This is a genomic window from Streptomyces sp. NPDC050439, assembly GCF_040655335.1.
Classification (GTDB): Bacteria; Actinomycetota; Actinomycetes; order Streptomycetales; family Streptomycetaceae; genus Streptomyces.
This window is the reverse complement of record NZ_JBFAJT010000014.1, coordinates 32,930-86,657: the sequence shown is the minus strand read 5'-3', so window position 1 is coordinate 86,657 and position 53,728 is coordinate 32,930. Positions and strand designations below refer to the sequence as shown.

The following is a 53,728-nucleotide window of genomic DNA, read 5'->3' as shown; positions in this document are numbered from 1 at the left end:
ACGGCGGTACGCCACCACGAGCTGGGCCCGATCGCGCTCGCCCTGGTCAAGCGGAACGTGCCGCTGGACGCGGCACTGAGCGCGGGCGGCACGGCGGCGGCCCAGGAGGTAGTGGTCGAGCCGTAGCCTGGGCGGCCGGCCTTGAGCGGTGGGCTGGTTGCCCTGCGGGCTGCGGGCTGCGTTCTGCCGTCGTTCGGCGACGGGGCTATGCGCCGCTTCGCGGCGAATCTTTCCCACCCACCCACCCACCCGGTTAGCCCGGGGTGCCGGGTGGGTGGGCGGGAAAAGACCGTCGCGAAGCGGCGGTTCAGTTCGGCCCGTCACATCTCGAGCAGCACCGTGAACGGGCCGTCGTTCGTCAGTGACACCCGCATCTGTGCGCCGAAGCGCCCCGTCGCCACCGTCGCGCCCAGTGAACGCAGTTGGGCGACGACCTCGTCGACGAGGGGCTCGGCCACATCGCCGGGTGCGGCGGCGTTCCAGGTGGGCCTGCGGCCCTTCCTCGCGTCGCCGTACAGCGTGAACTGGCTGATGACCAGGAGCGGCGCGTCGATGTCCGAGCAGGACTTCTCGTCGGCGAGCATGCGAACGGACCACAGTTTGCGGGCCAGTTGGGCCGCCTTCTCCTTGGTGTCCTCGTGGGTCACGCCCACCAGGACGCACAGCCCCTCGCCGTTGATCTCGCCGACCGTCTCGGGGCCGTTCTCGCCCTCGACGACGACGCTCGCCCCGTCCACCCTCTGCACCACAGCACGCATACGGCCCATCATGCCTGCTCGGGCGCCTGCTCCGAACGGCCGTGACGCGCCGCCGGATGCGCCGCCATGGGGGTTCCTGAACCCCCCATCTGGGGCCGATTGGGGGCACTCGCTCACATAGCGGCCACCGGGGGTGGCACCATGCTCACACGCGGTGTACCGCGCCGGTCGAGGGGACGGTAGAGCCACATGAGCACACCAAGTACGGGACAGCCGCCCGGATCTGTGTCGCTGACCCGCATGGGCGTCGCGCGACGTACGAACGTGGCGCGCCCGCCCGCGCAGCGCACGGGCAGTGCGGTCACAGGCAGTGCGGTCACAGGCAGTGCGGTGCTGTCCGAGCAGCCCGTGCACGACCTCGCCGCGCTGCTCCTGCGCGAGCTGCGGGAGCTGCGCAGGGACGCGCAGCAGAGCGAGGCGGACCTGAGCTATGTCCGGCGCCTGCTGCAGGGCCGGATCGACATTCTGCGGGCCGAGGTGGCGCGCCGTAAGGACCCGGCGGCGCCGCAGCCGGAGGGGCCGCTCGTGCACCGGCTCTCGGAGATCCTGACGGACGGGCCCGCCCGGCACCGCTCGTCGGCCCGGCATGTGACGCTCGGCACGCCGCACAGCGTGGAGGTCGGCCTCCTGGCGACGGAGATGCTCGCCGAGGTCGAGCTCTCCGACCTGGACGCCCGCACGGACGACGAGCTGCACACGGCCATGGGGCGCCTCGTCCGCTACGAGCAGCAGGTTTCCCGGCGCCGCCAGCAGCTGCAGCGCACGGCGGACGATTGCAGCGCGGAGATCGCCCGCAGGTACCGTGAAGGGGAAGCACAAGTAGACGACCTGCTCGCGTGACCCGGTGATCCCGGCCTCCGCGGGCGGCCCGTGACGCCACCCCCGCCCCGGAAGGCCGAAGATGACCTCCACGTCCGCCGAGTCCGCCGCCACCCCTGTCATATCCCCGGTCCTCGCCGAGGTCGTACGTTCGGGCTTCGTCGAGGGCCGTCACAGGGGAAGTCTGGTGCTGCTCGCGGCGGACGGCAGTGTGGAGCTCGCGATGGGGGACGTGACGGCACCCGTCTTCCCGAGGTCGGCGAACAAGCCGATGCAGGCGGCCGCGGTGCTGCGGGCGGGGCTCGACCTGGCGGGCGAGCGCCTCGCGCTGACCGCGGCGAGCCACTCCGGGGAGATGTTCCACCGGGACCTCGTCCAGAAGATGCTGGCCGAGTACGGCCTGACGGCGGCGGACCTGCAGTGCCCGCCGGATCTCCCGCTCGACGCGGTCGAGGCCGAGACATATCTGGCAGCGGGTGCCGTTCGTGACCGGGTAACGATGAACTGCTCCGGGAAGCACGCGTCGATGCTGGCGGTGTGCGAGCTCAACGGCTGGCCCACCGATTCCTACCTCGACCCGCGGCACCCCCTCCAGCAGCTGATCCTCCAGGTGGTCGAGGAAGCGGCGGGGGAGCGGGTGGCGGCCGTCGGCACGGACGGCTGCGGCGCGCCCCTCATGGCGATCTCCCTGACCGGCCTCGCCCGCGCCTTCCGCCACTTCGTCCTCGCCCCCGAGGGCTCGGCGGAGCGCCGGGTCGCGGACGCGATGCGGGCCCACCCGGAGTACGTGGCCGGCACGCGTCGCCCCGACACGTGGCTCATGCGGGAGATCCCGGGCGTCCTCTCCAAGATGGGCGCCGAGGCGGTCCAGGCGTTCGCGCTGCCGGACGGCCGTGCGCTGGCCTTCAAGGTGGACGACGGCGGGCTCCGGGCGCTTGGCCCCGTCCTGGCCCGCGCGTTGCGCCTGGCGGGCGTACAGGAGGACGTACTCACCCGGGTCGGGCGCGCGCCCCTGCTGGGTGGCGCGGCCGAGGTGGGGGAGATCCGGGCGGCGTTCTAGCCCGGGTTGCTTGCTTGTTTGTTTGCTGGCTGCGCTGATGGCTGACCGGGCTCCCGGCTCCCCTCCGGATGGGGGCCCGGCCAACCAGCTCTGTCAGCCCGACTGGGCGAGCAGCAGGACGAGGAGCGCAGCCCCGACGCCGCTGATTTTGGTGCTCTTGGCCTTGATGCCCACGGTCAGCAGGACGAAGGCGACGATGCCCAACGGTCCGTACTTCCACTGGATGAGCTGCTCGAATCCGATGGCGAGGGCGGCGATGACGATGGCGATGAGCGGCATGACGTTCCCCCTTTCGGGACGGGGCATGCAAACCCCGTCCCATCCGGTCGGTGGCCATCCGGTGGCGGACTACTGGCGGCCAACCCCTTGGGGTTCCTGCCAGGTTGCCTAAGTTGGCTACCAACTTCATCTGAGTTATCTCCGCGATGGCTCGATTCATAACCACCTTCCGAGCAACTCCCCAAAGATGGCGCGAAGTTGTACTGTTTGGTTGTGAGCCCGGAACCTGCACCCGTCAACGGGATGAAGAGGCCACCTAGGTCGCACCACGAGGTGGCCGACGAACTGCGCGACCGGATCAGGTCCGGTGCGCTGCGGCCGGGCCAGCGCATGCCGACGCAGGCCGAGCTCGCCGACGAGTTCGGCGTCGAGCGCGGCGCGATACGCGAGGCGCTGCGCACCCTGCAGAGCGAGAAACTCCTGGCGAACGTGTCCAAGGGGAGCCCGGCCACGGTCGCGGTCACCTCCAAGCAGACACTGGCCGGCCCCGGGGGCGTGCAGCCGCAGCCCACCATGGTCGGTCTCGCCCCGCGCATCGCTGCGGCGTTCGAGGCACCCCACGTGGAGATCGACGCGCTCTGTCTGACCTCCATCTCGCTCACCATGGCGATCGGGGAACCCCTCCGGCAGATTCACGCCGGACAGCGGAAACCGGCCAAGGTCGATGTCCGGGTGCTGCTGCCGAGCCGCAACATCGACCTCGCCTTTCCGGCGCCGGTGGACAGCGGGGACGACGAGGGCGGCCAGGTGCACAGGCGCTGGCTCGACCAGCGGAACGCGCAGGGTCAGGTCCTGCGGCACAACCTGCGTGCTCTGCGGGCCTCGCACGGCATCGACGTACAGGTCTCGTTCCGCGCGCTGCCGTTCACGCCGCCGGTGAAGCTGTATCTGCTCAACGGCTCAGAGGCGCTCTTCGCGTACTACACGCTGACCAAACAGAGCGAAGAGATCGACCACGAGTACCTGGAGATGTACGACGCCCAGGGCGCGCAGTCGATGCTCTTCCCCTTCCACCAGGGTGACGGCCTGCGGGACACGACGTTCGTGGAACAGTCCCATCTCTGGTTCAACGCGCTGTGGAGCACGATCAGCCAGGACCTGGAACTGGCGCGCGGCTAGCTGTGCTGACCTGAAGCTAGAGGGCGGGGCCGGTCATCGTCAGCGCGAGGACGACGGCTCCGATGGAGCTGCAGGTGGGGCTCTTCGCCTTGATTCCGACGGTCAGGAGCAGGAGCCCGATGATGCCCACGGGCCCGTACCGCCACTGCACGAACTGCTCGAAGACGACGACGGACGCTGCTGCGAGGAGGGCGAGGACGGCCATGATGGTTCCCCCTTCTGCCATCTCGAATGAGTTGGCAACCAACTTCACTTAAGTTGTCCCCACTTGGTCCCACAACATAAACAACTTCGAGACAACTGCCCTGAGATGGCGCGGAGTTGTATCGTCTGGTCGTGACCCAGGAGAACGTTGCAGTGAACGGCAGCAGAAAACTCACTCCCCAGGACATCGCAGACACCCTCCGCGACCGCATCCGCACCGGCGACCTCAAACCGGGCGACCGCCTCCCCACGCAAGCGGTGCTCGCGGAGGAGTTCGGCGTGGAACGCGGGACGGTGCGGCAGGCGCTGAGGACACTGCAGGACGACGGACTACTGGCCAACGTGAGCAAGGGCAGCCCGCCACGGATCGCGGCGGAACCACCGGGACCGACGTCGTCGGCGGGCTCGGAGCCGCAAGCCTCGATGGTGGGTCTGGCGCCAAGACTGGCCGAGGCGTTCTCGGAGCCGCAGGTGCAGATAGACGTCGTCTCGTACACGGCGGAGACGCTGATCCTGGCGCTCGGTGACCCGCTGCGGCGCATCCACGAGGGACTCATCCGCCCCGCATCGATCAACGTCCGCATCCTGCTGCCCAGCAGCGACATCGACCTGGCTTTCCCCAGACCGGTGAACGGCCAGGGCGACGTGGACGGCAGGGTCCACCAGCGCTGGCTGGCCCTGCGCAACACCCAGGGGCAGGTCCTGCGCCACAACTTGCGCGCGCTGCGGGCCTCGCACGGCATCGACGTGGACGTCTCGTTCCGCGCGCTGCCGTTCACGCCGCCGGTGAAGCTGTACCTCCTGAACCAGCGGGAGGCGCTCCTGGCCTACTACACGATCGAGCGCAGCATGCTGGACTTCGGCAGCGCGGAGATGGAGGCGTTCGACGTGTCCGGACTGAAGTCGCCCCTGTTCTCCTTCGACAGGAACGCGGCCCCGCGGGACGCCGCGTTCGTCGACGAGTCCCAGAAATGGTTCGACGCGCTCTGGGCAACCATCGCGACGGAGCTGACACTCTCTTAGTGACTCCTGATACGACGCAGACTGAGTGGATGGCAGAAGAGACCGAAAAACTGCGGGAACTGATCGAACGAGCCCGCTACGTACTCTTCGACTTCGACGGCCCCATCTGCCGGCTGTTCGCCGGTCACTCGGCGGAGCGGATCGCGCGTGATCAGGTCCGCTGGCTGGAGGCGAGGGGACTGCACGGGCTGCTGACCGAGGAGGAGCGTGAGCAGCCCGACCCGCACGCCGTCCTGCGGGCGGTCGACCGCAGGCACCCCGGCAGCGACCTGGTGGCCGAGCTGGAGGAACGGCTCACGCATCAGGAGCTGACGGCGGTCGCCTCGGCGTGGCCGACCCAATACGCGGACCCGCTCATCATGACGTGGCACGCGAGCGGCTCCCGACTGGCGATCACCACGAACAACTCACCGCGGGCGGTGATCCGTTACCTCGAAGGGCGCGGCCTGAGCCAGTGCTTCGCCCCGCACATCTACGGCCGCACCCAGGACCTCCACCTCCTCAAGCCCCACCCGCACTGCCTCAACCGCGCCCTGAACGCGATGGGCGCCGAGCCCGCGGCGGCACTGATGATCGGCGACACCCCCACGGACCACCAGGCGGCGCGGGTGGCGGGAGTGGGCTTCTTGGGCTACGCGCGTAACGAGCGCAAGGCGAAGCTGCTGAAGGAGGCGGGCGCGGCTTGTGTGGTGAGTTCGCTGGAGCCGGTGTTGAGGGTGTTGCGAGGTCAGGCGTGAGCCATCAGGCCTGAGCCATCAGGAGCAAGAAGATCACTGCCGAGACCGACAGACAGGTCTTGTCCTGCGGCTTCAGGCCGATGCCGAGCAGTACCAGGGCGAGGAGCCCCAGGCTGCCGTAGTGGGACTGGAGCAGCTGTTCCATGCCGAAGCCGATCACGGCCGAGAGCAGTTGGTAGAAGATCACGGGTCCCCACCCCTCTTCGCTCGCCGGGCCAAGCCGGCAAAGCGATCAACTTTCCGTCCAATTGGACTGGTTGACATGAGATTGGTTTGCCCGGACCGATTGATCGCTTAACCAACTCCCGTACGGAGCCTCCAATTTGACTGGAAGCGGTTTGTTCGGCACCCGGCAGAGGTACGTTCGCCCTGTGGTCGGTGAGCGGACCGGTGAGGGTGGCGGCAGCGAGTTCCAGCGTGTCTCGGACGCGCTGCACTCCCGGTTGGCCGACGGGACGTACTCGCTGAACAGCCTGTTTCCCACGCAGCGCGAGCTAGCCGCCGAGTTTGACGTCTCCAGAGACACGATCCAGCGGGTGATTAGGGAACTCACCAGCGAGGGCCTCGTCCGGTCCAAGCAGGGGAGTGGGACACGGGTCGTCAAGGCGCAGATGGCCCACATGAGTGCTGGAGGGCAGCGGGGGAGTGGCGTCGGCCGGGTCTCCCTCGGCCCGATCATCGGGGCGGCCTTCGAAGCCGCCGAGGTCACACTGGACGTCTACACCCTCACCTCTGAATCGCTGGACGCCCACATCCGCGTACAGGCGGAACGTATACGTATCCAGGAGATCGCCCCGGAACGCATAGCCGTCCGCATCCTGCTGCCCTCCGAAGACCTCGACCTCCCGTACCCCCGCGCCAAGGACGACCCGGACGACCCGCGTCCGCAGCAGCGACTGCGTGACATCACGCGGAGGCACACGGCCTCACTGCGCAACGCGCTGCGGGACCTGCACACCGAGGGGCTGGTGGCGGAGGTGAGCGTGGAGGTGCGGCACGTGCCGCTGACGCCCGCCTTCAAGCTCTACCTGCTCAATGGTTCCGAGGCCCTGCACGGCCCGTACCAGGTGATCGAGCGACGCATTCAGCTCGACGACGGTGAGGAGATCGACGCGCTTGACGTGCTGGGTCTCGGGTCGGCCCTCACGCACTACGTGCGGGACGACGAACCGGAGTCCCAGGGGTCCCTCTTCGTGGACAGCATGCAGGCCTGGTTCGAATCCTGCTGGACGCTCCTCGCGAATGCCTGAACGACGGAACGTGAACCAGGCGTTTCTCGAACGATGTGGCTCTGGGAGTAGCACTTATCTGGCACTTACCTCAATCGGAGGCCCATACGTCGCCGGCACCCCCTGGCGCCACTATGCTCGCATCACTTTCGCCATCCTCGCGTGACTATTCAGGAGCGGCCCGGCATGTCAGCTCTGCCCAGTTCCCCGTTGCTGGAGCACGCGGAGGAGGCAGGCGCGGACGAAGCCGATGACGCCGACGATCCGTATGCCCGGTTCGTCGATCATGCGCTGCGGCACGGGGATGTGAGCGGGGGCCACCACAACCAGAACTACGTGCTTCCGCTGACGGCATCCATGGCCGACCTGGTCGGCCGCGAAGCCGGGCAGCACGTCACCGTGCGGCTCAGGAAGGCAGACGCACTGCCGGTCGTCATCCGGACCTGGCAGGACGAGTCGGAGATCCTGCGCGCGATCAAAGGCGTGCTGCCGCATGTGCCGGAGTGCCTGGCCAAACGCGATGGCTCAGCGGTGCACAGCTATGTGGAGGGCGTGCCCTTTTCCAGCATCTGCCAGAACGGCAAGCCGGTCGACTCGCTGCTGATCAAGGCGCTGGCGACACTGCTCGCGCAGATGACCCAGGTCCGCCGGGAAGCATTGCCCCTTCTGCCGGAGAGCTGGCCCCGCACCGAGAGAGGCAGCAGATCTTTCTTGCGGATGCTCGCGCATCTTGCGGAGCGCCAAATCCGTCAGCCCAATTGGGCTGAATTTGGCGGCCTGTTCGCGGCCCTGGGTATTCCTGGAGACGCCCTGCTCAGGCTGGCGGAACGCGTGCCCAACATGACACGCCGCCCCTACAGCCTGCTCCACACGGACCTGCACCGCGACAACGTGATTTTCTCCTACACCGGTACTCCACCGTTGATCTGCGTGGACTGGGAACTCGCGACCTACGGCGACCCTCTGCACGACCTGGCCACCCATCTGGTGCGCATGAAGTACCCGGATGATCAGTGGGGCGAGGTGATCGGCGCCTGGGAAGAGGAGATGGAGCGCCAGAGACCCGCGGCCGTGAACGGGCTGTCCCGGGACCTGGAACACTACGTCGCTTTTGAGTACGCCCAGTCCGTCTACCCGGACGTCATGCGCGCCGCCAAGTCACTGGGGGCTTCGCCCGACCAGAAGAGCTTTGACGCAGCGACCCACTCGGTGCGCAAGGCATTGGAAGCCGCGGCTGTTCCGCTGCAGCTGCCGGGAGTGCCGGACACGGACGAGATCCAGCGGGTCCTCTTCCGTTGGTGGGCGTCCCGGTTCGGTGGACGGGCCGAGGGGCCCCGGCGGCTGACACCGATCGACTGGGAGCCGAGCCAGCGAGTGCCGGAGCACCCTGCTTTTCCCCGGTCCGCGGTGCTCGAAGCGCTGATCGCCGAGGGCGCTGCCCCGGCCTCACGGGTCTTCAAGGGCACCGCGCACCTCAACACCGTGGTCAGGGTGGACGGGGTCGAGTTCCCGGTCGTGGTGCGGCGAAAGCTGAGTTCCGCCGAACGTCGCGAGCGCAGCATTCTGAGTGAACACGCGGTGCTGAGGGCCATCGAGGAATCGGGCGAGCCGGTGCGGGCGCCCCGCGTGTTGGCCCTGGGAACCAGTCACTTGAAGGACCAGTTCGCGATTCATTCCTATGAGGGGGCCGGCGTCGGAGACCTGCGGCCGGATCACCCCGTGGACGGGTTGCTCCCCGCAGAGGCCGACCATCTGGTCGATCAGCTGAGTGCGCTGGCCCGCATCGGCACCCAACAGTTGGACCCCACACGCGGCAGGTCGGAGTTCTACGAGTGGCTTTGCGAAGAACTGGCGCGGTTGGTCATGGATTTGCCCGTGGAGTCGCAGAAGCTGGCCAGGGAGCTCGGGCTGCCGGACGGTTACCGATTGTGGGAGCTCTTGAGCCGTCACCGGCTGACACCGCGACGCCCGTCCTTGCTGCACGGGGATCTCAACCCCTGGAACCTTGTACGCCGGGACGATGAAAGCGGACCGCTCACCGTCATCGACTGGGAGATGGCGAGGATCGGTGACCCGTTGTACGACCTCGTCCGCCACATGCATCTCACCCCGACGCGCCCCGAGATCAGACAGCGCATGTTCGTCCGCTGGGCCAGCCGCCTGCCCGACGAGTGCACGGTGGGATGGCAGGAGGAGTGGACGGTGTACCGCTGGATCGAGGTGGTCAGGTCCGCTTATGTGGACCTGGACCGATTGGTCACCAGGGCCGATCTGGACGCCCCCAACGTGCAACGTGCCGTGGACTCGTACGCGATGACTCTGGCCGCGGCGAAGGCAATCTTGGGGCTCCGTCCCAGCCCGACGGCCAATCCCTATCTTGCCCGGGCGCTCCCGCACGGTCAGCATGGGGGGCTGAGGGCGACGCCGTAGAGGCATGCTCGGGGGAGGGCTCTCGTGCCAGGGGCAGCGAACGGGGCAACGGGCGGTGGCTTCAGCGAATGGTTCCGCAGATACCGGGCCCGGTACGAATCGGCGGCTACGCGCGTCCTGTTGCTCGGCATCTTCGTGACCGGCCTGACCGCACAGTTCGTGAAGCCGGTCGGAGACGCTCTGGAGGGCCAGGCGTTCCTGGGCGGCGCACTGCTCAGCCTGGTGGGATATGTGCTGTACAACGCGGTGCAGGAACTGGCCGTGTCAGCCCGGCCACCCGACCGCGGCCTGGTCAACTCGCGTGACCTGGGCAGCCTCGTGGGTGAGGCCTTCCATGCCAGGAAGGTGGAAATCTGCTTCCTCGGCTATACGGGCGAGACCCTCTACAACGAGCTCTATCACCGGCTCGAGAGCCTTCAGAATGACCCGGGGCCGACCAGACGAGTATCGATAAGGATGCTGATACCGGACTTCGGCAGGGAGATGGCGGTGCCATCGCGTGTCGGCCCGGACGGCAGACCCGTCGACTACCCCGAGTTCCGGGCGCGGCTCGAGGCCAAGTGCCGGGAGTACGACCAGATCCTGTCGCGGCTCGCGGACCGGCTGACTGCCGACGGAAGGGTGGCGGTGCAGTGCGAGTACCGGCTGTACAACGGGGACCCGCGGGACAAAGTCTGCATCTTCAACAAGGAATTGGTGCTGTGCGGCCTCTATGACGTGGTCGCCACCATGTCCCTGCAAGATCCCGACTGCGAGGTCTACGACCCCAAGGGGTACAACACGGACCTCGCCGTACGCTCCCGCAAGGAGGGGACCGCAGCCGCTGAGACGGCCGTCGCGACGCAGATCAGTCACTTCGAGGGGGTGTGGAGTCTGGCGGCCACACCTTCCTGGCGCCGCTAGCCCGTTCTTGGCACTCCTACGCCGTCCGCCTCCTGAACAGCACCCCCGAAGCCCCCGCCGAAACCGCCGCGATGCCCGTGCACCATGCCAGTGCCACCCATGGTGTGGAGCCCACCGGGTGGTTGAGGAGCAGGCCCCGTAGGGATTCGATTACGTGGGTTACCGGTTGGTTTTCGGCGAAGGATTGGAGCCACGGCGGCATCGTCGACGTGGGGACGAAGGCGCTGCTCGGGTACGGGAGGAAGCTGACGAAGAAGGTGAAGCCGCCTGCCGCCTCGGGAGACTTGGCCAGGAGGCCCACCGCGGCCGAGAGCCAGGACAGGGCCAGGATGAAGGCCAGGAGGATGGCCGCTGCCGCCAGCCAGCCGGACAGGGTCGCCGTCGGGCGGAAGCCGATCGTGAAGGCCAGGGTCAGGACCAGGGTGGTGGCGATGAGGTTGCGGGCCAGCGAGGCGGCGACGTGGCCCGCCAGGATATGCGTACCGCCTATGTCCAGTGAGCGGAAGCGGTCGATGATGCCGCCCTTCAGGTCCTCCGTCACCGCGATCGCCGTGTTCGACGAGCCGAAGCCCGCGCAGAGCAGGAGCACCCCGGGGACCACGTACGTGACGTACGACCGCGTGTCCGTCTTGATCGCTCCGCCGAAGAAGTAGACGAAGATCAGCAGCATCATCACCGGAAGCGCCATGGCGGTGACCAGGGCGTCCACGTTACGGCGGCTGATGCGGATCGCCCGGCCGGTCATGATCAGGGCTTCAGACATGGGCCGGTCCCGATGTGTGTGACGGCGACGACGGGCCCGTCAGGGTCAGGAACACGTCGTCCAGCGTTGCCGTGCGGAGCGTGAAGGTCGCGAAATCCGTGCGGGTCGGGTCAAGGTCGTCCAGCAGCGCTCGTACGTCCCCTGCCGTGCCGTCCGTCGGGAAGCCCAGCGTCAGGGTTTCGGGGGCGTGGTGTGTGGCCCGGTCGGTCAGGCGGAGGTACGCCTCCCGGGTGGTCAGTTTCGCCTCCAGGCGGTGGCCCGACACCAAGGTCTTGAGGGACGACGGTGAGCCTTTCGCCACGATCTCTCCCTCGTGCAACACCGCGACCTGGTCCGCCAGTTGGTCCGCCTCCTCCAAGTACTGGGTCGTCAGGAAGACCGTCGTGCCCTGCGCCGTGAGGTCGCGTACCACCTCCCACATCTCGTGGCGGCTGCGCGGATCAAGGCCCGTCGTCGGCTCGTCGAGGAAGATGACCTCCGGCTCGCCCACCAGACCCGCCGCCAGGTCCACCCGGCGGCGCATGCCCCCCGAGTACGTGCGGACCAGGCGGTCGGCTGCTTCCGTGAGGTCGAAGCGGGCCAGCAGTTCCGCCGCCCGTGCGCGGGCCGTGCGGCGGGACAGGCCCGCGAGCCGCGCCATCATGCGGAGGTTCTCCGCGCCGGTCTGCGTCTCGTCGACCGCCGCGAACTGGCCGGTGAGGCTGATCGCGCGGCGGACCTCGCGACGACCCGTACGGATGTCGTGGCCCGCCACCCGCGCCGTGCCCGCGTCGGGCGTGGTGAGCGTGGTGAGGATGCGGACGGCTGTCGTCTTGCCGGCGCCGTTCGGGCCCAGGAGGGCGAAGACGGTGCCTGGTTGCACGTGGAGGTCGATGCCTCGGAGTACGGGGATCGGGCGGCGGGCGCCGGTTCCGGCTCCGTACGTCTTGGTGAGGGAGTTCGCTTCGATGGCTGGGGCTGGGGCTGGGGCTGGGGCTGGGGTGGGGGCTGGTGTGGGTGGCATGCGGTTGACCTCTCCCGGCGCGCGTCACGCGTTATTGCGTATGGGCTACGCATTACCGTGTAAGGGTTACGCAGAACTACGATGTGCGTCAAGAGAGGGCGAGCGGACCGGGAACAGGGAGGTGGCGGCTCATGGCGGCGGACAGTGACGGCGCGCAGGACCAGGGCACGGGGCTTTCCGCGAGCCTCGAAACCGCCTGGGGGCTGCGCGAGCGGCCGTCGAAAGGGCCCAAGCCCGGCCTGAGCCTCGAACGCATCGTCGACGCGGGCATCGCCGTCGCCGCGGCGGAGGGGATCGGCGCGGTCTCCATGGGGCGCGTCGCCAAGGCGCTCGGCGTCTCGACGATGTCGCTGTACCGGTACGTCTCCGCCAGGGACGAGCTGTACGTCCTCATGCAGGACGCGGCGACCGGCGCCCCGCCCGAGATGCCCGCCGACATCACGGGGTGGCGGGCGCGGTTGGAGTGGTGGGCGCGGGCTCAGCGCGAGGTCTTCCGGCGCAACCTGTGGCTCCTGCGTGTCCCCGTCACCTCGCCTCCCGCCTCACCCCACGCCCTGGAATGGATGGAGCAGGGGCTCGCGGCGCTCGACGACAGCGGGATCGACGAGGGCTGGAAGCTCTCCGTGCTCATGCTGGTGGGCGGGTTCGTGCGCAACGAGGTCGCGCTCATGGCCGATCTGGACGCGGCCATGAGGGCGGGGGGCCAGGGCCCCGACGAGGCGATGCGGCGGTACGCGCGCACGGTCGACGCCCTGACCTCGACCACCCCCGAACGGTTCCCGGCGCTGCGGCGGATGCTCGCCGCGGGGGTCCTCGACGTCGCGGACGGCGAGGGCGGCGAGGACCCGGAGTTCGAGTTCGAGTTCGGGATCAGGCGGGTGCTGGATGGGGTGGCGGTGCTGGTGGGGGATCGCTGAGGGCTCTGCTCGGGGGCGGGGCTGTTGCGATTCCCTGGCGCTCCCGTGGCGCCTCTCCGGCGACCCCCTCAGGCGTACCGCGCCAACCCCGACCGCAGTTGCCCGAACGCCCTGTTCGCCGCCACCACCGCCTCCGGCCACACCGCCTTCGCGCTCTCGCCCGCGTCGATGCGGCGCCAGTTCTCCATGGCGAGGATGCGCTGTACGGCGATGATCTGGCCGGCGGCCAGCCGCGCGGCCAGCGCCTCGGCGTCCGAAGCCGCCTCGCCGAGCGCATCGCCATGTGACGCAGCCTCGCCCAGCGCCTCGCCCAGCGCCCTCTCCGACCGCTCCTGATACGCGTACAGCCGTGCCACCAGCGACGGCGTCCCGTACAGCAGACGGTGGAAGGCCAGTACGTGGACGTTGTCGCAGAGGCCGGTCACCGGGTCCTGGCGCTCCAGGCCGTCGAGGAAGTGGCGTTGCAGGGCGTCCAGGGGGGAGCGTTTCGCGGGGCGTCCGGTCACCACGCGCGCCGCCTCGTCCACGTGGTCCGCGAACCGGTGGAGTACGAGGTCCTCCTTGGCCGGGAAGTACCGGAACAGGGTCGGCTTCGAGATCTCGGCGGCCGCCGCCACCTCCGCGACCGGCACCTTCTCGAAGCCCTTCTCCAGGAAGAGCGCGATCGCCGCGTCGGAGACCGCCTGGTACATCCGCTGCCGCTTGCGTTCGCGCAGGCCGGGGGCGCCGCTGTCCCCCGTGCCCCCGCCCCCGCCCGTGGCCTCTTCTGTGTCCGTCATGGCGGGAGCCTATCCCATGGTTGATTCCTGGTAACGAATTTAACTCAGCAACAAACGTTACTCGGTTACATTATTCTGGTCCTCATGGCGCCCATCAACGAAATCCTCGACGAAATCCTCGACGAAGCCCTGGCCCGCGAACGCCGCTACCACGACACCTGTCGCACCGCCCTCACCGGCATGGTCGACGGCGCCGAGGAGCAAGTCGTCAACGGAGCCGACGTCTCCGCGTCCGGCGCCGACGCCGAAGTCCTCGGCTATCAGTTCCGCAGCCACGCCAAAGCCATGCGCGAACTCCCCGAAGCCCCCCTCTTCTTCGGCCGCCTCGACTTCGCCGCCGACGGGCCCGAAGCCGCCGAAGCCGGTGATCACCGCGGGCAGAGCTACCACGTCGGCCGCCTCCGCATCACCGAACATCCCTCGGCCCCGCCCCTCGTCGTCGACTGGCGCGCCCCCGTCTCCCGCGCCTTCTACCAGGCGGGAGCCCGCGACCCGCAGGGCGTCGCCGTCCGCCGCCGCTTCGGCTGGGCCCCCGGCAGCAAGGGCGACTCCGCCGACCTCACCGGCCTGGAGGACGAGCCACTGGCCGGCGGCTGCAAGCCCGACGGCTGCAAGCCCGACGGCAGCAAGCCCGACGGCGGCAAGCCCGAAGGCACCCCGCTCACCCCACCCCCACCGAGCAGCCGCATCCTCGCCGGAGAGATCGAGCGCCCCCGCGTCGGCCCCATGCGCGACATCGCCGCCACCATCCAGCCCGAGCAGGACGACCTCGTCCGCGGTGAACTCACCGCGTCCGTCTGCGTCCAGGGCGCCCCCGGCACCGGAAAGACCGCCGTCGGCCTGCACCGCGCCGCCTATCTCCTCTACACCCACCCTCAGCGCGTGCAGCGCGCAGGGCTGCTCATCCTCGGACCCAACCGCACCTTCCTGCGCTACATCGCCGAGGTGCTCCCCTCCCTCGGCGAGACCGGCGTGCGGCAGTCCACCGTCGCGGACGAGATCGCCAGGGCGACCGCACCCGTACGGGCCGAGGACGGTGAGGCCGCGGCGAGCGTCAAGCACGACGCCCGCATGGCGGAGGTCCTGCGCCGCGCGCTCTACTCCCGCGTCGCGCCGCCCACCCGCTCCCTCGCGGTGCCGGACGGCTCGTACACCTGGCGGGTCGCACTCGACGACCTGGAGCGGATCATCGCGGACGTGCGCGCCGAGGAGCCGCCTTACGCCGTCGGCCGCGAGCGCGTACGCACCCGTGCCGTCCGCCACATCCAGGACCAGGCCGAGCGCCGCGCGGGCGCCGTGAACAACGCCTGGCTGCAGAAGATCTCCCGCGCCCGCCCGGTCTCCGCCTTCGTCGACGAGGCCTGGCCCAGGGTCAAGCCGGAGGAGGTGCTCGCCGCCCTGTTCGCCGACCCGGAGGCGCTCGCCGCCGCGGCCGACGGCATCCTCACCCCGGACGAGCAGTGGGCGATCCGCTGGGCAAGGCCCCCGCGCTCGTACAAGTCGGCGAAGTGGTCCGCCGCCGATCTCGTCCTGCTCGACGAGATCGCCGGGCTGCTCGAACGGCCCGAGGGATACGGCCACATCGTCGTCGACGAGGCCCAGGACCTCTCCCCGATGGAGGCCCGCGTGATCGCCCGCCGCGCCGGCTTCGGCTCGCTCACCGTCCTCGGCGACCTCGCCCAGGGCACCACCCCGTGGGCGGCCCGCGGCTGGCCCGAGCTCCTCGCCCACCTCGGCAAACCCGACGCCACCGTCACCCCGCTGACCACGGGTTTCCGCGTCCCGAAGGCGGTCGTGGGGCTCGCCAACCGTGTCCTCGCCTCGCTCGACGTCGACGTACCGCCCGCTCATTCGCTGCGTACGGACGGTGAGTTGAGGGTCCGGGAGGTGCGGGCCGTCGACATCGCCGCCGCCACCGTCGACGCGGTGCGTGCCGCGCTGGCCCGCGAGGGCTCGATCGGTGTCATCGCCGCCGATGCCGACACCGCCCGGCTGCGCGCGGCCCTCGACGCGGCCGGCATCGGCAGCGCCGGCCCCGACGACCTCGGCGCGCGTGTGGCGGTGCTGCCCGCGTCCGTCGCGAAGGGTCTGGAGTACGACCACGTCGTGGCCGTCGAGCCCGCCGCCATCGCGGAGGCGGAACAGCGCGGGCCCAGTCGGCTCTATGTGGTCCTGACCAGGGCGGTGTCCCGGCTCGACGTGCTCCACAGCCGCCCGCTGCCGTGGGAGGAGTGACTCGGCGGACGCCAACGTAAGCATGCCGTTGCGGTTATATAGCCATGGGGTTATGTTCGGAGTATGCCCATACCGTTCGACGTCCTCGCCGAGCCGAGCCGCCGCAAGATCCTCGACCTGCTGCTCGAACGCCCCCACCTGGTCGGAGAGATCACCGAGCGGCTCGGTCTGAGCCAGCCCGGCACGTCCAAGCATCTGCGCGTCCTGCGCGACGCGGGTCTCGTGCGGGTGCGGCAGGACGCGCAGCGCCGCTGGTACGAGCTGCGGCCCGAGCCCCTCGCCGAGCTCGACGCCTGGCTCGCGCACTACCGGCACCTCTGGGCGGGCCGGCTCGACGCCCTCGAACGGCACCTCGACGTCATGGACGGTGACTCCTCATGAACCCGCACTCCGACACCCTCGGCCCCGACGAGGAAGGCGACCGCAGCGTCCTGCGGATGGAGCGCCGCCTCGCGCACCCGCCCGCCAAGGTCTGGGCCGCGATCACCCGGCCGGAACACCTCGCCCAGTGGTTCCCCTCCGAGGTGACCCTCGAACTGCGGCCCGGCGGCGCGATGGGCTTCCACTTCCCCGGCGACGAGGGCCCCGGCATGACCGGCGAGGTCACCGACGCGGACGAGCCCCGCCTCTTCGCCTTCAGCTGGGGCGACGACCACCTGCGCTGGGAGATCACCCCGGACGGCCCCGACGGCCGTGGCTCGCTCCTGACCCTCGTCCACACCTTCGGCGACCGCTTCGGCGCCCCGAGCTTCGCCGCGGGCTGGCAGCTGTGCATCTCGGCGCTCGGCCAGTTCCTCGACGGCGGGCAGGCCGAGGTGAGCCGGGACGTGGGCGAGCTGCACGAGGCGTATCTGGAGCAGTTCGACCTGGGCCACGGGCAGGTCACCGGCGAGGGCATCCGGTTCGAGCGGCAGCTGGTGCGGTCCGCCGACGAGGTGTGGGCCGAACTCTGCTCGGGCGAGGTGCCGTTGGAGGGCGACACCGCGCCCGACGGTTTCCTTGCGGACGGCGTGTCCGCGGGCCCGGTGACCGCGCTGCGGGCGCCGGAGTTCCTCACGTACGCCGTGCATCCCAAGGGTGAGGTCCGCTGGGAGTTCGGCGAGGGCACGGGCTACGGCACCCGGCTCGTCCTCACGCAGACCGGTCCGTTCGACGACCCGGCGGCCAAGGACGAGGCGCTCGCCGCCTGGCACGCCCGCATCGAGCGGCTGGCGGGGCGCCTCCTCGAAGGCCGACCGGTGACGGGCTAGTCGTCGAGGACCGCCTCCATGACCGCCTTCGCGATCGGCGCCCCGAGCTTGCCGCCCGCGATCTCCGAGCGCGGGATGTTCATGTCCTTCGGGTCGACGAAGACGGCGACCGCGACCGGGGACGAGCCGTCCTCGTTCTTGGCGTAGGAGACGAACCAGGCGTACGGCCGCTCGTCGTTGACGTTCGAGCCGTGCTGGGCGGTGCCGGTCTTGCCGCCGACCGTGACGCCGTCGATCTGGGCCTTGTTGGCCGTGCCCTCCTCGACGGTGTGCTCCATCATCTCCTGCACCTTGCCCGCGGTGTCCTCGGAGACGGCCTGGCTCAGCTCCTGCGGCTTGCCCTTCTCGATCGTCGAGAGGTCGGGGCCGCGCAGCTCCTCCACCAGGTACGGCTTCATCACCTTGCCGTCGTTGGCGAGGCCCGCCGCGACCATCGCCATCTGCAGCGGCGTACTGGTCAGGCTGCCCTGGCCCATGCCGGTCAGGGCGGTCTGCGGCTTGTCGAGGCCGTCCGGGTAGCTGCTCGCGGACGAGCGCACGGGGACGAACTGCTGCTTGTTGAAGCCGAACTTCTCCGCCGTCTCGCGCATGTCGTCGTCACCGACCTTGAGCGCGGTGTCCAGGAAGACGTTGTTGCACGACCACTGCATGCCGACCTTCAGCGAGGCCTTGTCGCAGGGGGCGCCGGGCACGTCGTTGCCGATCGTCGTGGAGCTGAGCGGCAGCTTGTAGGGGGCCTTGGCGTCGGTGCGGTCGTCGATGTCGTCGATCACGCCGTGCTCCAGGGCCGCCGCGGCGGTGAGGATCTTGAAGGTCGAGCCGGGCGGGTAGATCTCGCGCAGCGCCCGGTTGGAGAGCGGCTTGTCCTTGTTCTTGCTGAGCCGCGTGAACTCCTTGCCCTCCTTCTGCGAGATCCCCGCGAAGACGGAAGGGTCGTACGAGGGAGTGCTGGCCATCGCGAGCACCTTCCCGGAGCGCGGGTCGAGCGCGACGACCGCGCCCCGCGCGTCGAGGTCCACCAGACCCTGGTACGCGGCCTTCTGGGCCTTGGGGTCGATGGTCGTGATGACGTCGCCGCCCTTGCGCTTCTCGCCGGTCAGCATGTCCAGGGTGCGGCGGATGAAGAGGCGGTCGTCGTCGCCGCTGAGCACGTCGTTCTCGACGCCCTCCAGGAAGGTCGCGCCCTGGGCCTGCGAGAAGTAACCGGTGACCGGCGCGTACATGGGGCCCTCCTTGAAGACCCGCTGGTACTTGAAGTCGGTGCCGCTGACTTCCTTCGAGCCGGTGATCGGCTTGCCGCCGACGATGATGTCGCCGCGGGGGTGGGAGAAGGCCTCGATCTGCACGCGGCGGTTCTTGTCGTGCTTCGCGAGCGACTCGCCCTCGGCGAACTGCACCCAGGTCGCCCGCAGGAGCAGGGCGAGCGTCAGCACGCCGCAGAAGACGGCTATGTGGCGCAGCGGCTTGTTCATCCGGTCCCCCCAAGACCCGTGACACCAGGTGGTGATGACGTTTCATCATGCGCCCGGAGCCACGGATCTCCCGCGTGTTGTTGCCGAATGGTCACACTTGCATCGTGTCCCGCCGATCCGTCCGCAGAACCTCGATCACGCTCGCATAGCTGTCGGAGCCGTGCCCGGCGGCGCTCGCCCGCTCCATGGTGGCCTTCAGAAGTTCCGGCAGCGCGTTGTCGACACCGCGGTCGGCCGCCGCGTGGATGAGGTGTCCGATCGCCGCGATCTGTACGTCGACGGTGGCGTCGTCGCCCGGATAGCGCCCGGCGTCCACCTGGGCCGCGTAGGTGTCGAGGAAGCCCGCGACGGCGTGCCGCATCCAGCGGATGGCGACGGGCGTGAAGTCGGTGGCCGGGGTCGCGTCCGCGCCGACCACGGCCGTGCCGTGCAGCCAGCCGGTGAACGTGGACCACATCAGGCCGAGCAGAGCGGCGTCGTAGAGCGAGGCACGGCCCGGCTCCGGGCCCAGGTACAGCGGGTCGCCCAGCGCGGCGAGGGTGGCGCGGTGTGCCTCGAACACCTCGGCCGAGCCGCTGTAGAGGAACATCATCTCCGGGTTCCCGACCCCCGGCGGAGTGGTCATGATCGCCCCGTCGAGATGACCGAGCCCCAGCGACTCGGCCCACTTCGCGGCCTCACCGGCCTGCTCCGGGGAGCCGGAGGTGACGTTGACCAGGGCCTTTCCGGCGAGGGCCGCGGAGACCGGGTCCAGGACGGCGTGCAGGGCGTCGTCGTCGAGCACGCAGGCGAGGATCAACGGGCTTGCGGCGACGGCCTCTTCGGGAGTGGCGGCCAGGCGGGCGCCGCGTGCGACGAGGGGGTCGGCCTTGGCGGGGGAGCGGTTCCAGACGGTGGTGGGGTGGCCGTTGTCCAGGAGGGCGGCGGCGAGGGCGGCACCCATGTTGCCGAGGCCGATGACGGTGACGGGGGGCTTGGGTTCTGGGCTCGTCCGCTCTGTGCTCGTGCTGTTTGTGGCGGCGTTCTCTGCGTTCATGCGGACCACGCTCGCAGCGGGCGGCGGCGTCGGACAGTGACAGGGGTGACGGCGGCCACCAAATTCCTGCCACGCCCCGAGGCGGCTCCGGTGCGGCCTAGTCTCACCGTATGAGCGCTGGTTCCGTGGCCCTGGTCGTGACCGAGGAGATAGCGATCCCGTCCTGGGATCTGTACGAACTGAGCATCCCCTGCACGGTGTTCGGCAAGCCGCAGCCGGACCTGGCCGAGCAGTGGTACGACTTCCGGCTGTGTGGCACCGCGCACGAGGACGAGGGTGCTGCCTTCGGCATGACGGTGCGTACCCCCTACGGCCTGGACGACATCGTCGGGGCGGACACGGTCATCGTCACCTCGGTGCCGGACGCGTGCGTGGAGGACGGCCGCCCGCTGCCGGACGGCCTGACGGCGGCGCTGCGTCGCGCGTACGACGAGGGGGCCCGCATGGTCTCCCTCTGCACCGGCGCCTTCGCGCTCGCCGAGGCGGGGCTGCTCGACGGCCGCAGGGCCACCGCGCACTGGATGCACACCGCCCAACTCGCCGCGCGCTACCCGAAGGTGGAGGTCGACGACTCCGTCCTCTACGTGGACGACGGCGACGTCCTGACCAGCGCGGGCGTCACCGCGGGCCTCGACCTGTGCCTGCATCTGGTCCGCCGCGACCTGGGCGCGCACGTCGCCAACCAGCTGGCCCGCCGCATGGTCGTACCCGCGCACCGCCCCGGCGGCCAGGCCCAGTTCATCGACCTCTCCGTGCCCGCGACCGACGACGAGGGCCTCGGACCCGTCCTCGACTGGGCGCGCGCCCGCCTCGACCGCCCCCTGACGGTCGACGACCTGGCGCGCCGCGCGGCAATGAGCCCGCGCACCCTCTACCGCAGGCTCCAGGCGGCCACCGGCACGACCCCGCTCCAGTGGCTGCTCAACCAGCGCCTTGCCCGCGCCCAGAGCCTCCTCGAATCGACCGCCGCCCCGATCGACAAGATCGCCGAACTGAGCGGTCTGGGCACGGCGAACAACCTCCGCCACCACTTCCTCAAGCAGGTGGGGGTGTCACCGGGGGACTACCGCAGGGCCTTCGGGGCGGGCGCGGCCACCGGCTAGGGTCCACGCTCATGGGGAACACGGAGATCGTTCGTGGTGAAGGACGTCGCGACGGGCGTCGTGAAGGGTCTCGCGAAGGGCCGGAGCGCAGGCGCGAGACGCTGGAACGCCTCGACCGGGAGCGGGACATCTGGCTGTCGACGTCCCACTCGGAGCACGGGCCCCACCAAGTGCCCCTGTGGTTCTGGTGGGACGGCGCCGCGTTGTGGATGTGCACCGGCGAGACCTCCGTGACGGTCCGCAACGCGCGGCAGGAGCCCCGGGTGCGCCTCGCCCTGCCGGACACCGTCGATGTGGTGCTCGTCCAGGGCGAGGCGGAGTGCTTCCCGGCCCCCGGTGTCCCGCGGGAGACCGGGGACGGGTTCGCCGCCAAGTTCGGCTGGGACCCGCGCGAGGAGGAGGGCTCCTTCGTGTATCTGCGGGTGACGCCGATGACGGTGCGTGCCTGGTGCGGCGAGCACGAGCTGACCGGCAGGGTCCTGATGCGGGCCGGGGCGTGGGTGGTGTGACTACTTCGCGCGCGGCTGGTTGAAACGCAGCATGTTGCCCGCCGGGTCGCGGAAGGCGCAGTCGCGGACTCCGTACGGCTGGTCCATCGGCTCCTGGAGCACGTCGGCGCCCGCGGCGCGGATCCGCTCGAAGACGGCGTCGATGTCGGTGGTGCGGAAGATGACGCCGCGCAGCATGCCCTTGGCCATCAGCTCGGCCACGGCCTGGCGGTCGGCGTCCGACGCGTTCGGGTCGGCGAGCGGCGGTTCGAGGACGATCTCCACGTCCGGCTGCGCGGGCGAGGCGACGGTGACCCAGCGCATCCCCTCGAAGCCGACGTCGTTGCGCACCTCCAGACCGAGCACGTCGCGGTAGAAGGCGAGGGCCTTGTCGTGGTCGTCGACGGCGATGAAGCACTGTGCGAGGTTGATTTCCATGCGTACGACGCTACGTACCGGCGTCGGGTTTCGCTTCTCCGTTCCTGATCGGTGCGTTTTCGGCCGGGGCGTTTTTCGGCGGCCCGTTCTTCGGCGGCCCGTTCTTCACCGGTCTGGTGTGGGTCTTGGCGACGCAGGCGGGGATGGCGGCGCTGTGGGAGTGGTCGCGGGCGCGGTACGCGCTCGGGCTCTCGCCGACCAGTTCGGTGAACCGTGAGCTGAAGGAGCCGAGCGACGTACACCCGACGGCCATGCAGACCTCCGTCACCGACAGGTCCCCGCGCCGCAGCAGCGCCTTGGCCCGCTCGATCCTGCGGGTCATGAGATAGCTGTACGGGGTCTCGCCGTAGGCGGTGCGGAAGCTGCGCGAGAAGTGCCCCGGCGACATGAGGGCGGCCCGGGCCAGCGCCGGGACGTCCAGGGGCTCCGCGTAATCGCGGTCCATCCGGTCACGGGCCTGGCGGAGCCGGACGAGGTCGGAGAGAGACACAGACACACGACGAACGTTACCGACCGCCTGGAAAAGGCGGCCGGTAACGCGCGCGCTGCGGGGGTCGGTCAGGCCGCGGGGCAGAGCGCGGCGGGAGCCACGGTCGCCGCGTGCACAGGGTGCACGGGGTGCACGGGCCGCACGGAGGGTGCGTTGCCGGCGGCGGCCTTGGCCACCGTCACCGCAGCGGCCTGCGATCGGCCGCGGGCGAAGACGACGAGCCGCAGCACGGCGAACCGTGCGACACCGGCGAGCGCGGAGGCCGACAGGTAGACGACCTGTTCGAGCACCGCGCCGGGCGCCGTCACCAGCAGCTGAAGTGCCAGCATCGCCAGGCAGGTCACCGCGTACGCGGCCGCGGCGGACCCTGCCGACTGTGCGTGCTGACGCCCGGTGGCCCGCCCGCCCGCGCCGAAGGTGAAGCGGGCGTGCAGCTCGGTGGCCAGGAGCGTGGACACCACGGTGATCAGGGCGTTGGCCAGCGCCCAGGGGAGCCAGGAGGCGAGGGCCGCGACGGCGAAGCTGGAGGCGACCCCCACCCCGCCGCCACAGAGCACGAAGCGGGCGAAGGCGGTGAAAGCGCCGGGTGCCGCCGATTGCTGACGCTGTGCTGATTCCATGATCCGATCCCCTCCCTCGCTGCTTCGTGCGGCGTGTTCTCCGCTTCAGTGGTGCCATCGTGGCACACGACTGGTGCCACGTCGAGTCATTATTGGTGTCAGGCGTGGCGCCGATGGCGTCAGGGGGTGGCAAGGGCCCGTAAATGTGCAGGTCAGGGGCTGACTCGCGACGGCGCCAACACCCGCAAAATCTCTGGATGCTTCACGCGCCGGGCGGTGGTTTCTGGCGGGTGGTGGCGCCGAATGGCACCACGTGGCGCCATCCTGGGCGCCGCGCCCGGCGGGTAAGTCAGCCAGTGAGCCCGACAGTGAGCCCGGCGGCGCGATCAGTGGCGTGGCACACTTTTGCAAGCAGGCGCTTGCAATAGTTAGCAAGGGGCGTGCAGTATCGACGCATGGCATCACTCAACGTCGGCAATCTCGGTGAGTATCTGCGCGAGCAGCGGCGCAACGCGCAGCTCTCGCTCAGGCAGCTCGCCGAGGCCGCCGGGGTGTCCAATCCGTATCTGAGCCAGATCGAGCGCGGCCTGCGCAAGCCCAGTGCCGACGTGTTGCAACAGGTGGCCAAGGCGCTGCGGATCTCCGCCGAGACGCTGTATGTCCGGGCCGGAATCCTCGACGAGAAGGAGCGGGACGAGCTGGAGACGCGCGCCGTCATCCTCGCCGACCCCTCCATCAACGAGCGGCAGAAGCAGGTCCTGTTGCAGATCTACGAGTCGTTCAGAAAAGAGAACGGCTTCGAGGTCTCCGAGTACGCGGACGACATGGACGACATGGACGACATGGGTGACGCGGACGACATGGACGCCACCGCTGACGGCCCCCGCACGGCCGACGGCAGTGCTGCCGACGGCAGTGATGCCGGCACCAAGGACCACCCCACAAGCTGACCGACCTGAGCTCGCTGACCGAGCTGACGCGAATCCGGGAGGACCATCGCCATGGCCATCAAGGACGACCTGCGCACCACCCTCACCGACACCACCCCCGCCTACTTCGTCGTCGGCACCGCCGACCTCGCCTTCCAGCAGGCGAAGAAGGTGCCGGGCGCCATCGAGCAGCTGATCGCCGAGGCCCCGGCGCGTATCGACGCCGTGCGCAACACCGACACCAAGGCCGTCCAGGACAAGGCGGTCGCCCGCGCCAAGGAGGCGCAGGAGACCCTTCAGACGCGGTTCACCGAGCTGCTCGGCACGCTCGACACCGACCTGAAGAAGCTGGGCGAGAGCGCGCAGGGCTTCGCCCTCAGCTCGGTCGGCGTCGCCGCCGAGTACGCAGTGAAGGCGCGCGAGAAGTACGAAGAGGTCGCCGAGCACGGCGAGCAGGCCGTGCGGACCTGGCGCGGCGAGGCCGCCGAGGAGATCACCGAACTGGCCGTCGCCGTCGAGCCGGACGCCCAGGAGAAGCCGGCCGCCACCGACGCGTCGGTGACGTCGGACTCCGCCGAGCCGACGGCCGCCGCCCCGGCGAAGAAGCCGGCCGCCAAGAAGGCCCCGGCCGCTCGCAAGCCCGCGGCGAAGAAGACCACGCCGCCCGCGAAGTAGGACCGAGCACCGGGCCGGGCACTCTCGAAGTGCCCGGCCCGTTCTCCGGGTAGCGGGTACGGTGTCCGCGTACTCAAGAGCCGAGACTGGTGGTGGACGTTGTGCTGATGCAGGGGTTCGCAAACTTCATGTGGCTGCTGTCGTTGGCGCTGATCGTCTTCAGCGGCTTCGCGCTCGTCGACGCGGCCGTCCGGCGTGAGGACGCCTATCGCGCGGCGGACAAGAAGACCAAGCCGTTCTGGCTGATCATCCTCGCGCTCGCCTTCATCGTGAACCTGATCTTCAACATCCTGTCGTTCCTGCCGATCATCGGGCTCATCGCGACCATCGTCTACATGGTCGACGTACGCCCCGCGCTGCGGCAGATCACCGGTGGAGGCGGCGGCGGTGGACGCCGCGGCGGCTCCAGCAGCGACGGTCCCTACGGGCCGTACAACGGCGGCCGGTAGTCGGTAGCCCGGTAGCCCGGTAGCCGGTATCGACAGCCGGGCTTCAGGCCGGGGCCGTCAGCGGTCCCGGTCGAGCAGCAGTACGGCCACGTCGTCGGTCAGATCCCCGCCGTTGAGCTCACGCACCTCGTTCACCGCGGCCTCCAGGAGCTCGTCGCCCCGCAGGCCCGCCGCGATCTGGCGGCGCAGCATCTCCACCATGCCGTCCTGGCCCAGGCGCTGGTTGCCGTTGCCGACGCGCCCCTCTATCAGCCCGTCCGTGTAGAGCATCAGGCTCCACTTGCCGCCGAGTTCCACCTGGCGGCGCGGCCAGCGGGCGTTCGGCAGGAGTCCGAGCGCCGGACCGTTGGTGTCGTAGGGCAGCAGCTCGGCGAGGTGGCCGTCGCGCGCGATCAGCGGTGACGGGTGGCCCGCCAGGCAGAGCCCGGCCCGGCGGCCGTCCGGGGCGATGTCGACCGTGCAGAGCGTCGCGAAGATCTCGTCGTCGGCGCGCTCGTGCTCAAGGACCTTCTGCAGCGTGCCGAGCAGCTCGTCGCCGCACAGCCCCGCGAAGGTCAGCGTCCGCCAGGCGATGCGCAGCTCGACACCGAGCGCGGCCTCGTCCGGGCCGTGGCCGCAGACGTCGCCGATCATGACGTGCACGGAGCCGTCAGGGGTGCGCACCGTGTCGTAGAAGTCGCCGCCCAGAAGGGCGCGCGAACGCCCCGGACGGTAGCGCGCGGCGAACCGCAGCGGTGAGCCGTCCAGGAGCGGCGTCGGCAGCAGGCCGCGCTCCAGGCGGGCGTTCTCCTGGGCCCGCAGGCGGGACTCCGTCAGCTGGCGCTGGGCGGCGTCCGCGCGCTTGCGCTCCACGGCGTACCGGATGGCGCGGCTCAGGAGCCGCCCGTCCAGCTCGTCACGGAAGAGATAGTCCTGGGCGCCGACCCGCACGGCCTCCGCGCCGCCCTCGGTGTCGCCGCTCGCGGTGAGCGCGAGGACGGCGTGCCGGGGAGCGAGGCGCAGGACGTGCTTGAGCGTGGCGAGCTCGTCCGCTTCCTCCTCCGGGGTGCTCGCGGGGCCCGCGAGGGCCAGGTCGAGCAGGATGCAGTGCACGTCGTCGGTGAGCAGCCGCTCGGCCTCGGTGAGGTTGCGGGCGGTGCGGACCCTGATGGGCTTGCCCGCGGAGTCGAGCATCTGCGGGACGCTCAGGGAGCCCACCGGGTCGTCCTCGATGACCAGGAGGCTGAGGCCGGGGCCGCTCGCCTGCTGGTCCCTGTCCCGGGACGTCGGCAGATGCCCCACGGGGGCGGGTACGGCTTCGGGCGCCTGCACGGGTGCGGGCGTCGGCGTCGGCAGAGCGTGAGCCTGACCGCCTTCCGCGGCCGGGATCGCTCTCTGCCGCGGTATGGGTACGGGCATGGCTTCGGTTTCCTTCCCTCCCCCCGAGGGCATGGTGGATCGACGGTCGAACGCTCCACCGACGGGGACCATAGCGTTAGGCGAGCCCCGATTGGAATGGCGCGCGGCAAACAGCCACCGTCATATGCCGCATCAAGGACCGCAATTGGGCACGACAGCCTCCGACAGGGATGACGAACATCACGCCCGGAGGGTTGAGAGACGCGCCCAAGGTGCGGTGGGTCACATGACGTGGCACACAGAGGTCGCCGGGTCCGGCCGCCGGGGCGGCCGGACGGTCTCCGGACGCCTACTTGTCGGGGCGCACGACCCCGAGAATCTTCATCGAGCCCGCGCCCGCGACGGTGACATCGCGGCCTGGCCGCGGCGCGTGCACGATCGCGCCGTCACCCACGTACATCCCGACATGGCTGGCGTCCGCGTGATAAATGATCAGGTCGCCGGGGCGCATGTTCTTGATGTCGATGCGCGGGAGCTGCTTCCACTGCTCCTGTGACGTACGCGGAATTCCCTTGCCCGCGGCGGCCCAGGCCTTGGACGTGAGGCCGGAGCAGTCGTACGACGAGGGGCCCTCGGCGCCCCAGACGTACGGCTTGCCGATCTGCTCGGTGGCGAACGCGACGGCCTTCTTGCCCGGCCCGGTCGCCTTGCCCTTGATGTCGTCGAGGACGCCCGAACTCACCCACGCCGACTGCTTCTTGAGCTGGGCCTCTTCCTCGAGCTTCTTGAGCCGCTCCAGCTCCTTCTTCTCGAGCTTGGACTCCATCTCCTCGGCGGCCGCGATCTTCTTCTTGATCTTCTTCTTCGACGCGGCCTTCGCCTTGCGGTTGGACTCCAGCTTCTTCCACTGGGCGGTGGCGTCCTTGGCGTAGATCCGCAGGTCTTCCTGCGTCCGCTCCATCTCCGTCAGCATGCCCTTGGTGGCCTTCTGGCCCTGCCGCATCCGCCCGGCGCCGTCCAGGAACTCCTGGGGGTCCTCGCTCAGCATCAGCCGGGTCTCGGAGGCGACCCCGCCGCTGCGGTACTGGGCGCGGGCGGCGGCGCCCGCTCGGGACTTGAGCTTGTCCAGCTTCTGCTGGCCCTTGGTGATGGAGCGGGCGAGCTTCACGATCTGCTTGGACTGCTTCTCGCTCTTCTCCTCCGCCGCGTTGTACGCGTCCGTGGCGACGCCCGCGTCGTGGTAGAGCTTCTCGATCTCCTTGCGCAGCTCTTCAAGGGACGTGGTGCTGCCGGGCGTTGGCTTCGCCGGACTCGCGTGGGCCGTGCCCGGGGCGCTCAGCACCACTGCCGCGCAGATCAGCGCCAGGCCAGCCACTGTCGAACTCCGCTTGCCGGTCACGTCCGCCTCCCCCAAAGCTGATTTACCGTCAGTAACTTACGAGTGCACCGGGGATGCTGCCATGCCGACGCGCAATGCGACAGAGCGCGGCGGCAACTCCGACCCCCACCGCCCCATGTGACGAATGGCACTCGTAGATCGTTCCCTCCGCGGCGCGCCGCACGCGGAGTTCACCCGCCGCCGACGCGCGAATTCACCCGGAGGCACCCCGCGCGTTCACCCGTGGCGCGGCGCCAACGCTTCCCACCGCACCGTCACTTCGCCCTGCCGCCAACGCGCCGGACGGTCCGCCACCGGCCAGTCCGCGGTCAGATCCCGCACCGTCCTGATCCACCGCTGCCGGGCGCCGTACGAGGCGTAGGGCGCGGCGGCGGCCCAGGCGCGGTCGAAGTCGCGCAGGAACGCGTGCACCGGCTCACCCGGCACGTTCCGGTGGATCAGCGCCTTGGGCAGGCGCTCGGCGAGGTCGGAGGGCCGGTCGAGCGATCCGAGGCGCGTCGCGAGGGTGACCGTGCGCGGTCCCTCGGGCCCGAGCGCGACCCAGACGTGCCGCCGCCCGATCTCGTCGCAGGTCCCCTCGACGAGCAGCCCGCCGGGCGCGAGCCGCCCGCACAGCCGTTCCCACACGGCGGCGACCTGCTCCTCGTCGTACTGCCGGAGCACGTTCGCGGCCCGGATCAGCGCGGGCCTGCCGGGCAACGGGATTTCGAAGCCGCCGTGCCGGAAGGACAGCCCCTCCCGCTCGTACGGCTGCGCGGCCGCGACCCGGGCCGGATCGATCTCGACGCCGACCACGCGCGCGTGCGGGGCGGCGGTCCTGAGCCGGACGAGCAGCTCCACGGCCGTCCAGGGGGCGGCCCCGTAGCCGAGGTCGACCGCGACGGGGTCGGCGGAGCGCCGCAGCCCGGCGCCGTGCGTGGCGGCGATCCAGCGGTCCATGCGGCGCAGCCGGTTGGGGTTGGTGGTCCCGCGCGTCACCGTTCCCACGGGGCGGGAAGGAGTGCGGGAGGCCATGGTGGAAAGGGTATGCGCCCTGGTGCCGGGGGTACGCGGCACGTGCCGTGAGGGCATGGGCCGAGTCTCGGACTGCAATGGGTTGAGCTGTGTCCGGTAATGATTTGGCAAAGAGGAAATGGAGTCGCCCCTTCCGATGTTCTCCCTCCGGAGGACCGTGCACGCCCTCCCTTGAGACATGCCCGCGCGCGCACAAGGAGGACCGCCACGTGAGCCAGTACGTGACCAGGCTCGGCCGTCGCTCGCCGGCAGCGCCCAGCAGGCTCCGGCTCCCGGTCGGCAACCGTCGTCCCCGCCGGGTGGCCATGCTCAGCGTGCACACGTCCCCGCTGCACCAGCCGGGCACGGGCGACGCGGGCGGCATGAACGTCTACATCGTGGAGCTGGCCAAGCGCCTCGCGGCCATCAACATCGAGGTGGAGATCTTCACGCGCTCGACGACGGGCGCACTGCCGCCCGCCGTGGAACTCGCTCCGGGCGTCCTCGTGCGCCACGTCGACGCGGGACCCTACGAAGGCCTGGCGAAGGAAGAGCTGCCCGCCCAGCTCTGCGCCTTCACGCACGGCGTGATGCAGGCATGGGCGGGCCACCGCCCCGGTTACTACGACCTGGTCCACTCCCACTACTGGCTCAGCGGGCACGTCGGCTGGCTCGCCGCCGAGCGCTGGGGCGTGCCGCTCGTGCACGCCATGCACACCATGGCGAAGGTCAAGAACGCGGCGCTCGCGGAGGGCGACACCCCGGAGCCCGCGGCCCGCGTGATCGGCGAGACGCAGATCGTGCGCGCCGCCGACCGCCTCATCGCCAACACCTCCGAAGAGGCCGACGAGCTCGTACGCCACTACGAGGCCGAGGTGGGCAAGGTCGCCGTCGTGCACCCCGGCGTGAACCTCGACCGCTTCCGCCCGGCCGACGGCCGCGCGGCGGCCCGGTACCGCCTCGGCCTCCCGCAGGACGCCCTCGTCCCGCTCTTCGCGGGCCGCATCCAGCCCCTCAAGGCGCCGGACGTCCTGCTCCGCGCGGTCGCGGTCCTCCTCGACCAGCGCCCCGACCTGCGCAGGAACATCGTCGTCCCCGTGGTGGGCGGCCCGAGCGGCAGCGGACTCGCGAAGCCGGAGGGCCTGCAGAAGCTGGCCGCCAGGCTGGGCATCGCGGACGTGGTCCGCTTCCAGCCGCCGGTGGGCCAGGAGCAGCTCGCGGACTGGTTCAGGGCGGCCTCGGTCCTGGTGATGCCCTCGTACAGCGAGTCGTTCGGCCTGGTCGCCATAGAGGCCCAGGCGGCGGGCACCCCGGTCCTCGCCGCGTCGGTGGGCGGTCTGCCGGTCGCCGTACGCGACGGAGTGACGGGCTTCCTGGTCGACGGCCACGAACCGGCCCACTACGCGCGCGTGCTCCGCGAATTCGCCGAGACCCCGCACCTCGTGGACCGCATGGGCGACGCGGCCGCACGGCACGCGCAATCCTTCGGCTGGGACACGGCCGCGTCCGCCACGGCGGACGTCTACACGGCGGCGGTGCACGAACACCGGCGTCGCGTACGCTCGCATCATGGCTGATCAGACGGACGCAGCGGCGATCGGGATCATCGAACAGACGCTGAACGAAGCGGGACTGGACTGGGAGAGCCCGCAGAGCGGCTCCTTCGTCGTGACGCTCCCCGGCACCCGCAAGCTGTCGACGACGCTCTCGCTCCGGGTCGGCAAGCACGCGCTGTCGCTGACGGCGTTCGTGATCCGGCACCCCGACGAGAACCACGACGCGGTCCACCGCTGGCTCCTGGAGCGGAACCTGCGCCTGTACGGCGTGAGTTACGCGATCGACTCCCTCGGCGACATCTACCTCACCGGCAAGCTCCCGCTCTCGGCGGTCACCCCCGACGAACTGGACCGCCTGCTCGGCTCGGTCCTGGAGAACGCGGACGGCTCCTTCAACACCCTCCTCGAGCTGGGCTTCGCCTCGGCGATCCGCAAGGAGTACGCGTGGCGGGTCTCGCGGGGCGAGTCCACGCGCAACCTGGACGCGTTCACTCACCTGACCCAGCCGTAGGACACCTTCCCTCTGACGTGGGCCCGTGGCATGCTCCCGCCCATCGCAGACATGAACGACGTTCACATCCATGGAAGGTGGCGGCAGCATGGGTAGGGAGCTCCTGAGCAGACGCGGTGCACTCGGAGGGGCGATAGCCGTGGCGACGGCCGCCGTGACCGGCGGGACCGCGCACGCAGGGTCGGGCGAAACCCCCGCCCTCTGGCGGGAGTTCAGGGCGGCCCCGTACACGCACCCCCAGATCCCCTACATAGCCCGGGCGGGCGCCCGCTCCGGCACCCGCCGCCTGCCCCGGCCCAAAGTGGTCGCGAACGCGCGGGACTACGGGGCGGTCCCGGACGGCACGCAGGACGCGGCCCCGGCGATCAACCGCGCGCTGGCCGAAGCGGGGGAGCGGGGCGGCGGCACGGTGCTCCTCCCGCCCGGCACGTACCGCATCGACGGCATCATCCGCCTGGCCCACGACAACGTGGTCCTGCGAGGCGCGGGCAGCGACCGCACCACCCTCCACGCGACGAAGAACCTCACGGAACTCATCGGCCCGTACGGCTCCCGCTACGGCGGCGACAAGTCGAGCTGGTCCTGGGCCGGCGGGCTCATCTGGTTGTGCCCGCAGGCTCGTTGGGAGTCGCTGACGACCGCCATCAGGGCGAAGGCGTGGCCTTTCGAGGGCTGGACGGGCAACAAGCGGGACGAGTGGGAGACCCTCACGACGGTCGCTCCCGCGCGCCGAGGCGACCGCACCCTGCGGGTCAAGGACACATCGCGCCTCCACAAGGGCGACTTGGTGCTGCTGCGTCTGGCGGACGACGCAGGCCACACCCTCCTGGAACACATGGCGGGCGGCGGCCCGGGCGCCGAGGCGTACACCTGGGACGACAAGACGAAACTGACGTCGTACGTCCCCTACGAGTGGCCGGTCCGCATCACTTCAGTAAAGAAGAGCACGGTCACCCTCGAACGCCCGCTCCCCCTGGACGTACGCGAGGAGTGGGACCCCCGCCTGACGACGCACGTCAAGGCGCTGACCGGCGCGGGGATCGAGGGCCTGACGCTCGAAGCCGTGGAGACCCCGCAGTCGCCCCACCTCCTGGACAAGGGCTACAACGGGGTGACGTTCCAGTGCGCGTACGACTGCTGGGCGGACGACATCGTGGTCCGTCACGTGGACAACGGCTTCGGTCTGGTGAGCGCGTCGGCCTGCACGCTGCGCCGCACGCGGGTGGAGGGCAGGGGAGCGCACCACCCGTACTTCTGCCGCGAGGGCTCGCACGACAACCTGACCGAGGACTTCCGTATAGCCCGGCGCACGGTCCCGGCCCCCTCGGGCACCCAGCTCCACGGCATCAACGTCGAGGGCCTGTCCTCCTACAACGTCTGGTCCCGGGGCGAGATGGAGATGGGCACGTTCGACAGCCACCGTGGCATGCCCTTCGCGAACGTCCGCACGGACATCACGGTCGACAACAACGGCCGCCACGGCGGGGACGCGAGCGCGGGCCCCCTCTTCGGGGCCCGCTTCACCCACTGGAACATCCGCGTCACCAACGGCCGCGCGGGCCTGATGAAGATCGACGGCCTGGCGCCCTACAGCGCCACGGTCGGCATCAACGAGGTCCGTGAGTTCGACCAGATCGACGTACCGGACTTCTCCGGAGAGCTGCACTCGCGACTGGAGCTCTACGGGACGACGGATGCGGTGCGGCCGGGGAATCTGTACGAGGCGCAGCGGGAGCTGCGCCCCTGATAAGCCCGCCTGACCCGCCTGACGATTCCGTGTCTGACAAGCCCACCGATTCGGCCCCCCACGGGCGTTATGTCGCCAACCGCGCCCAACTGAGTGCCCCCATCACGCGGTTCCGGCTACACAAGATGACCGGGACGTTCTTGCCTGATGGGGAGGGCCGGCCAAGTGGTGCTGACGGTCGATCTCGCGGTCCTGCTGGCTGTCGTCATCTTTCTGCTGTGGCGCAGACGTCCGCTGGCCCGGAGTCGGATCAACACGGGGATGACCATGGCCGTCGTGCTGGTCTTCGGCGTACTGATCGCCCCGACGGCCTTCGGGCACGGGATCTTGGACGCCGTCGGTGAGGTCGCGCAGGGCATCTCGGACGTGGGGAGCAGTCCGTGAGCCGTGGCTAGGGGGTGGGGGTTGCTGATGGTGCCGGGGCGATCGCGTCGCCGATCGCCCCGCCCGTGGCATCGCGCACGGCTCGCGCGATGCGGCCGATCACGTCGCCCTCGAAGTCCGCGGGGATGGCGCCGCGCAACGAGGCGGCGCCGAGTTCCTCGTTGACGACCCGGAAGGCGGCGGAGGCTGCCGCTCCGTGCAGCCGCACCGCGAGGTCGCCGGGCGGGCGCGCGAGCCGTTTCGCGATGATCGCGGTCATTTCGCGCTCCACCTGGTCACAGGCCATGAGCCAGGCCGTCCGGATCGGCGGTTCACGGTCCGCGAGCCGGATCATCTTGATCGCGAGGAGGGTGTCGGAGCGCTCCACGGCGTCGGCGGCGTCCTCGTGCCTGATGACCTCCGCGGCGAGATGGTCCTCGAGGGAGAGGTGGCGCGGCCAGCTCCGCAACGCGCTCATCTCCCATTCGACGCCTTGCGTCACGATGGGTTCGGCGCAGCTTTCCTTGCTGCGGAAGTGGCGCCAGATGGTGCGGGTGGACAGGCCCACCGCCGCGGCGATCCGATCGCCGCTGGTCGCGGCGACGCCGTGCTCCCAGAAGAGGCGGGACGCCTCCCGGGAGATCTCCAGGCGCAGCCGGTGGCGCCGGCGCTCGCTCATCCCTCTGGCGCCAGAGCTGGTGAGCGCTTCCATCCGGATCACCTCATCACGGCACATGGTCGTCTGCCGGTCGTCTGCCACCAGTTTATGTCATCAAGTGTCACGATGGCATTTAGTGGCTCACTAGACGGTGGCGACCGGGTCCCCCACGGCGCCTCCCGTGGCCCGGCGCACGGCGGACGCGATGCGTTCCGAGGCGTCGGCGAACTGTGCGGGGTCGGCGCCGTCGAGGAGAGCCGCGCCGATGTCCTCGTTGAGGACCCGGAGGGCGGCCGAGGCCGCGGCGGCATGCAGGCGTACCTCAAGGTCGGTGGCCGGGCGCCCGAGCCGCTTCGCGATGATCTCCGCCATCTCGCGCTCGACCTGGTCACAGGCCATCAACCAGGCGGTACGCAGGGCGGGTTCCGTGTCGGCGAGCCGGATCATCCGCATCGCGAGGCCGGTGTCGGCCAGTTCTACGGCATCGGCCTCGCGGCGGAACCGGCTCGCCTCCGTACGGAAGCGCTCTTCGAGCGAGACCTCCGGCGGCCAGCCGCGCAGCGTGCTCATCTCCCATTCGACGCCTTGCGTGACGATGGGTTCGGCGCAGCTTTCCTTGCTGCGGAAGTGGCGCCAGATGGTGCGGGTGGACAGGCCCACCGCCGCGGCGATCTGGTCGCCGCTCGTGGCGTCCACGCCCTGCTCCCAGAAGAGGCGGGACGCCTCCCGGGAGATCTCCAGGCGCAGCCGGTGGCGCCGCTGGTCGCTCATCCCGCTCTTGCCACGCTTGGCCGTCGCCATGCCGGTCACTTCCGCTCGTGTTCTTGCCGGTGCGTCAGTGTCATATTGACATTAAGTGACGTCCGGTGCCAGCACGGCAGGGCTGGTCTCCCTGGTCTACGTGTGGCCGGTGTGGCGACAAGCCTCGGCCAGTACGGCGCCGATGTCCCCGACAAGACCGGCGACAGGGTCGTGGGTCAGCTCGGTCATCCGGAGCCGCCCGCCGACGGTGACCACACCGAGCACATGCTCCCCGCGCAACTGCGTGATCTGCGCCGGGCCCCACAGAGCCGTGAGCGTGCCCGTGCTCCGCGGCCGTGGTTCGGCCACGCCGAGGTTGGTGATCTGGATGTCGGCCGCGGTGGCGGCGGCCATCATCGCCTCGGCCTCCTCCCCGTTCGCCGGGGCATGCTCCGTGAGCTGCGCGGCGGCGCCCTTGAGGGCGTGCGGGGCGCGCTGGCGCGTGAGGGACTCGCGAGCGTTCCGCGCCAGCTTCCAGAAGTCGCCGGCCTCGTGCGCCTCACTCGAGGTCTTGGCCCCGACGAAGCGGTTCACCACCTCGTCGGGCAGGTCGGCGGCGCGGCGCAGATCGACGGGAGTCAGCACCCGTACGAACTCACGTCCTCGCCGGTGGAACACCACCGCGGCGGCGGCGCAGAGCGCGGCGTGCACCGACGTGCCCTCCAGGCGGCAGCGCTGGACGAGCCGGCTGGTCAGCTCCTCGTCGAGGGCCAGGGACTGCAGGTGCGGCAACTGCCCGGAGTATGGGGCGAGTCCGCCGGTGTCGTTCATGCGCGGATCATCCGGGGCGGGACTCTCGGTCAGCGTGGCCCACGGCGTTGCCATTCGGGCGAGCAGGTCTTCCTGCGCCTCCGGGACACCGCCGGGCGGCCGCTCCTCGCCGTCCAGAACCGCCACCAGGTCGAGCAGCGCCCGCAACCCGCCCACCCCGTCGGCGATCTGGTGCGCGAAGGTGAGCACGATGTCGCACCGCGGGCCCCGCGGCAGCAGGGCGGCGCGCACCGGCGGGCCCGCGTCCTGGGGGATCGGCCGGGTCTGCTCGGCGGCCGCGAAGGCCTGCCAGGGCGTGCCCTCGGGCAGCGTCGTCACCGGGATCGCGCGGTCGGTCCGCCGGTACACGGCCTTGGCCGCGGTGCGGTCCACCGTCACCGCGAGCAGCGGGTGCCAACGGCACAGCTCCGCCAGCGCGGTCGCCAGCTCGGCCTCCGAAACGGGCCGGTCGAGCTCTGCGACCAGAGAGAACTGGAGGGGGTTGCGGCGCATGTAGAAGTCGATGGTCCGCTCGAACGCGCCCAGGGGTCGGACGATGTCGCCTCGGCTCGTGGTCACAGTGGCTTCCTTCCTCGTAGCGCTGCTGCTGTCGGTGCCGTGGTCACCGGGTGGGCGAGGCGGGCGAGGTGGGAGGGACGGGCGAGGCGGGCGAGGTGGCCGAGTCGTGCTTGGCGGGCAGCAGGCCGATCGCGGCCAGCCGCTTGTTCGAACGCCGGGCGGCCCAGGCGACCACCAGGAGGGCGAGGGCGAGCAGCGGGAAGCCCATGGCGATCTTGGCGGCACCCAGCGATCCGACCTGGTCGGTCGCGTAGAAGTACTGCTGGACGGCGAACCGGGCGCCGAAGACGGTGGCGAGCACGAGCGTGGCGACGTCGTAGTAGAGCCGCGAGCGCTTGTCCGCGCGCCAGATGCTGCCCTTGCCGGTGGCCGCGTTCCAGAGCACGCCGGCCAGCGGCCACCGCACCAGGACGGAGAGGACGAAGAGGACGGCGCCGGCCAGGCTCGCCCAGATGCCGATGAGGAAGTAGTCCTTGGCGGAGCCGGTGAACCAGACGACGCCGGCGGCGATCGCGACGCCGAACACGCCGCCGATCGCGGGCTGCACCGATTCCTTGCGGACGAGCCGCTCCACGCCGATCGCGACCGCGACGGCGACCGCGGCGATGATCGACGCCTTGAGCCCGCGGAAGTTGTGGGCGACGACGAATGCCAGTACGGGCAAGGCCGAGTAAACGACTCCCTTGGTGCCGCCCGCCTGATCGAGGATCGAAGGCCGCTGCGGGGGCGCCGTCTGCTGCTTCTGCTCCGCCTGCGTGTTGTCGGTCTCTGTCGCCAGGAAGCTCTTGGTCTTCATGGTGGTCAGTTCTCCCGAGTTCGTCGTGGGGGACGAGGTGCAATGTCTGTGCGTCACTTAACGCTAGATTGACACTTAGTGACACACACTGGCTACCCCTTCCGTGTGTGGCGTGGGTCACACGACGAGCTCGCACCTCCCCGCCTGCCCTGGAGTGCCGAGGTCACGCCCGCCCTTGCGACGGATGTCATTTAGTGACACTGTCATTAAGTGACACCAAGCGCCGACAGGAAGGACCGTCGTCATGGACCTGCGGGAGACACGAGAGGCACGGGAGATACGAGAGGCACGGGAGACACGAGAAGCACGGGCGATACGGGAGCCCATCTCCGTCGAGGAGTTCTTCGGACCGCCGCCTCGCGCGAAGGTCACGCTCTCGCCGGACGGCGAGAAGATGGCGTACCTGGCGCCGTGGAAGAACCGCATGAACGTCTGGATCGAGAGCGTCGATCAGCGGGCAGAAGGCAGCACCGACGCACCGGGCGACGCGCGCTGCGTGTCGACCGAGGACCGCGGCGTGGTGAGTTACCACTGGACGCGTGACCCGCGGTGGCTGCTCTACTGCCGGGACCAGGGCGGCGACGAGAACCTGCACCTCTACCGCGTCGACCTGGAGAACCCGGACGCCCCCGCGGTGAACCTCACGCCCTTTCCCGGCGTACGGACCATGGGCGTGGACCTGCCCGCGGGACGCCCCGGCAAGGTGATCACCCAGCTGAACCTGCGCGACCGGGCCCAGTTCGACCTGGTCGAGCTGGACATGGCCACCGGCGACCTCACGACCCTCGCCCGGAACCCAGGCGGCAAGGTCGAGGGATGGCTCTACGGCGAGCGCGAGCTGTTCGGCCTTGCGACGACGCCCGAGGGCAACCTGGAACTGTCCCGGTGGGACGGGGCGACGGACGCGCTGCACCCCGTGGCGGAGTTCGACGGCAGTGATGCGCCGCTGGGGATCTACCCCATGGAGGTCACACCGGACGGCACCGGCGTGTGGCTGGGCTCGCACCGCGGGAGCGACCGGCTGCGCCTGGCCCGGCTCGACCTGGCCACCGGCGAGGAGGAAGAGGTCGACTCCCACCCGCGGTACGACCTCGACACCCGCGCCCGGGTCTTCCCCGCTCTGCCCTCCCCTCTCATCCGCTGCCGGCGCACGGGCGAGCTCCTCGGGGTCCGCTATCTCGGCGAGCGGCAGGTGATCCACGCCCTCGACCCGCACTTCGCCGCCGTACTGGAGAACCTGGAGAAGCTGTCCGACGGCGATCTCGCCGGGGTCTCCTCCGACGAGAGCGGCCGACGGTGGGTGGTCAGCTTCACCCACGACCGTGATCCCGGGGTCACCTACTTCTACGACCACGCCACGGGCGAGAGCCGCCTGCTCCACAGGGCGAGGCCGGATCTCGACCCCGAGTCGCTGGCCCCGATGCGACCGGTCTCGATCACCTCACGCGACGGGCTGACCCTCCCCGCGCACCTGACGCTGCCGGTCGGCGTCGAGCCGTCCGGGCTGCCGCTGGTCCTCTTCGTCCACGGCGGCCCCTGGACCCGGGACAGCTGGGGGTACCACCCCGCCGCGCAGCTCTTCGCGAACCGCGGGTGCGCCGTGCTGCAAGTCGACTTCCGGGGTTCCACGGGGTACGGCAAGGCCTTCACCAGGGCCGGCATCGGGGAGTTCGCGGGCAAGATGCACGACGACCTCATCGACGGCGTGCGGTGGGCGGTCGACCAGGGACACGCCGACCCGGACCGCGTGGCGATCATGGGCGGCTCGTACGGCGGCTACGCGTCCCTGGTCGGCGTCACCTTCACCCCGGACGTCTTCGCCGCGGCCGTGGACGTCGTCGGCATCTCGGACCTCGCCAACTTCATGCGCAGCCAGCCCGACTTCGTGAAGCCGATGCTCGCCTACAACTGGTTCACGTACGTCGGCGACCCGGCCGTACCGGAGCAGGAGGCCGACATGCTGGCCCGCTCCCCGATCAGCCGCGTCGACCAGATCCGCTCGCCCCTGATGGTGGTGCACGGCGCGAACGACGCACGCGTGGTCCTCGCCGAGTCCGACCAGCTCGTCGAAGCATGCCGCGCACGCGGTGTCCCCGTCGAGTACATCGTCATGGAGGACGAGGGCCACGCGATCGAGAACCCGGAGAACGTGATCGCGCTCTACACGGCGGCGGACCGCTTCCTGGGCGAACACCTGGGCTTCAGGCCTCACGAGGCATAAGCACACCCCTTCGTACGGGCAAGACACCTACGGGAGAAACCATGACCCAGACACTGCCGCAAAGCCTCTACCTGCTCTGCTACTCCGTGGACAAGGGCAAGTTCCAGCTCGACAACATCCAGGGTCGTGGCCAGCTGCTGCGGGCCGGCGCCTTCACCGAGCTGGCCCGGGACGGGCTGCTCGGCACCGAGGGACGCAAGGTGATCCGCAGGCCAGGGAAGGCGCCGGAGGACTCCTTCGCCGCCGGGGTGTGGGGCGACCTGCCCGACGAAAAACCCAAGGGCTGGCTCAACTACGTGCACAACAAGGCCCACACGGCGGAGACACCGGTCCGCGACCAGCTCGCCGCGGCGGGAGAGGTCACCGTCGCCCGCGGCAAGCTGATGGGACTCATCCCGGCCGACCGCGTCACCGTCACGGACCCGGAGGCGGTCCGCACCCTCCAGAAGCGGGTACGCGACACCGTCCTCGGCGGCGCCGACCCGGCGTCGATCCCGCTGGACGAGCTGACCATGGCCGTGTTCGCGGTCGAACTGGAGCTGACCTGCGTATGGACCCGCGCAGAGCTCCGCGCCCACAACGCCCCCCTCAAGACTCTCGCCACCCGCTACGACGAGATCGTCCCGGGCCTGCGCAAGGCCCTACGAGACTCCTACCTGGCGAGCCGAGCGACCGGCGGCGGCTGGAGCGCCTGAGCACCTGAGCCCCGAGCCACCCCAGCCCAACGAAAAGCCCCCTACCCGACGGGAAACCGCAGGTAGGGGGCTTACGACTGTGCGCGTACGTCGGTGGGCTCTTACTTCTTCTTGCCCTGGTTCTTGACCGCCTCGATGGCCGCCTTCGCCGCGTCGGGGTCGAGGTACGTGCCGCCGGTCTTCAGCGGCTTGAACTCGGCGTCCAGTTCGTACGACAGCGGGATGCCCGTCGGGATGTTCAGGCCCGCGATGTCCTCGTCCGAGATGCCGTCCAGGTGCTTGACCAGGGCGCGCAGCGAGTTGCCGTGGGCCGCGACCAGGACCGTCTTGCCGGTCAGGAGGTCCGGGACGATGCCGTCGAACCAGTACGGGAGCATGCGGACGACGACGTCCTTGAGGCACTCCGTCTGCGGGCGCAGCTCGGGCGGGAGCGTCGCGTAGCGCGGGTCCTCGAACTGCGAGTACTCGGCGTCACGGTCCAGCGGCGGCGGCGGGGTGTCGTACGAGCGGCGCCAGAGCATGAACTGCTCCTCGCCGAACTCGGCGAGCGTCTGCGCCTTGTCCTTGCCCTGAAGGGCTCCGTAGTGGCGCTCGTTCAGGCGCCAGCTGCGGTGGACCGGGATCCAGTGGCGGTCGGCGGACTCCAGCGCAAGCTGGGCCGTGCGGATCGCGCGCTTCTGGAGCGACGTGTGGACCACGTCGGGGAGCAGGCCGGCGTCCTTGAGCAGCTCACCGCCGCGGACCGCCTCCTTCTCGCCCTTCTCGTTGAGGTTGACGTCCACCCAGCCGGTGAACAGGTTCTTCGCGTTCCACTCGCTCTCGCCGTGGCGGAGGAGGATCAGCTTGTACGGTGCGTCGGCCATGCCCCTGAGCGTAATCGAACCGCCGGGTGCCCCGCGCGTCCGCCCGGACCCCGGACAGCGGGCCGGTCGATGGCCGGTCGATTGACGGGTTTCGCTAATCCGCTGGCTCTCCGCGACAGCCAGTCGTAATGTTCAACCGGCGCTGGCGACACTTACATGAGGCGCTGACGAAGACGTTGACGAGAGACGCCGACGAGAGACGCTTGTCCGTCTGCCTGAACCGTGGGGGAACACCGATGCCACTCGCCGCCCTGAGACGCGCCGCCAAGGAGTCCGTCTCCGGTCTTCCCCGCGAGTTCTGGTGGCTGTGGACCAGCACCCTCGTCAACCGCCTCGGCGCCTTCGTCGCCACCTTCATGGCCCTCTACCTGACCCTCGACCGCGGCTACTCCGCCATGTACGCCGGTCTCGTCGCCGCCCTGCACGGACTCGGCGGCGTCGTCTCCTCGGTCGGCGCGGGCGTGATGACCGACCGGCTCGGGCGGCGGCCCACCCTTCTCATCGCCCAGGCCTCCACCGCCCTGTCCGTGGCGCTCCTCGGCTTCATGAAGGACCCCCTGGCCATCGCGGCCGTCGCCTTCCTCGTCGGCATGGCGAGCAACGCGTCCCGCCCCGCCGTCCAGGCGATGATGGCCGACATCGTCCGCCCCGAGGACCGGGTGCGGGCCTTCTCGCTCAACTACTGGGCCATCAACCTCGGGTTCGCGATCTCCTCCATGGGCGCCGGTTTCATCGCCGAGTTCAGCTACCTCGCCGGGTTCCTCATCGAAGCCGTGATGACCATGGTCTGCGCCGTCGTCGTCTTCGCGAAGCTCCCGGAGTCGCGGCCCGTGCGGACCGCCCTGGAGAAGGCGGCGGACCCGGACGTCGGCCTCAGGACCGTCCTGCGCGACGGGCGCTTCATGGGCGTCGTGGGGCTGTCCTTCCTCGTCGCCCTGATCTTCCAGCAGGGTTCCGTGGGGCTGCCCGTCGCCATGGGCGAGGCCGGGTTCACGCCCGCCGACTACGGCCTCGCCATCGCCGTCAACGGCGTCCTGATCGTCGCGCTCCAGATCCCCGTCACCCGGTTCATCGAACACCGCGACCCGCAGCGGCTGTTGATCATCTCCGCGCTGCTCGCCGGCTACGGCTTCGGGCTCACCGCCTTCGCCGGGTCCATCGGCGTCTTCGCCCTGACCGTGTGCGTCTGGACCCTCGCCGAGATCGTCAACGCGCCCACGCAGACCGGCCTGGTCGTACGCCTCTCGCCGACCCACGGCAGGGGCCGCTACCAGGGCATGTACGTCCTGTCGTGGGCTGTCGCCTCGCTCGTCGCCCCGCTGATGTCCGGCTTCGTCATCGACCGCTTCGGCGCCGAGTGGCTCTGGGGCATCTGCGCGGTCATCGGGACGTTCGCCGCCGTCGGCTACTGGTCGCTGATGAGGGGGCTGCCCGCCGAGGAGGAGGCGGTGGAAGTGATCCCCGCCCCCACGGCTCCCGCCCCCACGGCTCCCGCCCCCACGGCCCCCACCTCCGGCGAGGCCGCCGACCTTCCCGCCCGCGCGTAGAGAGCAGTGGCACTGCTCTCCCCTCGACACCCGCTCAACACCCGCGCACATGTGCGCCGTTGCTGCGCCCCTCCCAGTGGGCATGAAATGGGCATCAGGCAGTACGCCTTCGAGGAGGAGACCCATGGCCGAGTCCCCCATGACCGAAACCGTCCCCGAGCAGTCGGCGAAGACGCCGGGCCTGCCCGAGCTGGTGCTCCTTGGCTCCTGCGGCTGCGGCTCGGGCTGCGGCTGCGGCTGTCAGTCGGGCGGACCGTGCCAGTGCGGCGGCTGCTGCGGCTGACCCGGAGCGGAGCCGGACCGCGCCGGAGCGGAGCCGAACGGCGCCGGACACGACTGTGCCCCGCACGACCTGACCGTGCGGGGCACACCCTTGCGTACGAGGTCACACACAGCGCCTCGCGTACGAACAGAAGGCTCAGGCGCCCTCCACCGGCGTCCCCGTCGGCTGGATCTCGTCCGCGTGCTCACCCGTGACCAGGTAGACGACCCGCTTCGCCACCGAGACCGCGTGGTCCGCGAAGCGCTCGTAGTAACGGCCGAGCAGCGTCACGTCCACGGCCGTCTCGATGCCGTGCTTCCAGCGGTCGTCCATCAGGTGCTGGAAGAGCGTGCGGTGCAGCAGGTCCATCTCGTCGTCGTCCTGCTCCAGCTGGAGCGCGAGGTCGACGTCCTTCGTGATGATGACCTCGGCCGCCTTGGCCATGAGGCGCTGCGCGAGCTGCCCCATCTCCAGGATCGTCGCGTGCAGGTCCTGCGGAACGGCCGACGCCGGGAAGCGCAGGCGGGTCAGCTTGCCGACGTGCTGGGCGAGGTCGCCCGAGCGCTCCAGGTCGGCGCTCATCCGCAGCGAGGTCACGACGATGCGCAGGTCGGTGGCGACCGGCTGCTGCCGGGCGAGGAGGGCTATCGCGCGCGCCTCCAGCTCGTGCTGCAGATCGTCCACCTTCTGGTCGGCGGCGATCACGCTCTCCGCCATCTTCAGGTCGGCGTCGAGCATGGCCGTCGTGGCGCGCCCGATCGCGGACCCGACAAGGCGGGCCATCTCGACCAGGCCTTCGCCGATCGAGTCAAGTTCCTCGTGGTACGCGTCCCGCATGTGGATGTCCCTCTCTAGTACGTCCCGGGGGGTGACCCCCACGCTCCCACGGTGCTGCCCCGACGCGTCCGTTTCCGACATCCCGAATGAACCGTCCCTGTCACCGAGGTGAACTGTGGGCGACGCATGGTGCGCGCCCCGGAGCCGCTCCGGCACGGCCCGGAGTAACCCGTTCGGCCGAAGTGAACCAACACCGTCCCCTCGGTGAACTCTGGGCGACGAGTGTTCGAGCGGGCACCCGGATGGCTGGGGCAGGTGCTCATCCGGCGCATAACCTGGGGGCATGGACGTGAACGCGGCGGTCGCCGCAGCGGCAGCGATCGCCGGGGTGTGCACCGGTGTCATCGCCATGCTGGCGTTCCGCTGGAGCGAGCGCGACCTGAAACGCCCCACCCGGACCTCCCTGCACACAGACCCCGTACTGCCGCCCGGCGTCGACACGGTGCTCTCGGTGCTCCGCTCGTCCGCCGTCGTCCTCGACGAGGCGGACAGCGTCGTCAAGGCGAGCTCGGCCGCGTACGCACTCGGCCTGGTCCGCGGCGGCAAGCTCGCCGTCGACCCCATGCTCCAGATGGCACGCGACACCCGCCGCGACGGCGAGATACGCCAGGTCGAGCTGGACCTGCCGCGCCGCGGCACCGGCCGCGGCGAGGCCCTCGCCGTCTCCGCACGCGTCGCCCCCCTCGGCTCCCGCCTGGTCCTGCTCCTCGTGGAGGACCTCACGGAGGCCCGCCGCATCGAGGCCGTACGACGCGACTTCGTCGCGAACGTGAGCCACGAGCTGAAGACCCCGGTGGGAGCCCTCTCCCTGCTCTCCGAAGCGGTCATGGACGCCTCCGACGACCCCGAGGCCGTCGAGCGCTTCGCGGGCCGCATGCAGATCGAGGCGACCCGCCTGACCAACCTGGTCCAGGAGCTCATCGACCTCTCCAGGGTCCAGAACGACGACCCCCTGGAGGACGCCGAGCCCGTCCGTGTCGACGAGCTGGTGGCGGAGGCGATCGACCGCAGCCGTCACCAGGCTTCCCACAAACAGATCACCATGGCCGCGGGCGGCACCGCCGACCTGCAGATATGGGGCAACCGCGGCCAGCTGGCGGCGGCTCTCGGCAACCTCGTCGAGAACGCCGTGAACTACTCGCCGGCGCGCACCCGCGTGGGCATCGCCGCCCGCCGGGTCAACGCCCCGGGCGGAGACTTCATCGAGGTGGCCGTCACTGACCAGGGGATCGGCATCTCCGACAAGGACAAGGAGCGCATCTTCGAGCGCTTCTACCGAGTGGACCCGGCCCGTTCCCGGGCCACCGGCGGCACCGGCCTCGGCCTCGCCATCGTCAAACACGTGGCCGCCTCGCACGGCGGGGAGGTCACCGTGTGGAGCTCCGAGGGACAGGGCTCCACCTTCACCCTGCGGCTGCCCGAAGCAGCCGCGACCCGCGACCGCGGACCCGGTCACGGCGGCGTCGGCAGCGAAGCCGGCACCGCACGGCCCGACGAGACCACTGCGTACGAACCCATTCCTGCCCCGGAGGTCCTTCCGTGACCCGAGTGCTCGTCGTCGAGGACGAGGAATCCTTCAGCGACGCCCTGTCCTACATGCTCCGCAAAGAGGGCTTCGAGGTCGCCATCGCGGCCACCGGCCCCGACGGACTCGACGAGTTCGAGCGCAACGGCGCCGACCTCGTCCTGCTCGACCTGATGCTGCCGGGCCTGCCCGGCACGGAGGTCTGCCGACAGCTGCGCGGCCGCTCCAACGTCCCGGTGATCATGGTCACCGCCAAGGACAGCGAGATCGACAAGGTGGTCGGCCTGGAAATAGGAGCCGACGACTACGTCACCAAGCCCTTCTCGTCCCGCGAACTCGTGGCCCGCATCCGCGCGGTCCTGCGCCGCCGCGGCGAGCCCGAGGAGGTCGCCCCGCAGGCCCTGGAGGCGGGCCCGGTCCGCATGGACGTGGACCGCCACGTCGTCACGGTCTCCGGCTCCAAGGTCGACCTGCCCCTCAAGGAGTTCGACCTCCTGGAGATGCTCCTGCGCAACGCGGGCCGCGTCCTGACCCGCATGCAGCTCATCGACCGCGTCTGGGGCGCGGACTACGTGGGAGACACCAAGACCCTCGACGTCCACGTCAAACGCCTCCGCGCCAAGATCGAACCGGACCCGGGAGCACCGCGCTACCTGGTGACGGTGCGCGGTCTGGGCTACAAGTTCGAGCCGTAAACAGCCCGGCAGCAGACAGCAGCAGACAGCGGCAGGCAGCAGGAAGGGCGGGAACCCGGTGTTGGGTTCCCGCCCTTTCCTGTGCCTACGGCGTCAGTGCTGCGTGCCCGCCTCGTGCGACGCGTCGCCGGACGGGTCCGTGGCCGCACCGGAAGCGCTGCCCGACGGCTTGTTCGAGGGGTTGGCGGTGCCGCCCTCGGTCGCCGGGTCGGAGGCGCCGTCGGTGGGCTCACCGCTCGCCACTCCGGAGGGCTTCCCGGACGGCTTCGAGCCCGGGGCCTCGGGAACCTCGGTCGGGCCCCACTTCTTGAAGTAGCTCTCGGCCGGCACCACGAAGGTCTTCATCTTCACGTCGCCGGTCTTGCTGAAGGCGAAGGTGACCGGCTGGGCGTCGCCGTCCTTGACGGCCTCGCGGCTGCTGGGCAGGACCGCGGTGGCGTTGTCCTTGCCGCCGATGATGACCGAGCCGCCCGCGGGGATGGTCAGCGGACCGCCGCGCTCGGAGATCTTGTCGTCCTTGGCCGGCGTGAGCTTGGCCTTCTTGCCGGTGCCGTCGACCGCGATCTCGGTCAGCTTCTGGTCGGTGCTGCCGTTGTTGAAGATCGTGGCCGCGATCACCGCGGGACCCGTCGACTTCAGGTCGGGCTGGGTGATCACCATGGCGTTCTGGATCTTGATGTCGCCGACGGAGGTGGCGGCGTTGTCCGGCTTGATCTCGTGCGTCTGGGCGTTGTTACCGGCGCCGCACGCGGCGAGCGACGCGAGCGAGAACGCGATGGCGGTGGCGGCGATTGCGCCACGTCGAAGGCTGCGGCTCACGGCGGCGGCAACTCCTTGAACGAGGGCGGTACGGGAGGGGCGGGCGGTTCTGAGGCCGCCCTAAGTGTGTGTCAGCGGGCTTAGGTTACCGAGCCGTTCCCGTGCCACCGCACCCGACCCGCCCCTACGGGTGGTGAGCTGCTCTCCCGCGGCTCGTGCGGCGACGCACACGCCCCTGCCGTCACGTCCGCGCCATTGGCATCTCGTCCACCATTCACTTAAGCGCCGTCAAGAGACATCGCGGCTGGACCTGCGGATTTCCGGTAAGGAATGCATGGCGGTCCCGGGGAAGTCCGGGGAAGTGCAGGGAAGTCCGGGGAAGTGCAGGGAATTGATCACCGGGGGCGCTTGATCAATTCCGGATTTACGTCGAACACCGGCTCGCACCTCTCTCCGGTGGCCGAACGGAGTAGCGGAAGTTCACCGTTCGGAACCCGGCAAACCGGGACGTTCAGCCTCGTGGAGCGCTCTCGGAGGGGGTGTGACGGGCGTGTTTCCGCTTCCCCGGAGAGCCGCTCCCACCTGCGAATACCTCGCTCCACAAGCCCTTCGCAGCACGTTCCTGTTGCTGTTGTCAAGCCCCGAGATATGCCCTGACCTGCGAAAACGCCATTCAGAAGAGGCGATTCTCGTGTTAGGATGGATAGCCATGGAAGGGGTACCTGTCACATGACGTTCAAGGTTGGCGACACCGTGGTCTATCCCCATCACGGGGCCGCGCTGATCGAGGCCATTGAGACTCGCCAGATCAAAGGCGTGGACAAGACCTACTTGGTGCTGAAGGTCGCTCAGGGCGATCTGACGGTACGTGTGCCTGCGGACAATGCGGAGTTCGTCGGCGTGCGTGATGTGGTCGGTCAAGACGGGCTCGACCGGGTCTTCGAAGTACTGCGCGCGCCGTACGCCGAAGAGCCGACGAACTGGTCCCGTCGCTACAAGGCAAATCTCGAGAAGCTCGCATCGGGCGATGTCATCAAGGTCGCGGAAGTCGTGCGTGACCTGTGGCGTCGTGAGCGTGAGCGCGGACTGTCCGCGGGTGAGAAGCGCATGCTCGCCAAGGCTCGCCAGATCCTGGTGAGCGAGCTCGCCCTCGCGGAGAACACGAACGAGGACAAGGCCGAGGCCCTGCTTGACGAGGTCCTCGCGTCCTGATCGCGTCCTGACATACGCATACGTCTTGGCGCCATGAAATGCCGCGGTGCCCGCTGACCCTCAATGGTGTCGCCGGGCGCTGCGGCATGTTCGTACCCAGACCTGCCCTGCTTGGACCTGCCCAGCCTGCTCAGGCGTAATCCTTGAATTCCTGACGTTCCCGACCTGCGTCGTACTCGGTGCTGCTTGGTGTGTGCGTGCCGGGCCGCCGGCTCGACCAGATGTCACGGAAGGGTCCGGTCAAGGCTTGCGCCCGGCACTCTGCCAAGGCCATACCCAGCCCTGCCGAGCACACAAACCTGAACGGAAGCGATGTCTGAGGAATCCCGCACCGCGGTCGTGATCCCCGCCGCCGGACGCGGCGTACGGCTCGGCCCGGGCGCCCCCAAGGCGCTCCGCGCGCTGAACGGCACGCCCATGCTCATCCACGCCGTACGGGCCATGGCCGCCTCCCGCGCCGTCTCCCTCGTCGTCGTCGTGGCCCCGCCGGAGGGCGCCGCCGAGGTCAAGACCCTCCTGGCCGACCATGCGCTGCCCGAGCGCACCGACTTCGTCGTGGTCCCCGGTGGCGAGACCCGCCAGGAGTCGGTGAAGCTCGGCCTCGACGCCCTGCCGGAAGGCATCGGCGTCGTCCTCGTGCACGACGCGGCCCGCCCGCTGGTGCCCGTCGACACCGTCGACGGCGTCATCGAGGCCGTACGCGACGGCGCCCCCGCCGTCGTCCCCGCGCTGCCCCTGACCGACACCGTCAAGCAGGTCGAACCGGGCGAGCCCGGAGCGCCCGAGCCCGTCGTCGCCACGCCCGAGCGGGCCCGGCTGCGCGCCGTGCAGACCCCGCAGGGCTTCGACCACGACACCCTCGTCCGCGCCCACGCCACGGTCACCGACAACGTCACCGACGACGCCAGCATGGTCGAGCAGCTGGGCCTCCAGGTCGTCGTCGTGCCCGGCCACGAAGAGGCCTTCAAGGTCACACGGCCCCTGGACCTCGTCCTCGCCGAGGCCGTACTCGCCCGCAGGAGGGCCAACGATGGCTTCTGAGCAGCAGCCGCGCATGACGCTCCCGCAGGTCGGCATCGGCACCGACGTGCACGCCTTCGAGGAAGGGCGCGAGCTGTGGTGCGCCGGGCTCCTCTGGGAGGACGAGAGCGCGGGCCTCGCCGGGCACTCGGACGGTGACGTCGCCGCGCACGCCGCCTGCGACGCCCTGTTCTCCGCCGCCGGCATCGGCGACCTCGGCGCGCACTTCGGCACCGGCAGGCCCGAATGGTCCGGCGCCTCCGGAGTGACGCTGCTCGCCGAGGCTGCCAGGATCGTGCGCGCCGAAGGCTTCGAGATCGGCAACGTCGCCGTGCAGGTCATCGGCGTACGCCCCAAGGTCGGCAAGCGGCGTGACGAGGCGCAGAAGACGCTGTCCGCCGCCGTCGGCGCCCCGGTCGCAGTGTCCGGCACCACCACCGACGGGCTCGGCCTCACCGGCCGCGCCGAGGGCCTCGCCGCCATCGCGACGGCACTGGTCGTGCGGACGGCCTGACCGGCGGACGGGCGACGGGGGAGTATCGGTAAGGCATCGGGTAAGGCACACACCGACAGCGGAACAGCGACAGTCACCGACGTACGAGAGAGGCGTCCCTATGTCCGCCGAACTGTCCGACAAGCTCAAGGCACTGCTCGACACCCCCGTCTTCGTCTCCGTCGCCACGATCCAGCCCGACGGCAGCCCCCAGGTCTCACCGGTCTGGGTGAAGCGCGACGGCGACGACCTGCTCTTCTCCACCACGGTCAACCGCCGCAAGGAGAAGAACCTGCGCCGCGACCCACGCGTGACGGTGCTCCTCCAGCCCTTCGACGCCCCGTACACCTACGCCGAGATCCGCGGCGAGGCGACGATGACCACCGAGGGCGGGCAGGAGCTCATCGACGAGCTGGCGCTGAAGTACACCGGCCTGAAGTACGCCGAGTTCAATCAGGCCTCGGCGAAGGACGACACCCGCGTCGTCGTCCGCGTCACCCCGCGCAAGGTCGTCGGCAGGATCTGACGCCCCCTCGCGCACCCGCGCATGTCACAGTTCCGTGCCCTGTTGACCCGGGAGGTCGCAGGGCACTGTCCTTGGACCACTACCCTGGAGTGGTGACGATTCGCCTGTACGACACCAGCGCCCGGCAGATCCGAGACTTCAGCCCGCTCAACGACGGTTGTGTCTCGATCTACCTGTGCGGCGCGACGGTGCAGGCGGCCCCGCACATCGGCCACATCCGGTCGGGGCTCAACTTCGACATCATGCGCCGCTGGTTCGCCCACCGCGGGTACGACGTCACCTTCATCCGGAACGTCACGGACATCGACGACAAGATCATCCGGAAGTCGGCCGAGCAGGGCCGCCCGTGGTGGTCGATCGGGTACGAGAACGAGCGCGCCTTCAACAACGGCTACGACGTCCTCGGCTGCCTCCCGCCCACGTACGAGCCGCGTGCCACCGGCCACATCACCGAGATGGTCGAGATGATGCGCGGCCTCATCGAGCGAGGCCACGCGTACGAGTCGGACGGCAACGTCTACTTCGACGTGAAGTCCTTCCCGGGCTACCTGGAGCTCTCCAACCAGGAGCTGGACAACCTGCTCCAGCCGTCGGGCGAGGGCGAGACCGGCAAGCGCGACCCGCGGGACTTCGCCATGTGGAAGCGGGCCAAGGAGGGGGAGCCCAGCTGGGAGACTCCCTGGGGCCGCGGCCGTCCCGGCTGGCACCTGGAGTGCTCGGCGATGGCCCACAAGTACCTCGGCCGTGAGTTCGACATCCACGGCGGCGGGATCGACCTGATCTTCCCGCACCACGAGAACGAGATCGCGCAGGCCAAGGCCTTCGGCGACGCGTTCGCGCGGTACTGGGTGCACAACGGCTGGGTCACCATGAGCGGCGAGAAGATGTCGAAGTCGCTCGGCAACTCGGTCCTCGTGTCCGAGATGGTCAAGAAGTGGCGCCCGATCGTCCTGCGCTACTACCTGGGCACCCCGCATTACCGCTCCATGATCGAGTACAGCGAGGAGGCCCTGCGCGAGGCCGAGTCCGCGTTCGCGCGGATCGAGGGCTTCGTGCAGCGCGTGGTGGAGAAGGCAGGGGGCGTCGTGGAGCCCGCCTCCGACGTGCCGCCCGCCTTCGCCGACGCGATGGACGACGACCTCGGCGTCCCGCAGGCCCTCGCGATCGTGCACACGACGGTCCGGCAGGGCAACTCCGCCCTGGCCGCCGACGACAAGGAAGCCGCGGTGGAACGGCTCGCCGAGGTGCGCGCCATGCTGGGCGTGCTCGGCCTCGACCCGCTCGACCCGCAGTGGGCCGGCGACGGCGACCGCGGCGACGACCTCCACGGCGCCGTCGACACCCTCGTCCGACTCGTGCTCCAGCAGCGGGAGGCGGCGCGCGGCCGCAAGGACTGGGCCACCGCCGACGCCATCCGCGACCAGCTCAACCAGTCCGGCCTCGTCATCGAGGACAGCCCGGCCGGACCGCGGTGGACTCTCGGCCCGCGCTGAGCGTCTGACCTCGCGATGTGCCGCCCGGCGACCCGGGCGGCACACTTCATATACGTACGCAGTCACGCAGTGGGCCGTCACGCAGAACGCGGACAGCCGCACGCATCACAGAGACAGGTAGGTCATGGCCGCTAACAACCGCCGCATGTCCGGCAAGAAGGGCGCGCAGGTCGGCAGCGGCGGCAATCGGCGCCGCGGCCTTGAGGGCAAGGGCCCGACGCCGCCCGCCGAGGCGCGCAAGGGACACAAGAAGAACCGCATCGCCAACGCCGCGGCCAAGAAGGCCTCCGGCGGTCCCGGCGGTCGCCGTCCCGCTCCCGTGAAGGGCCGCGGCAAGGGCACCTCCGAGATGGTCGTCGGCCGCAACTCGGTCGTCGAGGCGCTGCGCGAGGGCGTGCCCGCCTCGATGCTCTACGTCCAGCAGTTCATCGACAACGACGAGCGCGTCCGCGAGGCCCTGCAGATCGCCGGTGAGCGCGGCGGCATCCACCTCATGGAAGCCCCCCGCCCCGAGCTGGACCGCATGACCAACGGGCTCAACCACCAGGGCCTCGTGCTCCAGGTGCCGCCCTACGAGTACGCGCACCCCGAGGAGCTCGCGGCCGCCGCGTACGACCAGGGCGAGGACCCGCTGATCGTCGCGCTCGACGGCGTGACCGACCCGCGGAACCTGGGCGCCGTGGTGCGCTCCGCCTCCGCCTTCGGCGGCCACGGCGTCGTCGTCCCCGAGCGGCGCGCCGCCGGCATGACCGCGGGCGCCTGGAAGACGGCCGCCGGTGCCGCGGCGCGCACGCCCGTGGCGCGCGCCACCAACCTGACCCGCGTCCTGGAGGCCTACAAGAAGGCCGGGCTCGCGATCGTCGGGCTCGCGGCGGACGGCGAGCACGAGGTCGGCGACCTGGAGGCACTCTCCGGTCCCGTCGTCATCGTCATCGGCAGCGAGGGCAAGGGCCTCTCCCGCCTCGTCGGCGAGACCTGCGACTACCGCGTGCGGATCCCGATGCCCGGCGGCACGGAGTCCCTGAACGCCGGTGTCGCGGCCGGAGTCGTGCTCTACGAGGCGTCCCGGCGCCGCAGCTAGACCTCACCCAGGACGTCGGCCGGCCCGGATTCAGCGGGCCGGCCGGCGTCCGGTGTAGATCTTGACGCGGTCCGGACATTTCCGCACGGTCAAGGCAGTGTCCTAAACACACATCACTCGGTTAGATGAGTGTGGACACCAGAACGCCCCGCAATCCCACGGGGGGAAGCTCGTCAGGGTTCGACGAAGCTCCCGCGCTGAGCATGGTGAAGGTGCCGAGCGACCCGGCCCAGGTCATCGTGAACCACGCGAGCTTCCGCGTGCAGCTCCCCACCGCGCAGCGGACCCAATCCCCGCGTATCGCACGGCACTTGAGCAATGCCGACGACACCCTGCGTATCCCCGCGGCAGGCTCCGCCGCACGGCGCCGCTCGCCCGTTGTCTGGAGCGGGAAGTCCGAGCCGGGCGACCCCGGAGCCACCGGACTGCTGCAGGCGGTGCGCGGCACCGGCCTGCGCCATTCGGCCGAAGCAGGCGGCTCCTCCTACGACGACGGAGGCGCCACGCAGGTCATCCCCCGCGTCGACGAAGACGATCTCGAGACCACGCAGGCCACGCCCGCCGTCATCGGTCCTCGGAACCCCGACCCCGGAACCCGGCTCATCCCGCGCATGCCCATGCCGGAGAGCGACCTCGACGAACGACTCCCCTACGAGGACGACGAGTTCGACGACCGCTTCGACGACGAGGACGAGGACGGGCGTCAGACCGCCCGGCGGCACGGGGCCGACCCTGTCCGGCACGCCTACTACCCCGGCCGCCGCATGAACCTGGGCGTCGTGCTGCTCCCGCTGCGCGTCTTCCTCGGATTCATCTCCATCTACGCCGGCATGGGCAAGCTCTGCGACCCCGTGTACTTCGACGGCGGCGACCGCGGCTCCATGGTCAAGTGGCTCAACTCGCTGCACCCCTGGGCGCTCGCCGAGCCGCTGCGTGACTTCGCCCTCTCGCACCCCGTGGGCGCGGGCCTCTGCATCGCCTTCCTGCAGATCATCGTCGGCGTGCTCACGGTGCTCGGGCTCTGGCAGCGGGTCGCGGCCGGCGTCGGCGTACTCCTGTCTGCCGCGCTCATCGTCACCGTCAGCTGGAAGACCGTCCCCGCCTACGACGCGCCGGACATCATCTACCTGGCCGCCTGGTCGCCGCTGATCATCGCGGGCGCCCCCGTCTACTCCGTCGACGGACGCCTCGCCGGCGAGGCCTGGCGCACGCTCGGGCCGCGCGTGCACATCTGGGACCTGCGGCGCCGGGTGCTGCGGCGCGGCGCCCTCGTCGGTGCGCTCGTCGTCGGCCTCACCCTGCTGATCGGTTCGATGCTCGGCGGCGCGGTGCGCGACGCCGACCGCGTGACCGTGCCGGGACCCGGCGAGGCCCCGCGCAACGAACTGCCGGGCTCACCGCTCCCGGAGGAGCCCGGAAAGCAGCGGCAGCGCGGTCAGGGGCAGTCACAGAGCCCCACGGCCACCGGCTCCGGTGCGCCGACGCAGGGAAGTTCCGCGAGCCCCACGCAGGGCGCCACGGCGACCCCGCCGGGTGCGGCGCGCGAGACCGCGGGCACGGGCGCCGCCGCCGGCCAGGAGCAGCCCAGCCAGACGCAGGGCACCACCGGCCAGGCACCGCCCCAGCAGTCCTCGCCCCAGCAGCCTCCGTCGTCCGCGACCGCCGGACCCACGTCCAGCGGCGGCAGCGGCGGCGGAGCGCCCGAGAGCGGCACGAGCGGCGGCAGCACGGGCGGCGGCCGCAACGACCGCCTCGTGGGCGGCCTGCTCGGCGGCTGACCTTTCCCTCCGTACGCGAACCGGGGCCCCGCACAGACACTGTGCGGGGCCCCGGGTCGCGGGCCGGTGCCGAAGAACGGCG

General features: G+C 70.1%; 57 protein-coding genes (1 of these 57 only partly in view). 35 read left to right on the top strand and 22 right to left on the bottom strand.

All coding sequences use genetic code 11. From position 1 onward, the window contains the following. Positions 1–126: the 3' portion of a folate-binding protein gene (locus AB0I66_RS40855; protein WP_363213160.1), read on the top strand. Its footprint begins 840 nt before the window's first position; 126 of the gene's 966 nt are visible here — the last part of the coding sequence; its start codon lies beyond the left edge, outside the window; its stop codon occupies positions 124–126. A 194-nt stretch (positions 127–320) separates the two neighbouring features. On the opposite strand, the gene dtd is transcribed toward AB0I66_RS40855, so the two are convergent. Beyond that, the gene (gene dtd, locus AB0I66_RS40850; RefSeq protein ID WP_363213159.1) at positions 321–758 is read right to left on the bottom strand and encodes a D-aminoacyl-tRNA deacylase; all 438 of its coding nucleotides are present in this window, start codon (positions 756–758) and stop codon (positions 321–323) included. Between the two features lie 189 nt (positions 759–947). Between dtd and AB0I66_RS40845 the strand changes: the two genes are divergently transcribed. Both AB0I66_RS40845 and AB0I66_RS40840 read left to right on the top strand, forming a co-directional pair. Further along, positions 948–1,598, top strand: a complete 651-nt coding sequence (locus tag AB0I66_RS40845) for a hypothetical protein (RefSeq protein WP_363213158.1) — start codon at positions 948–950, stop codon at positions 1,596–1,598. 61 nt (positions 1,599–1,659) lie between these two features. After that, positions 1,660–2,637 (top strand): asparaginase, encoded by a 978-nt coding sequence (locus AB0I66_RS40840; RefSeq protein WP_363213157.1) that lies wholly within the window; start codon positions 1,660–1,662, stop codon positions 2,635–2,637. Between the two features lie 93 nt (positions 2,638–2,730). Here the strand turns inward: AB0I66_RS40840 and AB0I66_RS40835 are convergent, their stop codons facing one another. Beyond that, positions 2,731–2,916, bottom strand: coding sequence for a hypothetical protein (locus tag AB0I66_RS40835; protein ID WP_363213156.1), 186 nt, complete (start codon positions 2,914–2,916; stop codon positions 2,731–2,733). Between the two features lie 207 nt (positions 2,917–3,123). On the opposite strand from AB0I66_RS40835, the gene AB0I66_RS40830 reads away from it, so the two are divergent. After that, complete coding sequence (locus tag AB0I66_RS40830) at positions 3,124–4,035, top strand: GntR family transcriptional regulator (protein WP_363213155.1); 912 nt, start codon at positions 3,124–3,126, stop codon at positions 4,033–4,035. Positions 4,036–4,051: 16 nt separating this feature from the next. Here AB0I66_RS40830 and AB0I66_RS40825 read toward each other — a convergent pair whose 3' ends face one another. Beyond that, positions 4,052–4,240, bottom strand: a complete 189-nt coding sequence (locus AB0I66_RS40825) for a hypothetical protein (RefSeq protein WP_363213154.1) — start codon at positions 4,238–4,240, stop codon at positions 4,052–4,054. 125 nt (positions 4,241–4,365) lie between these two features. Here AB0I66_RS40825 and AB0I66_RS40820 point away from each other — a divergent pair, with 125 nt between their 5' ends. After that, on the top strand, positions 4,366–5,262 hold the full coding sequence (locus AB0I66_RS40820) for a winged helix-turn-helix domain-containing protein (RefSeq protein ID WP_363213220.1): 897 nt from the start codon (positions 4,366–4,368) through the stop codon (positions 5,260–5,262). A gap of 29 nt (positions 5,263–5,291) precedes the next feature. After that, positions 5,292–5,999 (top strand): HAD family hydrolase, encoded by a 708-nt coding sequence (locus AB0I66_RS40815; protein WP_363213153.1) that lies wholly within the window; start codon positions 5,292–5,294, stop codon positions 5,997–5,999. Positions 6,000–6,003: 4 nt separating this feature from the next. Here AB0I66_RS40815 and AB0I66_RS40810 read toward each other — a convergent pair whose 3' ends face one another. After that, complete coding sequence (locus tag AB0I66_RS40810; protein WP_363213152.1) at positions 6,004–6,186, bottom strand: hypothetical protein; 183 nt, start codon at positions 6,184–6,186, stop codon at positions 6,004–6,006. 184 nt (positions 6,187–6,370) lie between these two features. On the opposite strand from AB0I66_RS40810, the gene AB0I66_RS40805 reads away from it, so the two are divergent. The 3 genes from AB0I66_RS40805 (at position 6,371) to AB0I66_RS40795 (ending at position 10,561) form a co-directional block, all read left to right on the top strand. Beyond that, the gene (locus tag AB0I66_RS40805; RefSeq protein WP_363213151.1) at positions 6,371–7,249 is read left to right on the top strand and encodes a winged helix-turn-helix domain-containing protein; all 879 of its coding nucleotides are present in this window, start codon (positions 6,371–6,373) and stop codon (positions 7,247–7,249) included. Positions 7,250–7,585: 336 nt separating this feature from the next. Next, positions 7,586–9,658, top strand: a complete 2,073-nt coding sequence (locus AB0I66_RS40800; RefSeq protein ID WP_363213219.1) for an aminoglycoside phosphotransferase family protein — start codon at positions 7,586–7,588, stop codon at positions 9,656–9,658. Positions 9,659–9,778: 120 nt separating this feature from the next. Continuing rightward, a complete protein-coding gene (locus AB0I66_RS40795; RefSeq protein ID WP_363213150.1) occupies positions 9,779–10,561 on the top strand; it encodes a hypothetical protein in 783 nt (260 codons plus the stop codon). A 16-nt stretch (positions 10,562–10,577) separates the two neighbouring features. Here the strand turns inward: AB0I66_RS40795 and AB0I66_RS40790 are convergent, their stop codons facing one another. Beyond that, positions 10,578–11,324, bottom strand: coding sequence for an ABC transporter permease (locus AB0I66_RS40790; RefSeq protein WP_363213149.1), 747 nt, complete (start codon positions 11,322–11,324; stop codon positions 10,578–10,580). After that, positions 11,317–12,327, bottom strand: coding sequence for an ATP-binding cassette domain-containing protein (locus AB0I66_RS40785; protein WP_363213148.1), 1,011 nt, complete (start codon positions 12,325–12,327; stop codon positions 11,317–11,319). Before AB0I66_RS40785 ends, AB0I66_RS40790 begins: the two co-directional genes overlap by 8 nt. Positions 12,328–12,458: 131 nt before the next feature. On the opposite strand from AB0I66_RS40785, the gene AB0I66_RS40780 reads away from it, so the two are divergent. After that, positions 12,459–13,244 (top strand): TetR/AcrR family transcriptional regulator, encoded by a 786-nt coding sequence (locus AB0I66_RS40780; RefSeq protein ID WP_363213147.1) that lies wholly within the window; start codon positions 12,459–12,461, stop codon positions 13,242–13,244. 68 nt (positions 13,245–13,312) lie between these two features. On the opposite strand, the gene AB0I66_RS40775 is transcribed toward AB0I66_RS40780, so the two are convergent. Beyond that, positions 13,313–14,023 carry a TetR/AcrR family transcriptional regulator gene (locus AB0I66_RS40775; protein WP_363213146.1) on the bottom strand — a complete coding sequence of 237 codons (711 nt, stop codon included), beginning with the start codon at positions 14,021–14,023 and terminating at the stop codon, positions 13,313–13,315. Positions 14,024–14,107: 84 nt separating this feature from the next. Between AB0I66_RS40775 and AB0I66_RS40770 the strand changes: the two genes are divergently transcribed. The 3 genes from AB0I66_RS40770 (at position 14,108) to AB0I66_RS40760 (ending at position 17,508) form a co-directional block, all read left to right on the top strand. Next, positions 14,108–16,258, top strand: coding sequence for an AAA family ATPase (locus AB0I66_RS40770; protein ID WP_363213145.1), 2,151 nt, complete (start codon positions 14,108–14,110; stop codon positions 16,256–16,258). 63 nt (positions 16,259–16,321) lie between these two features. After that, positions 16,322–16,639 carry a metalloregulator ArsR/SmtB family transcription factor gene (locus AB0I66_RS40765; protein WP_363213144.1) on the top strand — a complete coding sequence of 106 codons (318 nt, stop codon included), beginning with the start codon at positions 16,322–16,324 and terminating at the stop codon, positions 16,637–16,639. Then, on the top strand, positions 16,636–17,508 hold the full coding sequence (locus AB0I66_RS40760) for an SRPBCC family protein (protein ID WP_363213143.1): 873 nt from the start codon (positions 16,636–16,638) through the stop codon (positions 17,506–17,508). The genes AB0I66_RS40765 and AB0I66_RS40760 overlap by 4 nt, the downstream gene beginning before the upstream one ends. On the opposite strand, the gene AB0I66_RS40755 is transcribed toward AB0I66_RS40760, so the two are convergent. Together AB0I66_RS40755 and AB0I66_RS40750 are read right to left on the bottom strand one after the other, a co-directional pair. Then, positions 17,505–18,980, bottom strand: coding sequence for a penicillin-binding protein 2 (locus AB0I66_RS40755; RefSeq protein WP_363213142.1), 1,476 nt, complete (start codon positions 18,978–18,980; stop codon positions 17,505–17,507). The two genes, AB0I66_RS40760 and AB0I66_RS40755, sit on opposite strands and share 4 nt — an antisense overlap. Before the next feature lie 91 nt (positions 18,981–19,071). Beyond that, complete coding sequence (locus AB0I66_RS40750) at positions 19,072–20,016, bottom strand: NAD(P)-binding domain-containing protein (protein ID WP_363213141.1); 945 nt, start codon at positions 20,014–20,016, stop codon at positions 19,072–19,074. Positions 20,017–20,126: 110 nt separating this feature from the next. Between AB0I66_RS40750 and AB0I66_RS40745 the strand changes: the two genes are divergently transcribed. After that, positions 20,127–21,119, top strand: a complete 993-nt coding sequence (locus tag AB0I66_RS40745; protein ID WP_363213140.1) for a helix-turn-helix domain-containing protein — start codon at positions 20,127–20,129, stop codon at positions 21,117–21,119. Positions 21,120–21,130: 11 nt separating this feature from the next. Further along, positions 21,131–21,628, top strand: a complete 498-nt coding sequence (locus tag AB0I66_RS40740) for a pyridoxamine 5'-phosphate oxidase family protein (RefSeq protein ID WP_363213139.1) — start codon at positions 21,131–21,133, stop codon at positions 21,626–21,628. On the opposite strand, the gene AB0I66_RS40735 is transcribed toward AB0I66_RS40740, so the two are convergent. The 3 genes from AB0I66_RS40735 to AB0I66_RS40725 form a co-directional block, all read right to left on the bottom strand. Beyond that, entirely contained in the window at positions 21,629–22,045 is a 417-nt protein-coding gene (locus AB0I66_RS40735; RefSeq protein ID WP_363213138.1) for a VOC family protein, read from the bottom strand. Between the two features lie 10 nt (positions 22,046–22,055). Continuing rightward, positions 22,056–22,490 (bottom strand): helix-turn-helix transcriptional regulator, encoded by a 435-nt coding sequence (locus AB0I66_RS40730; protein WP_363213218.1) that lies wholly within the window; start codon positions 22,488–22,490, stop codon positions 22,056–22,058. Positions 22,491–22,603: 113 nt separating this feature from the next. Further along, the gene (locus AB0I66_RS40725; RefSeq protein ID WP_363213137.1) at positions 22,604–23,155 is read right to left on the bottom strand and encodes a hypothetical protein; all 552 of its coding nucleotides are present in this window, start codon (positions 23,153–23,155) and stop codon (positions 22,604–22,606) included. Between the two features lie 395 nt (positions 23,156–23,550). Here AB0I66_RS40725 and AB0I66_RS40720 point away from each other — a divergent pair, with 395 nt between their 5' ends. The 3 genes from AB0I66_RS40720 to AB0I66_RS40710 all read left to right on the top strand — a co-directional run bounded on the left by AB0I66_RS40720 (position 23,551) and on the right by AB0I66_RS40710 (position 25,148). Then, a complete protein-coding gene (locus AB0I66_RS40720; RefSeq protein WP_363213136.1) occupies positions 23,551–24,045 on the top strand; it encodes a helix-turn-helix transcriptional regulator in 495 nt (164 codons plus the stop codon). 51 nt (positions 24,046–24,096) lie between these two features. Continuing rightward, positions 24,097–24,699 (top strand): hypothetical protein, encoded by a 603-nt coding sequence (locus AB0I66_RS40715; protein ID WP_363213135.1) that lies wholly within the window; start codon positions 24,097–24,099, stop codon positions 24,697–24,699. Positions 24,700–24,806: 107 nt separating this feature from the next. After that, positions 24,807–25,148: a DUF2516 family protein gene (locus AB0I66_RS40710; protein ID WP_363213134.1), complete on the top strand. Its 342-nt coding sequence runs from the start codon at positions 24,807–24,809 to the stop codon at positions 25,146–25,148. 57 nt (positions 25,149–25,205) lie between these two features. On the opposite strand, the gene AB0I66_RS40705 is transcribed toward AB0I66_RS40710, so the two are convergent. From AB0I66_RS40705 to AB0I66_RS40695, 3 genes are all read right to left on the bottom strand, one after another. Next, positions 25,206–26,546: a SpoIIE family protein phosphatase gene (locus tag AB0I66_RS40705; protein ID WP_363213133.1), complete on the bottom strand. Its 1,341-nt coding sequence runs from the start codon at positions 26,544–26,546 to the stop codon at positions 25,206–25,208. A 289-nt stretch (positions 26,547–26,835) separates the two neighbouring features. After that, a complete protein-coding gene (locus AB0I66_RS40700; RefSeq protein WP_363213132.1) occupies positions 26,836–27,885 on the bottom strand; it encodes an NlpC/P60 family protein in 1,050 nt (349 codons plus the stop codon). A 216-nt stretch (positions 27,886–28,101) separates the two neighbouring features. Then, positions 28,102–28,899: a class I SAM-dependent methyltransferase gene (locus AB0I66_RS40695; protein ID WP_363213131.1), complete on the bottom strand. Its 798-nt coding sequence runs from the start codon at positions 28,897–28,899 to the stop codon at positions 28,102–28,104. Between the two features lie 209 nt (positions 28,900–29,108). Between AB0I66_RS40695 and mshA the strand changes: the two genes are divergently transcribed. From mshA to AB0I66_RS40675, 4 genes are all read left to right on the top strand, one after another. After that, positions 29,109–30,455, top strand: a complete 1,347-nt coding sequence (gene mshA, locus AB0I66_RS40690; protein WP_363213130.1) for a D-inositol-3-phosphate glycosyltransferase — start codon at positions 29,109–29,111, stop codon at positions 30,453–30,455. Continuing rightward, entirely contained in the window at positions 30,448–30,945 is a 498-nt protein-coding gene (locus tag AB0I66_RS40685) for a YbjN domain-containing protein (protein WP_363213129.1), read from the top strand. The genes mshA and AB0I66_RS40685 overlap by 8 nt, the downstream gene beginning before the upstream one ends. An 88-nt stretch (positions 30,946–31,033) precedes the next feature. After that, positions 31,034–32,692: a glycoside hydrolase family 55 protein gene (locus AB0I66_RS40680; protein WP_363213128.1), complete on the top strand. Its 1,659-nt coding sequence runs from the start codon at positions 31,034–31,036 to the stop codon at positions 32,690–32,692. A gap of 165 nt (positions 32,693–32,857) precedes the next feature. Continuing rightward, positions 32,858–33,076 carry a hypothetical protein gene (locus AB0I66_RS40675; protein ID WP_363213127.1) on the top strand — a complete coding sequence of 73 codons (219 nt, stop codon included), beginning with the start codon at positions 32,858–32,860 and terminating at the stop codon, positions 33,074–33,076. Positions 33,077–33,083: 7 nt separating this feature from the next. On the opposite strand, the gene AB0I66_RS40670 is transcribed toward AB0I66_RS40675, so the two are convergent. The 4 genes from AB0I66_RS40670 to AB0I66_RS40655 form a co-directional block, all read right to left on the bottom strand. Further along, positions 33,084–33,815: a helix-turn-helix domain-containing protein gene (locus AB0I66_RS40670; protein ID WP_363213126.1), complete on the bottom strand. Its 732-nt coding sequence runs from the start codon at positions 33,813–33,815 to the stop codon at positions 33,084–33,086. Between the two features lie 42 nt (positions 33,816–33,857). After that, positions 33,858–34,514: a TetR family transcriptional regulator gene (locus AB0I66_RS40665; protein ID WP_363213125.1), complete on the bottom strand. Its 657-nt coding sequence runs from the start codon at positions 34,512–34,514 to the stop codon at positions 33,858–33,860. Between the two features lie 96 nt (positions 34,515–34,610). After that, positions 34,611–35,843, bottom strand: a complete 1,233-nt coding sequence (locus AB0I66_RS40660; RefSeq protein ID WP_363213124.1) for a peptide synthetase — start codon at positions 35,841–35,843, stop codon at positions 34,611–34,613. Between the two features lie 43 nt (positions 35,844–35,886). Further along, the gene (locus AB0I66_RS40655) at positions 35,887–36,639 is read right to left on the bottom strand and encodes a DUF3159 domain-containing protein (protein WP_363213123.1); all 753 of its coding nucleotides are present in this window, start codon (positions 36,637–36,639) and stop codon (positions 35,887–35,889) included. A 244-nt stretch (positions 36,640–36,883) separates the two neighbouring features. Here AB0I66_RS40655 and AB0I66_RS40650 point away from each other — a divergent pair, with 244 nt between their 5' ends. Both AB0I66_RS40650 and AB0I66_RS40645 read left to right on the top strand, forming a co-directional pair. Continuing rightward, positions 36,884–38,860: a S9 family peptidase gene (locus tag AB0I66_RS40650; protein ID WP_363213122.1), complete on the top strand. Its 1,977-nt coding sequence runs from the start codon at positions 36,884–36,886 to the stop codon at positions 38,858–38,860. Between the two features lie 41 nt (positions 38,861–38,901). Further along, positions 38,902–39,555, top strand: coding sequence for a GPP34 family phosphoprotein (locus AB0I66_RS40645; RefSeq protein WP_363213121.1), 654 nt, complete (start codon positions 38,902–38,904; stop codon positions 39,553–39,555). Between the two features lie 101 nt (positions 39,556–39,656). Here the strand turns inward: AB0I66_RS40645 and AB0I66_RS40640 are convergent, their stop codons facing one another. Further along, positions 39,657–40,418 carry a phosphoglyceromutase gene (locus AB0I66_RS40640; protein WP_363213120.1) on the bottom strand — a complete coding sequence of 254 codons (762 nt, stop codon included), beginning with the start codon at positions 40,416–40,418 and terminating at the stop codon, positions 39,657–39,659. Positions 40,419–40,654: 236 nt separating this feature from the next. On the opposite strand from AB0I66_RS40640, the gene AB0I66_RS40635 reads away from it, so the two are divergent. Beyond that, on the top strand, positions 40,655–41,965 hold the full coding sequence (locus AB0I66_RS40635) for an MFS transporter (protein ID WP_363213119.1): 1,311 nt from the start codon (positions 40,655–40,657) through the stop codon (positions 41,963–41,965). 124 nt (positions 41,966–42,089) lie between these two features. Then, positions 42,090–42,248: a hypothetical protein gene (locus AB0I66_RS40630; RefSeq protein ID WP_363213118.1), complete on the top strand. Its 159-nt coding sequence runs from the start codon at positions 42,090–42,092 to the stop codon at positions 42,246–42,248. Positions 42,249–42,383: 135 nt separating this feature from the next. On the opposite strand, the gene phoU is transcribed toward AB0I66_RS40630, so the two are convergent. Beyond that, complete coding sequence (gene phoU / locus AB0I66_RS40625) at positions 42,384–43,064, bottom strand: phosphate signaling complex protein PhoU (RefSeq protein WP_363213217.1); 681 nt, start codon at positions 43,062–43,064, stop codon at positions 42,384–42,386. Positions 43,065–43,347: 283 nt separating this feature from the next. Between phoU and AB0I66_RS40620 the strand changes: the two genes are divergently transcribed. Next, a complete protein-coding gene (locus AB0I66_RS40620; RefSeq protein WP_363213117.1) occupies positions 43,348–44,607 on the top strand; it encodes an ATP-binding protein in 1,260 nt (419 codons plus the stop codon). Next, a complete protein-coding gene (locus AB0I66_RS40615; protein ID WP_018527980.1) occupies positions 44,604–45,284 on the top strand; it encodes a response regulator transcription factor in 681 nt (226 codons plus the stop codon). Before AB0I66_RS40620 ends, AB0I66_RS40615 begins: the two co-directional genes overlap by 4 nt. A gap of 93 nt (positions 45,285–45,377) precedes the next feature. Here AB0I66_RS40615 and AB0I66_RS40610 read toward each other — a convergent pair whose 3' ends face one another. Continuing rightward, a complete protein-coding gene (locus AB0I66_RS40610) occupies positions 45,378–46,103 on the bottom strand; it encodes a DUF461 domain-containing protein (RefSeq protein WP_363213116.1) in 726 nt (241 codons plus the stop codon). A 669-nt stretch (positions 46,104–46,772) separates the two neighbouring features. Between AB0I66_RS40610 and AB0I66_RS40605 the strand changes: the two genes are divergently transcribed. From AB0I66_RS40605 to AB0I66_RS40575, 7 genes are all read left to right on the top strand, one after another. Beyond that, positions 46,773–47,255, top strand: coding sequence for a CarD family transcriptional regulator (locus AB0I66_RS40605; protein WP_003953493.1), 483 nt, complete (start codon positions 46,773–46,775; stop codon positions 47,253–47,255). 312 nt (positions 47,256–47,567) lie between these two features. Next, positions 47,568–48,296, top strand: a complete 729-nt coding sequence (ispD, locus tag AB0I66_RS40600; protein ID WP_363213115.1) for a 2-C-methyl-D-erythritol 4-phosphate cytidylyltransferase — start codon at positions 47,568–47,570, stop codon at positions 48,294–48,296. Then, a complete protein-coding gene (gene ispF, locus AB0I66_RS40595; RefSeq protein ID WP_363213114.1) occupies positions 48,286–48,789 on the top strand; it encodes a 2-C-methyl-D-erythritol 2,4-cyclodiphosphate synthase in 504 nt (167 codons plus the stop codon). Before ispD ends, ispF begins: the two co-directional genes overlap by 11 nt. A gap of 100 nt (positions 48,790–48,889) precedes the next feature. Beyond that, positions 48,890–49,294, top strand: coding sequence for a PPOX class F420-dependent oxidoreductase (locus tag AB0I66_RS40590; protein ID WP_363213113.1), 405 nt, complete (start codon positions 48,890–48,892; stop codon positions 49,292–49,294). 92 nt (positions 49,295–49,386) lie between these two features. Then, a complete protein-coding gene (gene cysS / locus AB0I66_RS40585) occupies positions 49,387–50,787 on the top strand; it encodes a cysteine--tRNA ligase (RefSeq protein WP_363213112.1) in 1,401 nt (466 codons plus the stop codon). A gap of 124 nt (positions 50,788–50,911) precedes the next feature. After that, on the top strand, positions 50,912–51,868 hold the full coding sequence (gene rlmB, locus AB0I66_RS40580; RefSeq protein ID WP_363213111.1) for a 23S rRNA (guanosine(2251)-2'-O)-methyltransferase RlmB: 957 nt from the start codon (positions 50,912–50,914) through the stop codon (positions 51,866–51,868). A 125-nt stretch (positions 51,869–51,993) separates the two neighbouring features. Then, the gene (locus tag AB0I66_RS40575; RefSeq protein ID WP_363213110.1) at positions 51,994–53,646 is read left to right on the top strand and encodes a DoxX family protein; all 1,653 of its coding nucleotides are present in this window, start codon (positions 51,994–51,996) and stop codon (positions 53,644–53,646) included. Positions 53,647–53,728 lie beyond the last annotated feature (82 nt).

Bases quoted from the DNA above. Each gene is read 5' to 3' on its own strand.
- AB0I66_RS40785 (WP_363213148.1), bottom strand. From the start codon at position 12,327: ATGCCACCCACACCAGCCCCCACCCCAGCCCCAGCCCCAGCCCCAGCC.
- rlmB (WP_363213111.1), top strand. From the start codon at position 50,912: ATGGCCGCTAACAACCGCCGCATGTCCGGCAAGAAGGGCGCGCAGGTC.
- AB0I66_RS40770 (WP_363213145.1), top strand. From the start codon at position 14,108: ATGGCGCCCATCAACGAAATCCTCGACGAAATCCTCGACGAAGCCCTG.
- AB0I66_RS40705 (WP_363213133.1), bottom strand. From the start codon at position 26,546: ATGCCCGTACCCATACCGCGGCAGAGAGCGATCCCGGCCGCGGAAGGC.
- AB0I66_RS40750 (WP_363213141.1), bottom strand. From the start codon at position 20,016: ATGAACGCAGAGAACGCCGCCACAAACAGCACGAGCACAGAGCGGACG.
- AB0I66_RS40665 (WP_363213125.1), bottom strand. From the start codon at position 34,514: ATGGCGACGGCCAAGCGTGGCAAGAGCGGGATGAGCGACCAGCGGCGC.
- AB0I66_RS40720 (WP_363213136.1), top strand. From the start codon at position 23,551: ATGGCATCACTCAACGTCGGCAATCTCGGTGAGTATCTGCGCGAGCAG.
- AB0I66_RS40835 (WP_363213156.1), bottom strand. From the start codon at position 2,916: ATGCCGCTCATCGCCATCGTCATCGCCGCCCTCGCCATCGGATTCGAG.
- AB0I66_RS40620 (WP_363213117.1), top strand. From the start codon at position 43,348: ATGGACGTGAACGCGGCGGTCGCCGCAGCGGCAGCGATCGCCGGGGTG.
- AB0I66_RS40725 (WP_363213137.1), bottom strand. From the start codon at position 23,155: ATGGAATCAGCACAGCGTCAGCAATCGGCGGCACCCGGCGCTTTCACC.
- ispD (WP_363213115.1), top strand. From the start codon at position 47,568: ATGTCTGAGGAATCCCGCACCGCGGTCGTGATCCCCGCCGCCGGACGC.
- AB0I66_RS40680 (WP_363213128.1), top strand. From the start codon at position 31,034: ATGGGTAGGGAGCTCCTGAGCAGACGCGGTGCACTCGGAGGGGCGATA.
- AB0I66_RS40825 (WP_363213154.1), bottom strand. From the start codon at position 4,240: ATGGCCGTCCTCGCCCTCCTCGCAGCAGCGTCCGTCGTCGTCTTCGAG.
- ispF (WP_363213114.1), top strand. From the start codon at position 48,286: ATGGCTTCTGAGCAGCAGCCGCGCATGACGCTCCCGCAGGTCGGCATC.
- AB0I66_RS40780 (WP_363213147.1), top strand. From the start codon at position 12,459: ATGGCGGCGGACAGTGACGGCGCGCAGGACCAGGGCACGGGGCTTTCC.
- AB0I66_RS40735 (WP_363213138.1), bottom strand. From the start codon at position 22,045: ATGGAAATCAACCTCGCACAGTGCTTCATCGCCGTCGACGACCACGAC.
- AB0I66_RS40605 (WP_003953493.1), top strand. From the start codon at position 46,773: ATGACGTTCAAGGTTGGCGACACCGTGGTCTATCCCCATCACGGGGCC.
- AB0I66_RS40755 (WP_363213142.1), bottom strand. From the start codon at position 18,980: ATGAACAAGCCGCTGCGCCACATAGCCGTCTTCTGCGGCGTGCTGACG.
- AB0I66_RS40635 (WP_363213119.1), top strand. From the start codon at position 40,655: ATGCCACTCGCCGCCCTGAGACGCGCCGCCAAGGAGTCCGTCTCCGGT.
- AB0I66_RS40765 (WP_363213144.1), top strand. From the start codon at position 16,322: ATGCCCATACCGTTCGACGTCCTCGCCGAGCCGAGCCGCCGCAAGATC.
- AB0I66_RS40840 (WP_363213157.1), top strand. From the start codon at position 1,660: ATGACCTCCACGTCCGCCGAGTCCGCCGCCACCCCTGTCATATCCCCG.
- AB0I66_RS40800 (WP_363213219.1), top strand. From the start codon at position 7,586: ATGGCCGACCTGGTCGGCCGCGAAGCCGGGCAGCACGTCACCGTGCGG.
- AB0I66_RS40630 (WP_363213118.1), top strand. From the start codon at position 42,090: ATGGCCGAGTCCCCCATGACCGAAACCGTCCCCGAGCAGTCGGCGAAG.
- AB0I66_RS40760 (WP_363213143.1), top strand. From the start codon at position 16,636: ATGAACCCGCACTCCGACACCCTCGGCCCCGACGAGGAAGGCGACCGC.
- AB0I66_RS40845 (WP_363213158.1), top strand. From the start codon at position 948: ATGAGCACACCAAGTACGGGACAGCCGCCCGGATCTGTGTCGCTGACC.
- AB0I66_RS40740 (WP_363213139.1), top strand. From the start codon at position 21,131: ATGGGGAACACGGAGATCGTTCGTGGTGAAGGACGTCGCGACGGGCGT.
- phoU (WP_363213217.1), bottom strand. From the start codon at position 43,064: ATGCGGGACGCGTACCACGAGGAACTTGACTCGATCGGCGAAGGCCTG.
- AB0I66_RS40730 (WP_363213218.1), bottom strand. From the start codon at position 22,490: ATGGACCGCGATTACGCGGAGCCCCTGGACGTCCCGGCGCTGGCCCGG.
- dtd (WP_363213159.1), bottom strand. From the start codon at position 758: ATGCGTGCTGTGGTGCAGAGGGTGGACGGGGCGAGCGTCGTCGTCGAG.
- AB0I66_RS40745 (WP_363213140.1), top strand. From the start codon at position 20,127: ATGAGCGCTGGTTCCGTGGCCCTGGTCGTGACCGAGGAGATAGCGATC.
- AB0I66_RS40590 (WP_363213113.1), top strand. From the start codon at position 48,890: ATGTCCGCCGAACTGTCCGACAAGCTCAAGGCACTGCTCGACACCCCC.
- AB0I66_RS40715 (WP_363213135.1), top strand. From the start codon at position 24,097: ATGGCCATCAAGGACGACCTGCGCACCACCCTCACCGACACCACCCCC.
- AB0I66_RS40575 (WP_363213110.1), top strand. From the start codon at position 51,994: ATGAGTGTGGACACCAGAACGCCCCGCAATCCCACGGGGGGAAGCTCG.
- AB0I66_RS40695 (WP_363213131.1), bottom strand. From the start codon at position 28,899: ATGGCCTCCCGCACTCCTTCCCGCCCCGTGGGAACGGTGACGCGCGGG.
- AB0I66_RS40640 (WP_363213120.1), bottom strand. From the start codon at position 40,418: ATGGCCGACGCACCGTACAAGCTGATCCTCCTCCGCCACGGCGAGAGC.
- AB0I66_RS40710 (WP_363213134.1), top strand. From the start codon at position 24,807: ATGCAGGGGTTCGCAAACTTCATGTGGCTGCTGTCGTTGGCGCTGATC.
- AB0I66_RS40655 (WP_363213123.1), bottom strand. From the start codon at position 36,639: ATGAAGACCAAGAGCTTCCTGGCGACAGAGACCGACAACACGCAGGCG.
- AB0I66_RS40815 (WP_363213153.1), top strand. From the start codon at position 5,292: ATGGCAGAAGAGACCGAAAAACTGCGGGAACTGATCGAACGAGCCCGC.
- AB0I66_RS40650 (WP_363213122.1), top strand. From the start codon at position 36,884: ATGGACCTGCGGGAGACACGAGAGGCACGGGAGATACGAGAGGCACGG.
- AB0I66_RS40775 (WP_363213146.1), bottom strand. From the start codon at position 14,023: ATGACGGACACAGAAGAGGCCACGGGCGGGGGCGGGGGCACGGGGGAC.
- AB0I66_RS40685 (WP_363213129.1), top strand. From the start codon at position 30,448: ATGGCTGATCAGACGGACGCAGCGGCGATCGGGATCATCGAACAGACG.
- AB0I66_RS40645 (WP_363213121.1), top strand. From the start codon at position 38,902: ATGACCCAGACACTGCCGCAAAGCCTCTACCTGCTCTGCTACTCCGTG.
- AB0I66_RS40790 (WP_363213149.1), bottom strand. From the start codon at position 11,324: ATGTCTGAAGCCCTGATCATGACCGGCCGGGCGATCCGCATCAGCCGC.